Genomic DNA, 57128 nt, shown 5'->3' with positions numbered 1-57128 from the left:
AGTGAGCAAGGCCAACAAGTCCGGCGCACGCGCCCTCGGCTCGGGTCGTGGCGTCAGCTATTCCACCAGTCCGCTGCTGGCGTCCAAGACGCCGCCCTGGCGCTCGCGCTTCCTGGTCGCTCTCGTCGGCCTGGCCTTCCTGGGCCTGCTCACGCGAGCCGTCTGGGTGCAGGTGCTGAACACCGACTTTTTCCAGAAGCAGGGCGAGGCCCGTTACGCCCACACGCTGGAGCTGCCGGCCAGCCGCGGCCGCATCAACGACCGCACCGGCCAGGTGCTGGCCGCGAGCGTGGCCGTGCCGTCGATCTGGGCCATCCCCAAGGAAGTCGATGCCGACGCCGACAAGCGCCGCGCGCTGGCCAAGGCCCTGGGCCTGTCGAACAAGGAGCTGGAGGCCAAGCTCAACCCCGAGACCCGCTTCGTCTGGCTCAAGCGCCTGGCCGACGACGAGACCGCCGCACGCGTGAAGGCCATCGGTCTGAAGGGTGTGTTCCAGGACCGCGAATACCGCCGCAAATACCCCGAGGGCGAGGCCGCGGCGCACGTCGTCGGCTTCACCGGCGCCGAGGACCGCGGCCAGGAAGGCATCGAGCTGGCCTTCCAGAAGGAGCTGCAGGGTCGCGACGGCTCGCGCTCGGTCGTGCGCGACCGCCTGGGCCGTGTCGTCGAGGACATCGGCGACGTCGTGCCCGCCGCCAACGGCCACGACATCGACCTGTCTGTCGACTCCAAGGTGCAGTTCTTCGCCTACCAGCGCATACGCGACGCGGTGGCGGAGAACAAGGCCAAGGCCGGCTCCGTCGTCGTGCTGGATGCGCAGACCGGCGAGGTGCTGGCCCTGGCCAACTTCCCGAGCTATGACCCGGGCAACCGCCAGAACCTGTCCGGCGAGCAGCTGCGCAACCGCGCACTGACCGACGTCTTCGAGCCCGGCTCGACGATGAAGCCTTTCATCGCCGGCCTGTCGATGGAGACCGGCCGCACGACGCCCGACAGTCTCGTCGACACCGGCAACGGCAAATACGCCTTCCAGGGCGCCGTCATCAGCGACACCAAGCCGCATGGCGTGATCCCGGTGCGCGAGGTCATCAAGTTCTCCAGCAACATCGGCGCCACCAAGCTCGCGATGCAGATGCAGCCGCGGGAGATGCACGAGATGTTCACGGCCATCGGCCTGGGCCAGCGGCCGCAGATCAGCTTCCCCGGCGCGGTGACCGGCAAGCTGCGCCCCTACAAGACCTGGCGGCCCATCGAGCAGGCGACGATGAGCTATGGCTACGGCCTGTCGGCGTCGCTGTTCCAGCTGGCGCGGGCCTACACGGTGTTCGCGCGCGACGGCGAGATCGTCCCGGTCAGCATGCTGCGCCAGCCGCACGACCATCCGATCGCCGGCATCCGCGTGTTCTCACCCAAGGTCACGCAGGACCTGCGCCTGATGCTGCAGGCCGCCGCTGGCCCGGGTGGCACGGCGCCCGAGGCGCAAGTGCCGGGCTACAGCATCGGCGGCAAGAGCGGCACGGCCCACAAGCAGGAAGGCCGCGGCTACGCCAGCCACAAATACCGCTCCTGGTTCGTTGGCATCGCCCCCATCAGTAAGCCGCGCATCGTCGTCGCCGTCATGGTCGACGAGCCGACCGCGGGCGTTTACTACGGCGGCAAGGTCGCCGGCCCGGTGTTCAGCCAAGTCACCGCCCAGACGCTTCGTTTGCTCGGCGTACCGCCCGACCTGGACGTGAAGAGCCAGATCGTGGCCAACCAGAAGGCCGTCGCGGTCGAAGAGAGCTTTTGATGCTGACACGCCTCAAGTCCCCCGATGCCGCCGCTCGCTGGCTGTCCGAATGGTGCACCGGCACACTGCGCACCGACAGCCGCCAGGTCCGCCCCGGCGATGCCTTCATCGCCTGGCCCGGCTATGCACGCGACGGGCGCGAGTTTGTCGCGGCGGCGCTGGAAGCCGGCGCCTCCACCTGCCTGGTTGAAGAGGCCGATGTCGAGCGCTTCGGCTTTGTCGATGCGCGTGTGGCCTCGCTGCCTGGACTGAAGGCCCGCACCGGCGAGATCGCCGCGACCTTTTTCGGCAAGCCCACCGACACGCTGGACGTCATCGCCGTCACCGGCACCAATGGCAAGACCTCGTCGGCCTGGTGGATCGCCCAGGCCTCGGCGCAGTTGGGCAAGCGCTGCGGGGTCGTCGGCACGCTGGGCATCGGCGAGCCGCCCAAGCTGGACTACAACGGCCTGACCACGCCAGACCCCGTGCTGCTGCAGGCGGCCTTCGCCCGTATGCGCGACGAGGCCTTCTCGGCCTGCGCCATCGAGGCGAGCAGCATCGGCATCGTGGAGGGGCGGCTGGCAGGCAGCGCCGTGCGCGTGGCGGTGTTCACCAACTTCACACAGGACCACCTCGATTACCACCGCACGATGGATGCCTACTGGGCGGCCAAGCGTGCGTTGTTCGCCTTCCCCGGCCTGCGCGCCGCGGTCATCAATCTTGACGATCCGCAAGGCGAGGCCCTCGCCGCCGAGTTGGTCGCCCTCGATGTCTGGACCACCGGCGTCGCACGCAGCGACGCGCGCCTGTCGGCCCGTGGCCTGCACTACACCGGCGAGGGCCTGGCCTTCACGCTGCATGAGGGCGAGGAAGCCCTGCCGGTGCAGACCAGCCTGATCGGCGACTACAACGCGGCCAACCTGCTCGGCGTGGCAGGTGCTCTGCGCGCCCAAGGTGCTGCCCTGGCCGACGTGGCGCGCGTGCTGGGCCGCGTGACGCCGGTGCCGGGTCGCATGCAACGTGTCGGCAATGGCCGCGAGCTGCCCCAGGTGGTTGTCGACTACGCGCACACACCGGATGCTCTGGACAAGGCGCTGTCCGCCCTGCAGGGCCTGGCCCAGGCGCGTGGCGGCGAGCTGGTCTGCGTGTTTGGCTGTGGTGGTGACCGCGACCGCGGCAAGCGGCCGCAGATGGGTGCCATCGCCGCCCGGTTGTCGGGTCGCGTCGTCATCACCACCGACAACCCACGCACCGAAGCGCCGGCACAGATCATGGCCGACATCGCCGTCGCTGCGCCCGAAGCCATCGTCGTCGAGGCCCGTGAGGAAGCGATCCGGGCCGCGGTGATGAACGCCGGCTCGCGCGACATCGTGCTCATTGCAGGCAAGGGTCATGAGGACTATCAGGAAGTGAATGGCGTGCGCCGGCCCTTCTCGGATGTTGGCGAAGCGCGCGCGGCGTTGCTGGAAAGGGCAGGTCTGTGAACCTGTTTTTGACGCTGTCCGAGGCTCAGGCGCTGCTGCCGGGATCGACGCTGATCGGCGACGGTGCGACCGGTTTTGCCCGCGTGCACAGCGACACGCGCACACTGCGGGCGGGCGACCTCTTCGTCGCGTTGCGCGGCGAACGCTTCGATGCCAACGACTTCCTCAGCGAAGCCAAGGCCTCGGGCGCCGTCGCCGCGCTGGCTGAACGCGGTCTGGCCGAAGCGGGCCTGCCGGGCCTGCTTGTCGCCGATGCGAAAGCGGCCCTCGGCCAACTCGCCGCCGCCTGGCGCCGCCAGCAGCAACTGCCCGTCATTGCCGTCACGGGCAGCAACGGCAAGACGACGACGACGCAGATGATCGCCAGCATCCTGCGCGCCTGGGTCGGCGATGCAGCCCTGGCTACCGAAGGCAACTACAACAACGACATCGGCGTGCCGCTGACGCTTTTTCGCCTGCGCCACGACGACGAGACCAGCCACCGCGCCGCCGTCATCGAGCTGGGCATGAACCACCCCGGCGAGATCGCGCCGCTGGCGGCAATGACGCAGCCCACCGTGGCCCTGGTCAACAACGCCCAGCGCGAGCACCAGGAGTTCATGGCGACCGTCGAGGCCGTGGCGCGCGAGAACGGCGCCGTCATCGAGGCGCTCAGCGCCAGCGGTTGCGCCGTCTTCCCGGCCGAAGACGCCTGCGCGCCGATCTGGCTGGAGCTTGCGGCCCAGCGCCCGCACCTGAGTTTTGCGCTGCGCGGCGAGGCCGACGTGACGGGCGACGCAGTCTGGATCGGTACGCACTGGGCGCTGGAGCTGCACACGCCCGCGGGCACCGCGCCGGTCGCGCTGCACATGGCCGGCGAGCACAACGTGCGCAATGCACTGGCCGCCGCGGCCTGTGCGCTGGCCGCCGGTGCATCGCTGGCCGCCATTGCTCAAGGCCTGGAAGCCTTCCGTGCCGTCAAGGGCCGCTCGGAGCTCAAGCTCGACGCACGCGGTCGCACGCTGATCGACGACAGCTACAACGCCAACCCCGACAGCGTGCGCGCTGCCATCGACGTGCTGGCCGGCATGCCGGGCGAGGGCTGGCTGATCCTCGGCGACATGGGCGAGGTGGGCAACGACGGCCCGGCCTTCCACCGCGAGGTGGGCGCCTATGCGGCCGAGCGCGGAATCGCCCATTTCTGGACGGCCGGCGGCGCTGCCCGTGACGCCGCAGCGGCTTATGGCCCGGGCGCCCGTGCCTTCGACAACACGGCCGCGCTCGTTGCAGCCCTCACAGAACAACCCAGCGTGGCCCAGACCCTGGTCAAGGGCTCGCGCTTCATGAAGATGGAACAAGTGGTCGCTGCCCTACAAACCGGAGACGCCCATGCTGCTTAGCCTCGCCCAGTGGCTGCAGGGCCTCTACCCCGACCTGGGCTTTCTGCGCCTTTTCCAGTACATCACCTTCCGCGCCGTGATGGCCGCGATGACCGCACTGCTGATCGGCCTGGCCTTCGGGCCCTGGGTCATCCGCCGCCTGACCGAAATGAAGATCGGCCAGCCCGTGCGTGCCTATGGCGTGCAGACCCACCTGGCCAAGACCGGCACGCCGACCATGGGCGGCGTGCTGGTCCTCATCGGCATTGGCGTGTCGACGCTGCTGTGGTTCGACTGGAGCAATCGTTTCGTCTGGGTCGTCATGCTGGTCACCATGGGTTTCGGCGCCGTGGGCTGGGTGGACGACTGGCGCAAGGTCGTTGACAAGAATCCGGAAGGGATGCGTAGCCGCGAGAAGTTCTTCTGGCAGTCGCTGATCGGCTTGTTCGCCGCCCTCTATCTCGCGTTCAGCGTGTCGGAGACGTCATTCCTCGGCGTCGTGCAGCTGTTCTTTCGCTGGGTGTCCAGCGGCTTCTCTACCGAGCTGCCGCCCAAGGCCGACCTGCTGATCCCCTTCTTCAAGACCATCAGCATGCCGTTGGGCGTGTGGGGCTTCGTCGCGCTGGCTTACTTCGTCATCGTCGGCACGAGCAACGCGGTCAACTTCACCGACGGCCTGGACGGCCTGGCCATCATGCCGGTCGTCATGGTCGGTTCCGCCCTGGGCCTGTTCGCCTATCTGACCGGCTCGTCGGTGTTCTCCAAATACCTGCTGCTGCCCTACATCCCGGGCGCCGGCGAGCTGCTGATCTTCTGCGCCGCGATGGCTGGCGCAGGCCTGGCCTTCCTGTGGTTCAACGCCCATCCCGCGCAGGTGTTCATGGGTGACGTCGGCGCGCTGGCGCTGGGTGGTGGCCTCGGGACGCTGGCCGTCATCACGCGCCAGGAGATCCTGCTCGGCATCATGGGCGGCATCTTCGTGGCCGAAGTGCTGAGCGTGATGCTGCAGGTCAGCTGGTTCAAGTTCACGAAGAAGAAATTTGGCGAGGGCCGGCGCATCTTCAAGATGGCGCCGCTGCACCACCACTTCGAGAAGAGCGGCTGGAACGAGACCCAGGTCGTCATCCGCTTCTGGATCATCACGATGCTGCTGTGCCTCGTCGGCCTGGCCAGCCTCAAGCTGCGGTGACCGCATGAAGCTGGACCTGCCGCAACTACTCGATCAGCGCGTGCTCGTGCTGGGCCTGGGTGACTCCGGCCTGGCGATGGCGCGCTGGTGCGCGGGCTTCGGCGCGAAGGTGACCGTGTGGGACTCTCGAGAGCAGCCGCCGCAGCGCGCAGCACTGGGCGAGTCGGCGCAGTTCATCACCGGCGAGCTGACGGCGGAGATGGTGGCGGGCTTCAACTCGGTGTTGAAGAGCCCAGGCCTGTCGCCGCTGGATGCGCGCCTGGCGGCTGTTTACGCCCACGGCCCCGCAGTGCGGGGCGAGCTGGATCTGTTCGCTGATTCACTGGCCGCGCTGAAGGCCCAGCACGGCTACGCACCCGCCGTGCTCGCCATCACCGGGACCAATGGCAAGACGACCACGACCTGCATGACCGGCCTGCTCGTCGAGCGTGCCGGCAAGCGCGTGGCCGTCGCCGGCAATATCGGCCCGACCTTGCTGGACACGCTGACCGAGGCGCTGGCCAAGGAGCCCGATCCGGCACCGGTCGAAACGCCGGCCGAAGTCGTGGCCGAGGAGATCGAAGACGCTCCCGTTGAGGAGGCTGCTGAGGAAGAAGCGGCGGTGCTGCCCGACGAGGAAACGCCCCTGCCCATTGACCCACCGCCACCGCGTGGCCCGGTCTTCGAGACCCTGCCCGAGGTCTGGGTGCTGGAGCTGTCCAGCTTCCAGCTTGACGGCGTCAACGGCTTCGAACCCACGGCCGGTGCGGTGCTGAACCTGACCCAGGACCACCTCGACTGGCATGGCGACATGGCTGCCTATGGTCGTGCCAAGGCGCGCATCTTTGGCCGCGAGTCCGTCATCGTCGTCAACCGCGACGACACCGAGGTCGAAGGCCTGGTGCCGGCACCGGTGTTCGTCAAGGGCAGCCGCGGCAAGCCCGGCCGCACCGTGTCGCGCCATGTCGTGCGCTTCGGCCTGAACCCGCCCAAAGTCGCAGGCGACTTCGGTCTTGTCGATGAAGGCGGCCTGACCTGGCTGGTGCGCGCCCTGGAGCTGGACCCGACGATCAAGCGCAAGAAGAGCGACGAGGAAGAGCCGCTCATCATCCAGCGCCTGATGCCGGCCGACGCGCTGCGTGTGCGCGGCCGCCACAACGCCGCCAATGCGCTGGCGGCACTCGCGCTGGCGACGGCGGCTGGCTGCGAGCTGGCGCCCATGCTGCATGGCCTGCGTGAATACCGTGGCGAGCCGCATCGGGTCGAACCGGTCGGCACCATCGACGGCGTCGAGTTCTTCGACGACAGCAAGGGCACCAATGTCGGCGCCACGGTTGCCGCCATCTCAGGCCTGGGCGCCGACCGCGCGCCGGCCAAGCTGGTCCTCATCCTCGGCGGCGATGGCAAGGGCCAGGACTTCGCGCCGTTGGCCGATGGTGTTGCCCGCCATGCCCGCGCCGTGGCGCTGATCGGTCGCGATGCGCCGCAGATTGAAGCGGCGCTGGCCAACACGGGCATTGCCCTGCAGCACCACGCGACGCTGGAGGCCGCCACGACCTGGTGCCTGCAGCAGGCCCAGAGCGGCGACAGCGTGCTGCTGTCCCCCGCCTGCGCCAGCCTGGACATGTTCCGCAACTACGCCCACCGCGCCGAGGTCTTCGTCGCCACGGTGCAGGGTCTCGCCGACGAACGCGGGGTGGCGCTATGAGCGCCGCGCCGGGCCGTCCCAAGCAAGCTCGCTCCCGCTCGGCGGGACAGCGCGCAGCGCGAAGGGTGCATCAATGACTGCGGTCTTGAACGGCTTCACCGCCAGGCTGCAGTCGCTCTGGAAAAAGGGCGACACCGAGGATGCCAGCGTGCCGGTGCGCGACTGGGTGTCGACCTCGGCCGGCCGACCGACGCAGTTGCAGGGCTTCGACATCACCATGGTGTGGGTGGTGCTCGCGCTGATGGCCTTTGGCCTCTTGATGGTCTATTCGGCCTCCATCGCGCTGCCCGACAACCCGCGCTTCGCCAAATACCTGCCGACGCACTTCCTGACGCGCCACATGATCGCCATCGGCTTCGCGCTGGTCGCAGGGCTCGTCACCGTGCAGATCCCCGTAGCCATCTGGGAGCGCTGGGCGCCCTGGGTTTTCGTCGCCGCCCTGGTGCTGCTGGTCGCGGTGCTGATCCCTGGCATAGGCAAGGTCGTCTACGGCGCGCGGCGCTGGATTCCGCTGGGTGTCATGAACTTCCAGCCCTCGGAGCTGGCCAAGTTCGGCATCGCCCTGTACGCGGCCAACTACATGATGCGCAAGATGGACGCCCGGGAGAACTTCTTCCAGGCCGTCACGCCGATCGCGATCTCGCTGGCCTTCATCGGCCTGCTGCTGCTGGCTGAACCCGACATGGGCGCCTTCATGGTCATCGCGGCCATCGCGATGGGCATCCTGTTCCTGGGCGGCGTCAACGGCCGCATGTTCCTGCTCATCACGCTGGTGCTGGTGGGAGCCTTCGTGTTGATGATCAGCTTCAGCGAGTTCCGCCGCGAGCGCATCTTTGCCTACCTGAACCCCTGGGACGAGAAGTACGCCCAGGGCAAGGCCTACCAGCTGACGCACAGCCTGATCGCCTTCGGCCGCGGCGAGTGGCTGGGCCAGGGCCTGGGCGGCAGCGTCGAGAAGCTGCACTACCTGCCCGAGGCGCACACCGACTTCCTGCTCGCCGTCATCGGCGAGGAACTTGGTTTTGCTGGAGTGGCCGTGGTGATCCTTGCGTTCTTCTGGCTGACCCGCCGCTGCTTCCTCATCGGCCGCCAGGCCATCGCCCTGGACCGCGTGTTCGCGGGTCTCTACGCCCAGGGCATCGGCATCTGGATGGGCGGCCAGGCCTTCATCAACATGGGCGTGAATCTGGGCGCACTGCCGACCAAGGGGCTGACGCTGCCGCTGATGAGCTTTGGCGGGTCGGCGATCTTGATGAACTGTGTGGCGCTGGCAGTCGTGTTGAGGATTGACCTCGAGAACAGGCAAATGATGCGGGGAGGGCGCTCGTGAGCGATCGCCATCTCGTCGTGATGGCCGCCGGTACCGGCGGCCACATCATTCCGGGCCTCGCGGTCGCGGAAGAAATGCAGCGCCGCGGCTGGACCGTGTCGTGGATAGGCACGCCGACCGGCATGGAGAACCGCCTCGTGCCGGCGCGTGGCATCGAGCTGGACGCGCTGCCCTTCGCCGGTCTGCGCGGCAAGGGGCTCAAGCACGCGCTGCGCGGCATCGTCGGCTTCTTCAAGTCGCTGGGCCTGGCGCGCCGTGTCTACGCCGAGCGCCGCGCGACGGCCGTGCTGGGCATGGGGGGCTATGTCTGCCTGCCCGGCGGGCTGACGGCGGCCTTCACCGGCCGGCCGCTGATGCTGGTCAATGCCGACGCGGCGATGCTGAAGAGCAACCTCGCGCTGAAACCTTTTGCGCGCCGGATTGCATTCGGCTTCGACGGTGCGGCGGCGGCTTCGACGTCGGGCGCCATCGTCAGCGGCAACCCCGTGCGTGCCGAGATCGAAGAACTGCCACTGCCGGCCGAGCGCATGGCCGAGCGCGCCGGCCCCTTGCACATGCTGGTGCTGGGCGGCTCGCTGGGCGCACGCGCGCTGAACCAGGCGGTGCCGCAGGCGCTGGCGCTGTGGCCGCAGGAGCAGCGGCCGCTCGTGCTGCACCAGTCGGGCCAGGACCATCTCGGCGCTGTCTGGCAGGCCTATGCCGATGCAGGCTTGTCGGCCGAAGTGCGCCCCTTCATCGACGACATGGCCGCGGCCCTGGCCTGGGCCGACGTCGTCGTCTGCCGGGCCGGCGCCATCACCGTCAGCGAACTCTGCGCGGCAGGCTGTGCCGCGGTGCTGGTGCCGCTGGTCGTCAGCACGACATCGCACCAGCGCGACAACGCCGTTTTCATGGCCCAGCACGGCGCGGCCATCCACCTGCCGCAGGGCGAATTGACGCCGGCCAAGCTGCATGAATTGTTGAGCGGCCTGGACCGAGGTGCCCTGCTCGCCATGGGCGAGAAGGCTCGCTCGCTGGCCCGGCCGCGTGCGGCGGCCCGTGTGGCCGATGAAATCGAAGGAATGCTGAAGTGAAGCACGCGGTTCAACGACTGCATTTCGTGGGCATCGGTGGCGCCGGCATGAGCGGCATCGCCGAAATCCTGCACAACCTGGGCTTCACGGTCAGCGGCTCGGACGCCGTCGAGAGCACGACGACCGAGCGCCTGCGGGCCTTGGGCCTGCGCGTCGAGATCGGCCATGCGGCGCCCAATATCGGCGAAGCGCAGGCTCTGGTCACCAGCACGGCCGTTGCGGCCGACAACCCCGAAGTGCAGGCGGCTCGCGGTCGCCAGGTGCCGGTCGTGCCGCGCGCCGTCATGCTGGCTGAGCTGATGCGGCTGCGTCGCGGCATCGCCATCGCCGGCACGCATGGCAAGACGACGACGACCTCCCTCGTCACGGCCATCCTCGTCGAGGCGGGCCTGGACCCGACCTTCGTCATCGGCGGCAAGCTCAACGCCGCCGGCGCCAACTCGCGCCTGGGCAAGGGCGAGTTCATCGTCGTCGAGGCCGACGAGAGCGACGCATCCTTCCTGAAGCTCAGCCCGGTGCTGTCCGTCGTTACGAACATCGACGAGGACCACATGGACACCTACGGCCACTCGGTCGAGCGTCTGCACGAGGCCTTCATCGAGTTCCTGCACCGCATGCCCTTCTACGGCGCGGCGGTGGTCTGCGCCGACGACCCCGGCGTGCAGGCCATCCTCGGCCGCATCGAGCGGCCGGTCGTCAGCTACGGCCTGTCCGCGGGTGTCGGCGTGCGCGCGGTCGATGTGCAGGCGCTGGCCGGCGCGCAGATGCGCTTCAGCTGCCAGCGCGAAGGTGCCGAAGACCTGGACGTGCTGCTCAACCTGGCCGGCGAGCACAACGTGCGCAATGCGCTCGCGGCCATCGCGATCGCGATGGAGCTGGACTGCCCGGACGAGGCTATCCAGCGCGCGCTGAAGAATTTCTCCGGCGTCGGCCGCCGCTTCGAGAAGCATGGCGAATGGCCGGCGGGCGATGGCGGCCGCTTCGAACTGGTCGATGACTACGGCCACCACCCGGTCGAGATGGCCGCCGTGCTGGCCGCCGCGCGCGGCGCCTATCCGGGCCGCCGCCTCGTTCTGGCCTTCCAGCCGCATCGCTACACGCGCACGCGGGACTGTTTTGCCGACTTTGTGCGGGTGATGGCCGGTGCCGACGTCGTGCTGCTGACCGAGGTCTATTCGGCCGGCGAGGCCGCCATCGAAGGCGCGACCGGTACGGCGCTCGCGCAGGCCGTGGGCACGTCGAACTTTGTGGCCGGCGTGGCGGACATGCCGGCGGCACTGGCCAGCTTGACCCGCGATGGCGATGTCGTCATCGGCATGGGCGCGGGCTCGATGAGCAGCCTGCCGGGCCGCGTCGCGGCGCATTTCCAAGGAGCTTCGGCATGAACACGCCGATCGATCTGAACATCGATGCCAAGGGTCTTGGCAAGGTTGCCGTGCTCTTCGGTGGTCACAGTGCCGAGAGGCCGGTGTCGCTCATGAGCGGCAATGGGGTGCTCGCGGCGCTGCAGTCCATTGGTGTCGACGCCCATGCCTTCGACCCCGCCGAGCGCCCGTTGCAAGCGCTCAAAGACGAGGGCTTTGATCGTGCCTTCATCGCGTTGCACGGTCGCGGCGGCGAGGACGGCACCATCCAAGGCGCTCTCGAATGGCTGGGCGTTCCCTACACCGGCTCCGGCGTGACGGCCTCCGGCGTCGCGATGGACAAGACCATGACCAAGCGGCTGTGGGCCAATGAGGGCCTGCCGACGCCGCAATACCTGGCGCTGTCCCGCGCCGACCTGACTCGCGAGCGCATCCGCACGATTCCCGACACGCTCGGCCTGCCCGTCGTCGTGAAGCCGCCGCACGAGGGTTCGAGCATCGGCATCACCAAGGCCGCCGGCTACTCCGACATGCAGGGCGCTGTCGAGTTGGCCCTGGGCTTTGACGATGAGCTGCTGTTCGAGCAATGCATCGAAGGGCCCGAGCTGACCTGCGCCGTGCTGGGTGAAGGCGAGGGCGCCGTCGCGCTACCCGTCATCGAGATCCGCGCCGAGGCCGGCAATTACGACTTCGCGAACAAGTACGAGACCGACACGACGCAGTACCTGTTCGGCTCGCTGCCCGCCGCGCTGGAGGCCGAGATCGGTCGCCTCGTGCTGCATGCCTATCGCCTGCTCGGCTGCCGCGGCTGGGGTCGCGCCGACCTGATGCTGCGCAAGTCCGACATGAAGCCCTTCCTGCTGGAGATGAACACCAGCCCCGGAATGACGTCGCACTCCCTGGTGCCCAAGGCCGCGCAGGCCGTGGGCGTGGACTACCCGCATCTGTGCCTGTGGCTGCTTGCCCAGGCCCGGCTGGATCGCCTGATCACGTGAACTCCGCCGCCGCCGCCACCGCCGCGCTGCCGTCCGATATCCGCTTGATGAATGCGGTGTCGGCGCTGCTCGTGGCTGCGCTGGTGGCAACCGCCGCTTGGGGTGTGCTGCGCTGGGTCGTGCGCCTGCCGGCGTTCAACCTGCGCGCCATCCAGGTGGAGGGCGATGTCAGCCGCAACAGCGTGGCCTCGCTGCGCGCCAATGCCCTGCCGCGCCTGCACGGCTCCTTTCTCAGCATGAGCCTGAAGGACGGCCGCGCCGCTTTCGAGGCTGTGCCCTGGGTGCGGCGCGCGCAGCTGACGCGCGTCTGGCCGATGCGGCTGCGGGTCAATCTCGAGGAACACCGGGCCGCCGCCTATTGGGAGGCGCGCACCGATGGTGCCGACTCTGCGACCGAGGCCGCGGCCGAACGGGCCCTGGTCAACAGCTTCGGCGAAGTTTTCCAGGCCAATCTCGGCGACGTCGAGGACGAAACCCTGCCGGTACTCGCCGGCCCGGCGCAGACCGCCGGCGCGATGCTGCAGATGTGGCGGGCGCTGTCGCCAGCCGCTGAAAAACTCGGCGAGGGCATCGACCGCCTGGACCTGTCGGGCCGCGGCTCCTGGCGCGCGACGCTGGGCAGCGGCGCCGTTGTCGAACTGGGCCGCGGCAGCGAGACCGACGTGGTCGAGCGCTTCGGCCGCTTCGCCCAATCCATCACGCAGGTCACGGCGACCTACCGCAGCCCATTGCTGTCCGCCGACCTGCGCCACGCCGACGGCTACGCGGTCAAGCTGCGCGGCGTGACGACGAACACCCCGGGTAAACCCGTAAATAGAAAACGTTGAGGACGGACATGGCCAAGGAATACAAGGATTTGGTCGTCGGGCTGGATATTGGAACCGCCAAGATCATGGCCGTCGTGGCCGAGGTTTTGCCGGGGGGGGATTTGCGCATTGCCGGCCTGGGGGTGGCGCCGTCGCATGGCTTGAAGCGCGGCGTCGTCGTCAATATCGACGCCACCGTCCAGTCCATCCAGCAGGCCTTGAAAGAGGCCGAAATGATGGCCGACTGCAAAATATCTAGGGTTTACACGGGGATTACGGGCAGCCATATCCGCGGCCAGAACTCCACCGGCATGGTCATCGTGCGCGACAAGGAGGTCACGCCGGTCGATGTGACCCGCGTCGTCGAAACCGCCAAGGCCATCAATATTCCCAACGACCAGCGCCTGCTGCTGGTCGAGCCGCAGGAATTTGTCATTGACGGCCATGAGGTGAAGGAGCCCGTCGGCATGAGCGGTGGCCGGCTGGAGGTCAAGGTTCATATCGTGACCGGCGCACAGAGCGCGGCCGAAAACATTGTCAAATGTGTGCGGCGCTGCGGTTTGGAAGTGGATCAGCTGGTTTTGAACCCGAGCGCCTCCAGCCATGCCGCCCTGACCGCCGACGAACGCGACCTGGGGGTTGCGCTGGTCGATATTGGCGCCGGCACGACCGATGTGGCGATATTCACCGGCGGCTCGATCCGCCATACCGCCGTCATCCCCATCGCGGGCGACTTGATCACCAGCGATATCGCGATGGCGCTGCGCACGCCGACCAAGGACGCCGAGGAAATCAAGGTCGAATATGGCGTCGCCAAGCAGCTGCTGGCCGACCCCTCCGACCAGGTGGAAGTGCCGGGCCTGGGCGACCGCAGCCCCAGGATGCTGTCCAAGCAGGCGCTAGCCGGCGTCATCGAGCCGCGCGTCGAGGAAATCTTTTCCCTGGTGCATCAGGTCATTCGTGAGAGCGGGTATGAGGAATTGCTGTCCTCCGGCATCGTGTTGACCGGTGGATCGGCCGTCATGCCGGGCATGGTGGAACTCGCCGAGGATATTTTCCTGAAACCCGTCCGCCGCGGCCTGCCCACCTATTCGGGGGCCCTTTACGACATGGTTGCCAACCCCCGATCGGCGACCGTCATGGGCCTGCTGGAGGAGGCCCGGCTGTCGCGCAGCCGGGGTTTCAAGGCCGCACAGCAGGCCGGTTCGGTGCAAACCCTGCTCGGACGGGTCAAGGATTGGTTCATGGGGAATTTTTGACCCCCCAAAACCAACAATAGCCACGAAAAATTTGTTTCAGCAACTAGTCATCCATTGAGTGCCACGGCACAATTGCAGCAGTTAGGAGATCGATATGCCCATCGAGATGATCGAAGAGTTTGACCAAGGCACCCAAATCAAGGTGATCGGGGTCGGTGGTGGCGGCGGCAACGCCGTGGACCACATGATCGCCCAGGGCGTTCAGGGCGTGGAATTCATCTGCGCGAATACCGACGCGCAGGCACTGAACCGGTCCAAGGCCGACCAGCTGCTGCAACTCGGCACCTCCGGTCTCGGTGCCGGCGCGAAACCCGAAATGGGCAGGGCGGCGGCTGAAGAAGCCGAAAACCGCATTCGCGAATCCATCGCCGGCGCCAATATGCTGTTCATCACCGCCGGTATGGGCGGCGGTACCGGCACCGGTGCTGCACCGGTGATTGCCCGGGTTGCCAAGGAAATGGGCATCCTGACGGTCGGTGTCGTCACCAAACCCTTCGATTTCGAAGGCGGCCGGCGCGCCAAGGCGGCTGATGCCGGCCTCGCCGAGCTCGAAGCCAATGTCGACTCGCTGATCGTCGTGCTCAACGACAAGCTGCTCGATGTGCTGGGCGACGACGTCACGCAGGATCAGGCCTTCGCGCATGCCAATGACGTGCTGAAGAACGCCGTTGGCGGCATTTCCGACATCATCCACATTCCCGGCCTGGTCAACGTCGACTTCGAAGACGTCAAGACGGTGATGAGCGAGCCGGGCAAGGCCATGATGGGCACGGCGCAAGCCACCGGCCCGGACCGCGCCGCCAAGGCCGCCGAAGCGGCCGTGGCCTGCCCGCTGCTGGAAGGCATCGACCTCTCCGGTGCGCGTGGCGTGCTGGTGCTGATCGCCGCGGGCCGCAGCAACTTCAAGCTCAGCGAGTCGCGCAACGCGATGAACGCGATCAAGCGCTACGCCTCGGATGAAGCGCACGTCATCTTCGGCACCGCCTACGACGAGAGTCTGGGCGACGCGCTGCGCGTGACCGTCATCGCCACCGGCCTGACGGCCGGCCGCGCCCGCCAGCAGGCGCCGCTGCAGGTCGTGCAGACCCAGCAGGTGGTGCGCAACGGTACCGACGGCATGCCCGTGCTGACGCAGGCCGTGGCCATGGCCACGCCGGCCACGGGCCAGCAGGCCAATGTCGGCCTCGGCCTGGGTGACTTTGCGAACGCCAATGTGCCCAGCGTCTGGCGCCATGGCCGCTCGGGCAGTGCTGCGGCCAAGGTCGAGGCCCTGTCGTCCAACGGCATGGACGAGATCGAGATTCCGGCCTTCCTGCGCAAGCAGGCAGACTGATCAGTCGCTGATCCTAAGAAGGGCGAGCCGTGAGGCTCGCCCTTTTGCTTTGTCAGGACGCGCGTACTACCGCCGCGGCCAGCTTTGCGGCGCCAGAAAGCAGGGCCAGCAAACCGCCTCCCGCCAGCACCAGGGCCAAGGCATCCATGCGCGCACCGGGCAACGTCGCGGCAGCCGTTGTCAGCAGTGCCGCTGCCGCCATCTGCAGGAAGCCCAGCAGCGCGGAGGCCTGGCCGGCCTGCGATGCAAATGGCGTCAACGCCAGTGCGGTGCCAGTGGGTGAGACCAGCCCCATGCCGAACAGGAAGATGCCCACCGCGACGGCAAAGCCCGCGAGACCGGCTCCACTCGCGACAAGCATCGTCAGGCCGCCGAGTGTTGCCAGCGCTGCGCCAATGCGCAGCACGGTGGGGCCACCCCAGCGCGCGGCCCAGCGCGGCGCGGTCTGCCCTGCTGCGAAGACGACGAACACGGACGTGGCAAAGAACAGCCCGACCTGCAGCGCGCTGAAGCCGAAGTCGCGCGCCAGCACCAGCGGCGCGGTGCCGAAGAACGCAAACAGCGCGCCGAGGATGGCGGCGGTGGCGAGTGCCGGGCGCATGAAGCGCGCATCACCCAGCAGCACGACGTAGCCGCGTGCCAGCGCGCTGGCCGGCTGGCGTCGCCGTCTCTCGGCCGGCAGCGTCTCGCCGACGATGCCGACATAGGCCGCCGCCAGCGCCAGCCCTGCCAGCACCAGCACGACAAACAGCGCCCGCCAGCCCCAGGCGGCCTGTACAAGACCACCCAGCAGCGGCGAGAAGCCCGGCGCGGCGGCCATGACGACCATGATGCGGCCGAGCAGCGCAGCGAGTTGCGGGCCTTCGAAACGGTCCCGCGCGGCGGCGCGTGCCAGCACCGACGCGGCGGCGACGCCGACGGCCTGAAGCGCGCGGCCGAACAGCAGCAACGGCAGATCGCTCGCCAAAGCACAAACCACGCTGCCCACGATGAAGACGGCCAAGCCGCCCAGCACCACGGGCCGGCGGCCGATGCGGTCCGACAGCGGGCCGACGATGAGTTGGGCCAGCGCGAACACGGCGAGGAAGAGGCTGAGCACCGCCGTCATGGCCGCCTCACTCGACCCCAGGGCCTGCGCCATCACGGGCAGAGACGGCAGCAGGATGTTGGTGGACAGCGTCGCCAGCGCTGACAGCGCGGCCAGCGTCAGCAGCCAGGGGCGGGGCACGGCGCTCATTGACTGGCTCCTTCGGCAATGAAGGCAATGCTGCGCGCGATGACGTCGGCATCCGCCAGCAGACGGCGATGGCCAAGCCCGCTCACGCGCTGCAGATGCGAGCCAGCCCAAGCCGCATGCAGCGCCTCGGATGCAGCGAAAGGCACGGTGCGATCCTCCGGGTCGTGGACGATCAGCCCGGGATGGCGCAGGCCATGCTGCAGCCGCTCCAGGTCCACATAGGTGATGCGCGTGCCGATGAAGCGTTCCACCCAGCCCGCAAATGCGGCCGCATCCGCCGGGCCCAGGCCTTGAGCGGCGGCCAGGCCCTTGACCATGGGCGACAGCGAGGAGGGGCCGGCCAGGTGCACGCTGCGCCCGACTCGCCAGCCGTGGGCAAACGCGAGCAGCGCGGCGGCCGAGCCCATCGAATGGCCGATGACGCCGTGCACCTCCTTGCCGATGTCGGCCACCACGGCGCGCAGTGCGCGGCCGGCATGCACGACGCTGGCCGCATGACCGGTCGAGTCGCCATGGGCGGGTAGATCGAAAAGGGTGACCGAGAAGCCGGCCTCGACCAGGGGCCGGGCGAAGCCGAGCAGATGGGCGCCGCGGCTGTTCCAGCCGTGGACGAGGACAACGCGTGGGCCGACGCCCAGCGTCCAGCGCGCGAGCTTCAGGCCTTCGTGGCGCAGCGGCGGTTCGGCGTGGCCAGCCAGCGCAGCGCGCTCCTCGGCCGTCAGCGGCACGCGCTCGGGCGCCGAGAAGGCATGGCGGGCCGCTGCGAGGTGGCCGTCGTCATGGGCCGTGAAAGGCGCGGCAAGGGCAGGGGAGGCGAGCATGGCGTTCTCCTGAGTTCGGGGCTCAGCCCGCGTAAGCTGGCGCGGCCGTGGACAGGCTCTGCTTGACCTGGCGGCTGATGTCGTCAGCCAACACCTCGAAGGCGCCGGCTTCCAGCTCGGCCAGGGCCAGGCGAGCGACATCGGCCGGCGCAGACTTGGGCGCGTCCAGGCCACGCGTCATGTCGGTGTCCATATAGCCCACATGCAGGCCGGTCAGCTGCGTGCCCTGGGCCTTCAGCTCGCTGCGCAGCCCATTGCTCAGCGCCCAGGCGGCGGCCTTGCTGGCGCTGTAGGGCGTCAGGCCCGGCACCGTCACCCAGCTCAGCACGGACAGCACATTCAGCACCGCGCCGCCGCCGTTGGCCTGCAGCACCGGCGCGAAGGCCTGGGTCAGCGCCCAGACGCCGAAGAAGTTGGTGTCCAGATGGCGGCGCGCCGTTGCGATGGCATCCGCGTCGAGCACGCCGGCCTGCTGCGAGATGCCCGCGTTGTTGATCAGCAGCGTCACATCCGTACATTGCGCAGCCGCGGCGGCCACCTGGGTAGGGTCGGTCACGTCCAGCGCGACGGGCACGACGCCGGGCAGGTCGATGGAGGCCGGGTCACGCGCGGCGGCATAGACCTTGGCGGCGCCCGCGGCCAGCGCGGCCTGGGCAAAGGCGCGGCCCAGGCCGCGGTTGGCGCCGGTGATGAAGACGATGGCGTTCTTGAGCCTCATGGTGGCAATTCCTTCTCGATCTGCTTATTCATGTCGAACGACATGATTGATATAAATGTCGGTCAACATATAAAATGCGTCAAGCCCGCCCACACAAAGACCCCAGGAGACCGCGATGAAGGTCAGCCGCGCCCAGGCCGAAGAGAACCGCGAACGCATCCTCGACAACGCCGCCCAGCTGTTTCGCGAGCGCGGCTTCGATGGCATCGGCCTGAACGACCTGATGCAGGCCGCCGGCCTGACGCGTGGCGGCTTCTATGGCCACTTCGAGTCCAAGGACGACTTGGCTGCCCAGGCGACGCGGCGCGCGCTGCAGGCCAACCGCGAGCAGTGGAAGACGCAGTCCGACCGCAGCCTGCAGGCCTGGGTCAAGGCCTATCTGTCCGACGCTCACCGTGACCATATCGGTGCCGGCTGCGGCCTGGTCGCGCTGGCGGGTGATGCTGCGCGTGGCGGGCCGGCCGTGCGGGAGGTGTTTGCGGAGGGCGTCGCCAACCTCGTGGCAACGCTGCAGGAACAGATGCCGGCCGACTCGGCGCCCGAGCAACGCGAGCAGGCGCTGGCCATGCTGTCCACGCTGGTGGGGGCGCTGTTGCTGTCACGCGCTGTCGGCGGCGACACCGCGCTGTCCAGCGAACTCCGCGAGGCCGCCCGCAAGAGTCTGCCTGCCGGCGGCTGAACGGTCGCCACCCGCCGCCCAGCGGTGCTGCGGCGGTTGGGGCGCGGCCAGCCCCTGTGGCATGCTCGCGCCCCATGTCAACGCCTAGAAGAAATCATAGGGATGCTTGAGTTGGGCCTGCTATGGCGCCGCGGCCTGCTGCTGCTGGCCTTGCTGGCCTGTCTGCCGTTACAGGCACAGCGATTGCCCCAACCCAGCGCACGGGCCGGGAGCGATGACGCGGCCCCCGCTGAGCTTGCCACCACCGCCTGGACGCGCGACCAGCTCGACGTCTGGTGGACCGCACTGCGCCACCACACGGTGGCCGGCGGCGACCATCTCGAGCTGCCGCCTGAACTGCTGCCTCCCGAGGACGAAGCGGCCTGGAAGCCCGTGGCGATGCCTGACGTGCGCTCACGCCCCGGCGCGGCCATGGTCAGCGATGCGCGGGGCTACGAGATGCGCTGGTACCGACTTCACGTACCGGGCGGGCGGGACGAAGCCATGGCCTTGTATCTGCCGCGTCTGGTCACGTTGTCGGCCGCGGTGCTGGCCCGCACCGACAAAGGCTGGCAGGCCCTGCTGGACAACCAGCATGCCGAGCGCGAGCAATGGGTGCAGCCCCTGTGGCTGCCCTTGCCCGGCATCGGTGCCCAGGGGCTGGACGTAGTCGTCGCTCTGCCGGTGCCGGCGGGCAGCTATCACGCGGTGTCACGCATCTGGATCGCCCCGCGCGATCAGCTGGAAAGACGCTGGCTGTGGCGGGTGCGCGCCCAGAACGGCCTGCCCCAGGCCGTCAGCCTGACGCTGGCGGTGCTAGGGCTGTTCGCGCTGACGCTGTGGTTGCGCCGCCCCGAGGCCATCTATGGGCTGTTTGCCCTCGGTGCCGCCGCATGGATGGTGCGCAACCTGCACTATTACGTCAGCCTGCCGGCTTCGCCGGCGGGGCAGGACTGGTTCTGGTGGGCCACACACGCATCCATGGGCTGGGTCATGCTGACGGCGCTGTTGTTCGCGCTGCGCTTTGCGAGCCGGCGCATCCTGTGGCTGGAGTGGGCGTTGACCGCCAGCGTGACGTTGGTGAGCCTGCTCAGCATGCCGCTGTGGCTGCGCCAGCTCGACATGGTCGTCATGCAGTACGCCGTCACGGCCGGCGTCGCCGCCATCGGCACGGCCTGGGTGGCTTTCCTGGCCTGGCGGGAGCGCCGCACCGAGCTGCGCATCATGGCCGTGGCGCTGGTCATCGGCGTCGTCATCGGCGGCCACGACCTCGCCGTGCTGGCCGGCTGGGCCTGGCCCGAACACTTCTTCCTGATGCCGTTCGCGACGTTGGCCGTCATGCTCAGCTTCCTGCATGCGGTGCAGCGCCGCTATGTCGGTGCCGTCGAGCAGGTCCAGGCCGAGAACAGCCAGCTGCAGGAGGACCTGGACGAGCAGGTCTCGGTGCTGCATGCGCAGAACGCGCAGCTGCGCGAGGCCGAGCGCCAGCAGGCCCTGCTGCTGGAGCGTCAGCGCATCATGGCCGACATGCATGACGGCCTCGGCTCCTCGCTGCTGTCGGCGCTGGTGGCGATGGAGCAGGGCAGCATGTCGCACGAGCAGTGCGTGGAGGTGCTGCGCGAATGCGTGGACGACCTGCGCCTGGTCATCGACTCGCTGGAGCCGGTCGGCCACGACCTCGTCTCGCTGCTGGCGACGATGCGCTACCGCCTGGGAAAAAGGCTGCAGATCGGCGGCCTCAAGCTTGACTGGGACGTGCAGGACCTGCCGCCCCTGGCCTGGCTGGAGCCGCCCGACGCGCTGCATGTGCTGCGCCTGATGCAGGAGGCACTGAACAACGTGCTCAAGCATGCCCAGGCCAGCCGCGTGCGCATGGTGACGCGCCACCACGGCAGCTATGTTGAGATCCGCGTCGAGGACGATGGCGCCGGCTTCGACCTGCAGAGCATTCAGCACGGCCGCGGCCTGAAGAGCCAGATCAAGCGCGCCCAGCGCCTGGGCGGCAAGCTGCGCATCGACTCCCAGCCCGGCATGGGCACGCGCCTGTCGCTCAGATTGCCCGTGGAGCGCAAAGGCGAGGTCTGATCTTGGACAATTGACCCCATGGTCAAGCAACGCACCCTGAAGTCGATCACACGCGCCGTCGGCGTCGGCATCCACAGCGGCCAGAAGGTCGAGCTGACATTGCGCCCAGCGCCGGCTGACACCGGTATCGTCTTCCGCCGCGTCGACCTCTGCCCACCGGTCGACATCCCGGTCGGTGTGACGTCGGTCAGCGACACGCGCATGGCCACCACCATCAGCCCTGGCGGCGACCCGGGCGCGCCCAAGGTGCAGACCATCGAGCATCTGCTGTCCGCCTGCGCGGGCCTGGGCCTGGACAACCTCATCATCGACATCAACGCCGACGAGGTGCCGGTGTTGGATGGCTCCGCGGCGAGCTTCGTCTTCCTGCTGCAGTCGGCCGGCATCGTCATGCAGGACGCGCCCAAGCGCTTCCTGCGCGTGAAGAAGCCCATCGAAGTGCGCCACGGCGAGGGCAAGAAGCTGATGTGGGCCCGGCTGGAGCCGCATCACGGCTACACACTGAGCTTCGAGATCGAGTTCGACAACCCGGCCGTGGCCGCCACCGGCAGCAGCTTCGTCTTCGACATGGGCTCGGGCACCTACAAGAAGGAGATCGCCCGCGCACGCACCTTCGGCATGACGGCCGACATCGACCTGATGCGCTCGCGCGGCCTGACGCTGGGCGGCTCCATGGACAACGCCATCGTCGTCGACGACTACAAGGTGCTGAACGCCGACGGCCTTCGCTATGACGACGAGTTCGTCAAGCACAAGATCCTGGATGCCATCGGTGACATGCAGGTCGCCGGCATGCCGCTGCTGGCGGCGTACACCTCCTTCAAGGGTGGCCATGCGCTGAACAACAGGCTGCTGCGCGCGCTGCTGGCCGACGAGGCCGCCTACGAGATCGTCAGTTTCGACGACGAGCGCGCAGCGCCCAAGGGCTTCGCCGAGCTTGCACCAGCATGGTGATGAGAGCGTTTACATGCTGATTGCCCGCCTCGTCGTCGGCCTGCTGCTGTTCTCGGCTGTCTTGTGCTTCGCCTTTTCCATCGCCACCGGCCAAGCGCGCTGGCGGCGGCTTGGGCTGATGATCATGAAATGGACGCTGGTGGCCGGTTTGGCCTTCTTCGGCGTGCTCATCCTGGAGCGATTGGCGCTGTTGCTGTGACGCTCGTCACGCCGCATCGCGCGCCCCCTTGGCTTGCGGGGATGCGAGGCCGGCGGCATGTGCTCAGAATGCAATCACGGTCGCTGTTCGCGTTGCAGCGGCCCAGTCCGGGACTCCACAAACCGGGCGCCACGCGCGGAGAAGGCCGGGGGGCCGGGGAAGCGCAGTGGATTGAAGAGAGAGAGATCGTTGTTGAAACTGATTGGGCCGCTCCCGCAGGAGCGGCCCTTTTTTTGTTCCCACACCCCAGCGCAAGCTGTCGACAAGCTGTCTGTCTTTGCTTGAATTCAGCTGCCGAGATAGCGGCTGCGCAGATGGGCCTCGAAATGCGCCGGGTTCAAGGCCTCGCCGCTGGCGCGCCGCACCAGTTCGGGTGTCTCATAGCGGCTGGCCGTCTGCCAGACATGGGTGGACAACCAGTCGAACACCGTGCCCAGCTCGCCGCGGGCAATCTGCGCATCCAGGTCGGGGCGCTGGGACCGCATCGCCGCAAACCACTGCGCCGCGTACATGGCGCCGAGCGTGTAGCAGGGGAAGTAGCCAAACAGGCCGGCGGGCCAGTGCACGTCCTGCATGGGGCCGTCCTTGAAATTGCCGCGCGTGTCCAGGGCGAGCAGCTCGGCCATCTTGGCGTCCCACAGCGCCGGGATGTCGTCCACCTCGGCCTGGCCTTCGATGAGGGCGCGCTCGATGTCGAAGCGCAGCAGGATATGCGCGGGGTAGGTCACCTCGTCGGCATCGACACGGATGAACCCGGGCTTCACGCGCGTCAGCAGCTTGTTCAGATTGCTGGGCTCGAAGGCCGGTTGGTCGCCGAAATGCTTCACCAGCAGCGGTGACAGCAGGCCGGCGAAGGCCGGGTGGCTGCCGAGCTGCATCTCGAAGGACAGGCTCTGGCTCTCGTGGATGCCCATGGAGCGCGCCCGGCCCACTGGCTGGCCGAGCAGGTCGCGCGGCAGGTTCTGCTCGTAGCGGCCATGGCCCGTCTCGTGGATGGTGCCCATCAGGCTGGGCAGGAAGTCATCCTCGCGATAGCGCGTCGTCATGCGCACGTCCTCGGGCACGCCGCCGCAGAAGGGGTGGGTACTTTCGTCCAGGCGGCCGGCCGCGAAGTCGAAGCCCATCAGCTTCATCGCGTCCAGGCCGAGGGCCTTCTGAGCCGCCGTGGGGAAGGGGCCGACGGGCTGGATAACGGTCTCACCGGCCTGCTTGGCCGTCACGTCGCGGATCAAGCCCGGTAGCCAGCCGCGCAGCGGTGCAAAGGCCGCCTCGACGTCGGCACTGCGCATGCCCGGCTCGTAGTTGTCGAGCAGCGCGTCGTACCTGGACAGGCCAGCGCTCTGCGACAGCGCTTCAGCTTCCTGACGCGCAATCTTCAGCACCTCGCGCAGGTTCGGCGCGAAGCCGGTCCAGTCGTTGGCCGGACGCTGGCTGCGCCAGGCGTGTTCGCAGCGGTTGTTGGCCAGGCTCTTGGCTTCCACCAGCGCCTGCGGCAGCGCGTTCGCGGCGCGCCAGACGCGGCGGATCTCGCGCAGGTTGGCGCGCTGGCCCTCGTCCAGCGGCTCGGCGTCGGCAGCCTCCAGCAGGCCGGGCAGGGCCGGGTCGGTGGCCAGTTGGTGCAGCAAGCCGTCCATCTCGGCCAGGGCCAGGCTGCGCGCCTCGTTGCCCTTGGCCGGCATGTTGGCGGCCTGGTCCCATTGCGCGATGGCCTGCAGGTGGCCGAGGTGGTGCAGGCGCTGCTGGCGCGTGGCCAAATCTTGGTAGGCAGAGGTCATGTCAATCCACGTAGTGGGATATTGGAACTTGCGGGCCGAGCGCTGGGCCGCTCCCGAGCCGGCCCGCGCTGGCGATGTGCTGGCGGCTCGATGCCGCCAGCATCGCCGTCCCCGCGGGGGCTGAGGCCGGACACGGCAAGTCCTGTGGACTTGTGGTGCCTACCGAAGGGCAGCCGCTCCGTCGGCTGCGCGGTCTGCAAGACCGACCGGGCTCGTCCGCGTTCAGCCGGGCGAGATTGGGCGAGGGGCAGCGTCATGACAACCAGGTCTCCGGAATCAGCCAAATCAAAGCCACGGTGTAGAGCAAAAAACGCAGGAACTTGCCCAGCGCCATCCAGCCCACGCAGGGCCAGAACGGCAGCTTGAGCCAGCCGGCCACGGCGCAGAGCGGGTCGCCGACGATGGGCAGCCAGCTCATCAGGCAGGCCTTGGGGCCGAAGCGCTGCAGCCAGCGCATCGCACGTGAGTGCGAGGGCTCGTGATGCTTCACCGCCTCGACCGCCTTCTCGGCGCCGTAGCCTATCCACCAACTCGTCATGCCGCCCAGCGTGTTGCCGATCGTGGCCACCGCAATGACGGCCCAGAACATGCTCGGGTCCGCCTTGACGACCAGGTAGACGGCCGGCTCCGAGCCTAGCGGCAGCAGGGTGGCCGAGACGAAAGTGATGACGAAGACGGCCACCAGCCCGACCTGGGGCAGAGCCAGGGCGGCGAGCAGCTCGCTGATGAATTGACCGAGCCAGGCTTCCATGGCGGTCATTGTCGGTGCGGGCGGGTGGCTACAATCTCGCCTCTTTTTTAAGCAGACCCTCTCGTGCAAATCGGCCCCCACCTTCTCCCCAACCGGCTCTTCGTGGCGCCGATGGCAGGGGTGACGGACCGGCCCTTCCGCCAGCTCTGCCGCCGCCTGGGTGCGGGCTATGCGGTCAGCGAGATGGTCACGTCGCGCAAGGAGCTGTGGGGCAGCCTCAAGACCTCACGCCGGGCCGACCACAGCGGTGAGCCGGGGCCCATTGCCGTGCAGATTGCCGGCACCGACGCGGTCATGATGGCCGAAGCCGCGGCCTACAACATCGACCGCGGCGCCCAGATCATCGACATCAACATGGGCTGCCCGGCCAAGAAGGTCTGCAACAAATGGGCGGGCTCGGCACTGATGCGCAACGAAGCGCTCGCGCTGGAGATCGTCGAGGCCGTCGTCGCGGTGTGTGCCAAAAGTGGCGTCACTGGCGGCGTGCCCGTCACGCTGAAGATGCGCACCGGCTGGAGCGCCGATGAGCGCAATGCGCTGCGCCTGGCCCGCTTGTTCGAGTCGGCCGGCATCGCGATGCTGACCATCCACGGCCGCACGCGCGAGCAGGGCTACAAGGGCCTGGCCGAGTACGACACCATTGCCGCCGTGAAGACAGCGCTGACTATTCCCGTCGTCGCCAACGGCGACATCGACTCGCCCGAGAAGGCGCGCGACGTGCTCGCCTACACGGGCGCCAACGCCTTGATGATCGGCCGTGCCGCCCAGGGGCGGCCCTGGATCTTTCGCGAGGTGGCCCACTTTCTGGCGACAGGCGAACACCTAGCCGCGCCCACCGTGCTTGAAGCACGCGACTGGCTGACCGAGCATCTGCACGACCACTACGGCCTGTACGGTGCGCTCAGCGGCATGCGCAGTGCGCGCAAGCACATCGGTTGGGCCGTGCGCGGCCTGCCCGGCGGCGAAGCCTTCCGCCAGCACATGAATACGCTCGAGAGCTGCGACCTGCAGTTGCAGGCTCTGCGTGACTGGTTCGATGAACTCGGCCAGACCCACGACCGGCTGCCGCCCACCGTCGCGGCCGCCAACGACGAAGACGCACAGGCCGACGAAGCCTGTGCCGCCTGAAACCCATTCGCGCCCTGTCATGAGTGCCCAGAAGAACACCACGCCCAACCCCATCGACGCCTGTGTGCGCGACAACCTCGAAGCCTTTTTTCGTGACCTCGACGGCCAGGAGCCGCATTCGATGCACGAGATGCTGGTCAAGCTGGTCGAGAAACCACTGTTCGAGATCGTCATGCGTGAAGCCGGCGGCAACCAGAGCAAGGCCGCGCAATGGCTGGGCATCAACCGCAACACGCTGCGCCGCAAGCTGACCGATCACAATCTATAAGACTTTGCGGGTTGGACCTTTGAGCAAAGCGAAAAGCTCCGACCTCAACTGAACATGCTTTGCGGGTTGGACCTTCGAGCGCAGCGACAAGCTCCGACCCCAACTGATCAAGAATATGACCCAACTCACTGCACTGCTCTCGGTCTCCGACAAGACCGGCATCCTTGAATTCGCCAAAGAGTTGCACGCTCTGGGCGCCAAGCTGCTGTCCACCGGCGGCACGGCCAAGCTGCTGGCCGACGCCGGCCTGCCGGTGACGGAGGTGGCCGAGCACACCGGCTTCCCCGAGATGATGGACGGCCGCGTGAAGACGCTGCATCCCAAGATCCACGGCGGCCTGCTGGCCCGTGGTGACACGCCCGAGCATGTCGCGGCGATGGAGAAGCACGGCATCACGCGCATCGACATCCTGGCCGTCAACCTCTACCCCTTCGAGGCGACCGTGGCCAAGCCCGGCTGCACGCTGGAAGACGCCATCGAGAACATCGACATCGGCGGCCCGGCCATGGTGCGCAGCGCGGCCAAGAACTGGAAGGACGTGACGGTGCTGACCGACGCGGCCCAGTACGCCGGCGTGCTCGACGAGCTGAAGGCCTACGGCAAGACCAGCGACAAGACACGCTTCGCCTGCTCGGTGGCCGCCTTCAACCGCATCGCCCAGTACGACGCGGCCATCAGCAACTACTTGTCCGCGTTGCAGGAAGACGGCAGCAAGACCGAGTACCCAGCGCAGATGAACGCCACCTTCGTCAAGGTGCAGGACCTGCGCTACGGTGAGAACTCGCACCAGAGTGCGGCCCTCTATCGCGACCTGTTCCCGGCACCTGGGTCGCTGGTCACCGGCAAGCAGCTGCAGGGCAAGGAACTCTCGTACAACAACATCGCCGATGCCGATGCGGCCTGGGAATGCGTAAAGAGCTTCGACACGCCCGCCTGCGTCATCGTCAAGCACGCCAACCCCTGCGGCGTGGCCGTCGCAGCCTCTGCGGCTGAGGCCTACAGCAAGGCCTTCAAGACCGACCCGACCAGCGCTTTTGGCGGCATCATCGCCTTCAACCGCGAAGTGGACGGCGCGGCGGCCCAGCTCGTCGCCAAGCAGTTCGTCGAAGTGCTGATGGCTCCCAGCTTCAGCGCCGAGGCGCTGGAGATCTTCAAGGCCAAGGCCAATGTGCGCCTCATGCAGATCGCGCTGCCGCCGGGCGGCCCACGCCCCTGGGACCAGGGCCGCAACGCGGGCGACAGCAAGCGCGTCGGCTCGGGCCTGCTGCTGCAGACGTCCGACAACCACTTCCTGAAGAAGGAAGACCTCAAGGTCGTCACGACGCTGCAGCCCACGGCCCAGCAGCTCGACGACCTGATGTTCGCCTGGACCGTGGCCCAGTACGTGAAGAGCAATGCCATCGTCTTCTGCGGCGGCGGCATGACGCTGGGTGTCGGCGCCGGCCAGATGAGCCGCCTCGACTCGGCCCGCATCGCCTCCATCAAGGCCCAGCATGCGTCCTTGAGCCTGCAGGGCTCGGCCGTGGCCAGCGATGCTTTCTTCCCCTTCCGCGACGGCCTGGACGTGCTGGCCGACGCGGGCGCGAGCTGCGTCATCCAGCCGGGTGGCTCCATGCGCGACGACGAAGTCATCGCTGCCGCCAACGAGCGCGGCATCGCCATGGTGGTCACAGGCGTACGCCATTTCCGCCATTAAAGAGCCCCTCGTCCAAGGAGTACCTTGGCCGGTCCCCCGAGGGGACGGCGATGCTTGCCGGATTGACCGGCAAGCACATCGCCAAGGCGGGCCGGCTCGGGAGCGGCCCAGCGCTCGGCCCGCAAATCCCATGAAATGCCCGTGTCACCTCGGGGACTAGACGCGCGCCTCTAGTCCAGGGCCTCCCCCGATGGTGGGGGCCCGTCTTGCGGTTAGCCTCGACGCACTAGATCGAGAACCGGAGACATGCCCATGGACACCGCCCTGCAGGAGCGCCTGCATCTGGCGCTGACGGCGCAGCGCCGCGCCTACGAGGCCGACCGCATGCCCTCGTACGAGGTGCGCCGTGACCGCCTGCAACGGCTGCTCAAGATGACGCGCCAGCACGGCGAGGCGATCGCTAGCGCCATGGCCCAGGACTTCGGCCATCGCGCCCGCCAGGAATCGCTGCTGGCCGACATCTTCACCGTCGAGTCCGGCGCCCGCCACGCTATCAAGCATCTGCGCCGCTGGATGAAGACCCGGCGCGTCGCCACGCCGCTGCACTTCCTGCCCGGCCGCAATGTGCTGATGCGCCAACCGCTGGGTGTCGTGGGCATCGTGTCGCCCTGGAACTACCCCTACTACCTGGCGATGGAGCCGGCCGTCGCGGCGCTGGCCGCCGGCAACCGCGTGCTGATCAAGCCGTCCGAGCTGACGCCGGCCACTTCCGAGTTGATGGCCCGCCTCGTCGCCGAATACTTCAAGCCCGAAGAGATGCAGGTCATCACCGGTGACGCCGAAGTGGGCAAGGCCTTCACGACGCTGCCCTTCGACCACCTGTTCTTCACCGGCTCCACCGCCGTGGGCCGCCACGTGGCCCAGGCCGCGGCCAGGAACCTGACGCCGGTGACGCTGGAGCTCGGTGGCAAGTCGCCGGCCGTCGTCGACCGCAGCTGCAACCTCGACCTGACCGCGTCGCGCCTGGCCTTCGGCAAGCTCTTCAACGCCGGCCAGACCTGCGTCGCGCCCGACTACCTGCTGGTGCCCAAGGAGATGGTCGAGCCGCTGAGCCAGAAGATCCTGGCCGAGATGCGCCGCATGTACCCGCGCATCGCCGGCAATGCCGACTACACCAGCATCGCCACGCCGCGCCACCACGCGCGGCTGCAAGGCCTGCTCACCGACGCCGCCGAGCGCGGCGCCCGCGTGCTGCGCAGCCATGACGAGCAGCCCGATCCGCAACAGGACCGCCGCCTGGTGCCGGCCCTGCTGCTGGACGTGCCGGCCGAGGCGACCGTCATGCAGGAAGAAATCTTCGGCCCGCTGCTGCCCATCGTCGGCTACGACAAGGTCGACGAAGCCCTGGCCCACATCAACCGCGGTGATCGCCCGCTGGCGCTCTACTGGTTCGGCACCGACAGCGCTGCGCGCGACCACGTCATGCGCGAAACCCATGCCGGCGGCGTGACCATCAACGACTGCCTGTGGCATCTGGGCCAGGAGGAGCAACCCTTCGGTGGCGTCGGCGCCAGTGGCATGGGCTCGTATCACGGTGAGTGGGGCTTCCGTACCTTCAGCAAGGAGAAGCCGCTGTTCATCCAGTCGCGCTTCGCCGGCACCAAGCTGTTCCAGCCGCCTTACGGTGCCACCTTCGAGAAACTCCTTTCGCTGCTGCGACGCATCGCCTGACCATGAACGACCCTCAAGCTTTCGACGAGACCCACGACGTCATCGTCATCGGCGGTGGCTCATCCGGCTCGGCGCTCGCCGGCCGGCTGAGCGAAGACCCCGGCACCCAGGTGTTGGTGCTGGAAGCCGGTGCCGACGTCAGCAACTGGCTGGGGACGGTGCCCACGGGTGCCGTGCTGATGGTGCCCAGCAAGCTGCACAACTACGCCTTCGAGACGGTGCCGCAGCCGGGCCTGAATGGCCGCCGCGGCTATGTGCCGCGCGGCAAGATGCTCGGTGGCTCGTCGGGCATCAACGCGATGGTCTACATCCGCGGCCAGCGCGAGGACTACGACCACTGGGCCGCGCTCGGCAACCCCGGCTGGGGCTGGAGCGATGTACTGCCCCACTTCATCAGGAGCGAGGGCAACGACACCTTCGGCGCCCCGCTGCATGGCCGCGATGGGCCGTTGAAGGTCAGCCAGCTGCGCACTGACAACCCGCTGCAGGCGGCCTGGGTGGCCGCCGGGCGAGAGGCGGGCCACGTCATCAACGCCGACTTCAATGGCGAAACGCAGGAAGGCGTTGGCATCTACCAGGTCACGCAGGACCGCGGCGAGCGTTGCAGTGCGGCCCGCGCCTACCTGCGCCCGCACCTCGGCCGGCCCAACCTGCGCGTGACCGTGCAGGCGCAAGTTCAGCGCATCCTGTTCGACGGCCGCCGCGCGGTGGGCGTGGAGGTGAAGGTGGGCGGCGTGTTGCGTCGGCTGCAGGCCAGGCGCGAGGTCGTGCTGGCGGCCGGCGCCATCCAGTCGCCGCAGCTGCTGATGCTGTCCGGCGTGGGCGATGCGGCGCAACTGCAGGCGCAGGGCATCGCCGTGCTGCACCACCTGCCCGGCGTGGGTGCCAACCTGCAGGACCACCCGGACTTCGTGTTCGGCCTGCGCAGCAGCAGCCTCGACACCTTTGGCCTGTCGCTGCGCGGCGGGTTCGCTTTCTGGCGCGCCGTCCAGCGCTACCGCGCCGAGCGCCGCGGCATGCTGACCAGCAATTTCGCCGAAGGCGGTGGCTTCCTGCGCACCAGTGCCGCGCAGGCGCGGCCGAACATCCAGCTGCACTTCGTCGTCGCCGCCGTGGAAGACCACGCGCGCAAGATGCGCCTGGGGCACGGCATGTCCTGCCACGTGTGCCTGCTGCGCCCGCAGAGCCGCGGCACCGTCAGGCTGGCTGGTCGCGACGCCGGCACCGCGCCGCTGATCGACCCAGGCTTCTTCCAGCATGCCGACGACATGGCGCAGATGGTGGCCGGCTTCAAGCTCACGCGCGAGCTTCTGCACCAGCCGGCGCTGCGCGCGCACTGGCGCACCGAGATGTGGAGCACCGAGACGCACTCCGACGCCGACATCGAAGCCTTGCTGCGCCAGCGCGCCGACACCATCTACCACCCCGTGGGCAGCTGCAAGATGGGCACGGACGCGATGGCCGTGGTGGACGCCGAGCTGCGTGTGCACGGCCTGCAAAGCCTGCGCGTGGTGGATGCGTCCATCATGCCCACGCTGATCAGCGGCAACACCAACGCACCGGCCATGATGATCGGCGAGAAGGCGGCGCAGATGATGCAGGCTGCAGCCCGCCAGCCCGAGGTCGTTGCGCAGGCGGCCTGAGCATGATCCTGGAGATCGCGCAGCTTCAGGTGCGGCCTGGTCAGGGCGCTGAGTTCGAGAGGGCCTTTGCCGTCGCGCAGGGAATCATCTCGTCCATGCCCGGCTACCTGGGCCATGAGCTGCAGCGCTGCCTGGAGCGCGCCGATCACTACATGCTGCTGGTGCGCTGGGAGAGCGTCGAGCACCACGAGGTAGGCTTTCGCAAGTCCGAGGGCTACCAGGAATGGCGCCGGTTGCTGCACCACTTCTATGACCCGTTCCCGACGGTGCTGCACTACGAGCAGATTTGAAGCCTCGGGATGCGAACATGCGGTCCACGCATGTACAGCCCGCCACAAATCCGCCACGCCACGCCTGAGGACGCTGCCGCGCTCGCGGCCTTCGGCGCCCAGGCCTTCGCCGACACCTACCGTGACCTCAGCGACGCGCAGGAGATCGCCGACTATGTCGCCGAGCACTTCCAGCCCGAGGTCATGGCTGGCGTCATCCTGGACACCACCTGCACGGTGCTGCTGGCCTGGGTGGACGAGCAGCTCGCCGGCTACGCCATCGTCAAGGTCGAGCCTGCGCCCGATTGCGTGACGGGCCCCGACCCCATCCATCTCTGGCGCATCTATCTCGGCGAGGGCTTCATCGGCCGCGGCCTGGGCGCGGCGCTGATGCATGAGGTGCATGCCGTGGCGCGCCGGCGCGGGGCGCAGACCCTGTGGCTGGGCGTCTACGATCGCAATGTGCGCGCCGTGGCCTTCTACGAGCGCTTCGGTTTCGCCCAGGTCGGCGGCCAGGAGTTCCTGTTCGGCGGCCAGATCTACATCGACCCGGTCTACGCGGCCGCTGTGTGGCCAGAAAAGGTGCGGACATGATCGAAGGTTCCTGCCTGTGCGGCAGCGTACGCTGGCGTTTCGACGGCCAGCCTGACGGCGCAACCGCCTGCAACTGCACAGCGTGTCGTCGCTATGGCACGCTTTGGGCCTACGACTACGTGGACGAAGGCATCTACATCACCGGCTCTACGCAGGCCTATGTGCGCGGCAAGGCGTTGGAATTCCATTTCTGCCCGACCTGCGGCTGCGTGACGCATTGGCGCGGGCTGAGGCTGGAAGCCGACGGGCGCCGCCGCATTGCCGTGAACCTGCGCCTGGCCGAGCCCGATGTGGTGGCGAGCATCCCGATCGATCACTTCGACGGGTTGGATACCTTTGACGACCTGCCGCGCGACGGGCGCTGCGTGGCGGACTATTGGTTCTAGTCCTACAGGTAAAGCCTTGAAACCGCACGGCTCGTCGCCAGATCAGGGGCGCAAACTGCCGTCTTCCCACGCGCGTGGCGGGTGGGTGATGGTTTGAGGAGTGTTGCGATGAAATTCCCCCGATTCCTGCTGCTGTGCATGGCCCTGCTAGGCACGCTCTGGCTGGGCAACGCCCAGGCGCTGCCTAACGTCGACGAGGTGCAGGCCGCTGCTCAGCGTGGCGACTACGCCGGCGCGGAGAAGATGATGCGCGAGGTTGTTGCGGCCAAGCCCGACAGCCCGCGCGCCCATTACGTGCTGGCCGAGATCCTGGCCCACCAGCGCCAGTTCCCTGAAGCCGCCGAGCACACGCGCCGCGCTCGCGCGCTGGACCCTGCCATCAAGTTCGCCGACGCCGCCAAGTTCAATGCCTTCGAACAGTTGCTGCAGCGTGAGCAGGCCGGGGTGGCGAAGTCCGTCGCGCCGACTGCCGTCAATGCGGCACCGCCGATGCGCGCCGCACCGGTCGAGCGCAGCGAGAGCGGTGGTGGCGTGTCCCTCTGGCTGCTGATCGGTGGTGCCGTCATCTTCATCTGGCTGGCCATGCGCTGGATGCGCAACCGCACCGCCGCGCAGAGCCAGCAGCCGGCCATGGCGGGTGGTTATGGCGCGGGCGGCTATGGCGCTGGTTATGGGCCTGGCGGCATGCAGGCGCCTGGCTCGGGCGGCCCCGGCATGCTCGGCGTTGGTCTTGGCGTAGCGGGTGGCGTTGCCGCCGGCATGCTGGCCGAGAAGCTGCTCCATGGTGGCCATGACGAACGCAGCGTTCCGCGTGACACCGATACCAGCGGCGGCCTGATCCCCGGCAGCTTTGATTCCGGTGGCTCCAGCAGCGCCGCCGACGAACTGAGCCGCCGTGACGTCGACTTCGGCAGCGGCGACGGTTGGGGCGGTGGCGACGCCGGCGGCGGCGATTTGGGTGGCGGTGGCGGCGGCAGCGACGACTGGTAAGTCCTCACGGGCTGGCGCGGGGGCGGGCCCCGATAATCCCGCCCCATGACGCCAGCCGCTTTCACCGGCCAGTTGCTCTCCTTCATTGCCCGCCTCATCACGGGGGCTCAGGGCCACTGGAAGGGCTGCCCGCCGACGGCGGAGCAGCGCATCTACATCGCCAACCACCAGAGTCACTTCGATCTCGTCCTGATCTGGGCTGCCTTCCCGCATGATCTGCGCGCCACCACGCGCGCCATCGCCGCCCGCGACTACTGGACGACCAGTGCCCTCAAGCGCTGGCTGACCACCTCGGTCTTCAACGCCATCTACGTCAGCCGTACGCGCAGCAAGCCCGACGAGGACCCGCTGGAGCCCCTCGTCGAGGCACTGGCCAACGGCGACTCGCTGGTCATCTTTCCCGAGGGCACGCGGTCCAACAAGGGCAACCCGCAGCCCTTCAAGTCCGGCATCTACCACCTCGCCGAGCAATTCCCGCATGTGCAACTGATCCCGACCTGGATCGACAACGTGCAGCGCGTCATGCCCAAGGGCGAGGTCGTGCCCGTGCCCATCCTGTGCACGGTGACCTTCGGTGCCCCCATCCAGCTGCAGGCCGGTGAGAGCAAGGCCGACTTCCTGTGCCGTGCCCGCGAGGCCGTCATGGAGCAGCGGCCCGACCCCTACTGGGTCGGCCGCGAAGAGGAGGGCCACTGATGCGCTGGCTCAAGGCCTTGACGCCCAGCGAGCAGGTGGCGCTGCTCTTCGTCGTGCTGTTCGGCTTCCTGATGCTGCTGACGATCGGGCTGTTCCTGAATTCGCTGCGCGAGCGCGAAAGCGAGGATGAACGCCTGAAGTCCCAGCTCGCCTGGGAGCGCGTGCGCCGCGACCTGCGCGCCGCCTGGATCGGCGGCTGCATGTTCTGGGTGGCGTGGATTTCCGGGCCGCTCGGCGCGACGCTGCTGTTCGCGCTGTTCTCCTTCCTGGCGCTGCGCGAGTTCATCACCCTCGTGCACACCGAGCGCAGCGATCACCGCACCCTCATCGTCGCCTTCTTCGTGCTGCTGCCCATCCAGTACATGATCTGCGGCACGCGCTTCTTCGACCTGTTCACCGTCTTCCTGCCCGTCTACGGCTTCCTCGTGCTGCCCATCGTCAGCGCGTTGGCGGGCGACCCGCGGCGCTTCCTGGAGCGCAACGCCAAGATCCAGTGGGGCGTCATGGTCTGCGTCTACGGCCTGTCGCACGCGCCGGCGCTGCTGCTGCTGGATATTCCGGGCAATACCGGCCGCGGCGCCTTCCTGCTGTTCTTCCTGGTCATGGTCGTGGCGGCCTCGCAGATCGCGCAGGAGATCGCCACCCGCGCGATGCGCCGCCGCCCGGTGGCCCGGCAGATCAGCCGCAGCTTCTCGATGCGGGCGTGGTGGATCGGCACCTGCACCGGCGCCCTGGCGGGCCTGCTGCTGTACTGGATCACGCCGTTCAAGGCCGGCCAGGCGCTGGCCATGGCCTTCCTGACCGCCGGTGCTGCGGGCTTTGGCGGCCTGGTCATGAAGGCCCTGAAGAAGGACGCCGGCGTGCTGTACTGGGGCAACCGCAGCTCCATCACCGGCGCCGTCGGCCTGCTCGACCGCATCGCGGTGCTGTGCTTTGCGGCGCCAGTGCTGTTCCATTCGGCGAACTGGTACTACCGATGAGGAGCCTCGGCATCGACCCTGGCCTGCAGACCACTGGTTTTAGTTCCGGCCCGTCGCTGCCGCGACTTCACGACCGCTGCGCGCTCATGAGCCTGCACAGAAACCTCGCTACCGTCGCCACCACGGGTGTTGTGCCGTCATGAGAATTCTCGGCATCGACCCTGGCTTGCAGACGACCGGTTTTGGTGTCATCGAAGCCGACGGCCCGCGCCTGGCCTATGTGGCCAGCGGCACCATCAAGACCAACGCCGTCGCCACCGGCGACCTGCCGGCGCGGCTGAAGATCCTGTTCGATGGCATCCGCGAGGTCACGGCGCGCTACCAGCCGCAGTGCGCGGCGGTGGAGATCGTCTTCGTCAACGTGAACCCGCAGTCCACGCTGCTGCTCGGCCAGGCGCGCGGCGCGGCCATCACCGCGCTGGTGTCCGCCGACCTGCTCGTCAGCGAGTACACCGCCCTGCAAATGAAGAAGGCCATCGTCGGCCACGGCCACGCCAAGAAGGAGCAGATCCAGGCCATGGTGCAGCGCCTGCTGAACCTGCCCGGCCTGCCCGGCAAGGACGCCGCCGATGCGCTGGGCATTGCCATCATGCATGCCCACGCACGGGTCACTTTCGAGGCCATGGGTCGCAGCACGACGCTGGAGCGGCGCCAGCATGCGCAGTTCAAGGGCGGGCGGACGTACTAGGAAAAACGGCCCGCCGAAGCGGGCCGTCGTATGCCGTGAAAGCCGTTCAGGACTTGCGGCGCCGAGCCATGAAGCCAACGAGGCCCAGGCCGCCCAACATCAGCGCATAGCTCTCCGGTTCTGGCACGGCGGAGATGCTGTAGCCGCCACTGCCCTCGGCGCCAATGGCATGGGTGTAGTGCAGAAATGCATCGCTGGCATCCACGCTGCCCGAGTTCAAGGTGATGAGCCAGCCAGGACCGCCAGAGGCGTAAGACAGGCCGAGGAACACGCCGTCCTGGTAGTCAGCGCTGGAGCCGGTCTCCAGCGTGTAGTTCACAGACATGAAGGTCATCGAGAAAGCCGACAGCGGAACGGCCTCGAAGCCACTCCCGGTCAGTGCGGTGGTGTCGACCGTATAGCTGCCGGAGAAGGTCAGGCCGAGCACCGAGGGCGAGCCGGCATCGATGGCGCCGTTGAAGTTGTAGCTGACGGCTTGTGCCGACGTGGCGAGCAGCGCGGCGGCAGCGATGAGCAGGGGGCGGAATTGCATGATGGTTGTCCTTGCGGGAATCAGAATTTGAACGAAGCGGCGTTGACTGCGCTGCAGAGCACGGCCTTGAGCTTGACCATCGGGCGCGACGTGGCGGCGCCGGCCGAGCCATCAGGGTCGTAGCCGATCAAGGCGCCGTCAGCCTGGTTGGTGCAGGTGACATGGCCGGTGGCCAGTGGATCGGCGCTGGTGATGTGCACGCTCTTCAAGAGTTCGGTGAACACGAGGGTGTCCTGGCCGGGCTTGAAATCGGTGACGGTGTCCAGGCCGTCACTGCCAGTGCGGTACACGAACTGGTTCTTGCCGCCCTTGCCGGTCATCGTGTCACGGCCCAGGCCGCCTTCGAAGACGTCGTCACCGTCGGTACCCACGAGGGTGTCGTTGCCATTCGTGCCGTAGACGGTCTTGACCAGGTTCAGCCCAATCAACATCGGGTCATGGTCCGAGGCACGGAACTGGTTGGGCTGGTACCAGTCGTTGCCAGCGGCCTTGTCCTCGGTGTTGTAGTCGATCCACTCGGGCTCGTCGGCATTGATGTGCCAGCTGGTCGCGCCCGTCACCTTGGCGGCGATGGCGGCGGTGCCCAGGCCATGGTCGAGGCGGCCGGCGCTGGCGTCGAAGACATAGCTGTAGTCGGCCGGGTCGAACATGCTGACGAGGTCGACGATGCCGGCGCTGGTCAGCAGGTCGATCGGGTCTTCCTTGGCGTAGGAATTGAAGTCGCCGAGCATGATGACGCGGTCGGTACCGGCCGTGGCCGTGACGGTGGGCAGCCAGTCCAGCAGGCGCTGGGCCTGCTGCTTGCGCTGCAGGTTCCAGCAGCCCTGCAGGTCGCCGGTGTCGCCGTTGGCGCCGGTGCCGCAGCTGCCCTTGGACTTCAGGTGGTTGACGACGACGGCGAACTTCTCGCCGTTGGGGGCCACGAAGCCCTGGGCAAAGGTCGGCCGGTTGTTGATGGCGTTGTCGTCGGACATCGACGCACCCATCAAGCCGAGCTTGGCCGGCTTGTAGATCATGGCCACGCGGATGGCGTCGGTGCCCGTGGTGGGCGGCAGCGGCACGGCGGCGTAGGTGTTGACGCCCATCATGGCGTTGAGGCCGTCGACGAGGTTCTGCACCGCGAAGTTGCCGCTGTTCTGGATCTCCATCAGGCCGACGACGTCGGCGTTCAGGCCCGACAGGGCGGCCAGGATCTTGGTGCGCTGGCGATCGAATTCCGCCTGGTTGTCCGCGCCGCGGCAGCCGGCGCTCGGGCAGGCGCCACCGCCCGGCACGGCGCTGCCGTTGGTGAAGGTCGTGAAGAAGTTCAGCACATTGGAGCTGGCCACGCGGACATTGCCGCCCACGGCCGGCGGCGCCAGCGGGCGCGCGATCGGGCGGGCGAACACCGGCGCGGCGGTCGGGTGGATCTTGTAGGCCAGCGGGCCGGTGGCCGAGTCGGTCGAGGGGCCGAAGTCGACGACACCGGTCACGCCATCGACCGTGTCACCAGCGCGCACGGTGCCGTCCTGCCACAGGTAGGGCGTGGGGTTGGGGAACTTGGTGGCGCTGCTGTCATCCAGCACGACGCTGCGGGCCAGGTTGGCGGCCTGCATCGCCAGTGCCGCCGGGCCGGGGCGCAGCACGTTGGTGGGGTTGAGCGTGCGGCCGCCGGCCGACACGGTCAGCTGGCCCCAGCTGCCGACGAAGTTGGTCTGGTTGACGGTCAGCGGGTCGGTGATGTGGACCAGCATGCCCTCATAGCGCTCCATGTCGGACTGGCTGGCCAGGGTCGCCAGGCTGACCTCGACCGGCAGGGGCAGCGGATTGCCGGTGCTGACGACGGAGACGTTGGTGACGCTGCTCAGCTCGGTCAGCGGGTTGGCCTGGCTGGCGGCGCTGCTCGAGACCGAATATTCCTGCACCTTGGCCGACACATTGACCTTGTCGCCGACGGCCACGGTGGGCGCCGTGCTCGTGAACACGAAGATGCCGTCGGAGGTCGCCGGGTCGCCGTCGCCGTCCGGGTCCTGCAGGTAGAAGCCGTTGTTGATCAGCTTGGTGACGACGCCACCGGTCGTGACGCTCGTGCCATCCATGCCGCTCTTGGCACCCGAACCCTGGATGGCGGGGATTTTGACGACACCGCTGACCGACAGCTTGAATGTGCAGCTCGCCGTCTGGGCTTCGTCGTTGTCCCACTTCAGGCCGAGGTTGTAGTTGCCGGCCGCGAGTGTGTTGTCGACGTTGATCTGCTGGGTCGCAGCCACGCCATCGGCGCTTGCGCCGACGAAGCTGCCCAGAGTCACACCGGCGGGCAAGGCGCCGACCACGCTGGCCGCGTTGACGCGGCTGTCGCTGTCGGTGGCGCTGACGACGAAGCTGGAGGCTGCGCCGGACACGGCGGCCTGGTCGGGGCAGCTCGGGATGATGGGCTGGTTGACGTTGCCGCCGCCGCAGAGGTTGGCGGGCGTGGCGCCATTGCGCGGGCTGACGGGCCCAACCGTGAAATCGGCGCTGTTGGCGTTGGTGTCGGTGCAGCCGGCTGCGTTGCGCAGCGCAGCCGTAGTGGCGGCCAGCGCGGGCGTGGGGCTGCCTTCAACGGGCGTCGAGCTGCCGTAGGACAAGATGTCTTCCACGCCGGTCGGCGCAGCCACGGCAGGCAGCGTCGTGCCATTGGTGACGAGGGCGACCTTGCCCGAGGCGCCACTCATGTTGATTGCGCCCGACGTGACGTCGATGTCGGGTGTGGGGAGTGCCACGCCCGCGGCGCCGCCGGAAGCTTCGGCGATCAGGTAGTAGCGGCCCGGCTGCAGCACGACGCCGGCCGGGATGACGGTCTTGTTGGTCCAGCTGGTGCCGGCGGCCGAGGCGTACTGCACCGACCAGCCGCCAATCGTCACCGGCGTCGTGCCGGCGTTGAAGAGCTCAATGAAGTCGCGGCTGTAGGTGGCGTTGGCGTTGCCGCCCCCGCCATAAACCTGGCTGATCACAACCCCGCTGGTCGAGGCCAGCACGGCGGGCGCGGCGAAGGCCGCGGCGAGGAGGGAGACCAGTGGTTTGATTCGCATGACTATTTAGTAAAAATTGCCGCAATGGGCGCGGATGCTAACGACCACCTGTGACGGTTTGACCCGCCGCATTCAGGGGGGTGCCATCGGGCATGATCCCGGCCCATGTCGCCAGCACTGCTTTTGCTCGGGGTTCTCACCTATTTCGCGCTGCTATTGGTACTGGCGCGGTGCGTCTCGCACGGTTCCGGAGCTGAGGGTTTCTATGTGGGGGGCAGGGAAAGTCCCTGGCCGGTCGTTGCCTTCGGAATGATCGGGACGTCGCTGTCCGGCGTCACTTTCATCAGCGTGCCGGGCTCGGTCGCGATCAGCGGCTTCACCTATCTGCAGATCGCGGTTGGCCAGGTCGTCGGCTATGCCGTCATCGCCCTCGTGCTGCTGCCGGCCTATCACCGCCTCAAGCTGGCCTCGATCTACGGCCTGCTCGGTGACCGGCTCGGCCCCGCAGCGCAGCGCCTGGGTTCGGCCTTCTTCGTGCTGAGCCGCACGCTGGGTGCGACGGCACGGCTCTACCTCGTCGTGGCCGTGCTGCACACGCTGATCCTGCAGCCGCTCGGCGTGCCGTTTGGGGTGGGCGCGGCGGTCGTGCTGGTGATGATCCTGCTCTACACAGTGGAGGGCGGCGTGAAGGCGCTGGTGTGGACGGACACGCTGCAGACCGCGGGCATGCTGACCGGCTTGGTCGTCTGCTTGGCGCTGCTGTGGCAGACCGGTGCGTTGGCGCAGATCGATGCCGCTGGCCTGAGCCGCGTCTGGGTCGGCGATCCGCTCTCCCGCGATTTCTCCGCCAAGGCGCTGCTGGCCGGCATGTTCATTGCCATCGCGATGACGGGGCTGGACCAGGAAATGATGCAGAAGAGCCTGTCGGTTGCGAAGCTCCGTGACGCGCAGAAGAACGTGCTCGTGCTGGCCGTGCTGATGCTCGTCGTTGTTGCGGCCTTCCTGCTGCTGGGCGGGCTGCTGACGCTGTTCGCTCAAGCGCACGGCATCGCGGTCAAGGGCGACGCACTGTTCCCCACCGTCGTCATGCAGTACCTGCCGGCCTGGGTGCAGGTCGTCTTCGTGCTGGCTCTGGTGTCGGCGCTATTGCCCAGCGCCGACGGCGCGCTGACTGCGCTGACGGCCAGCACCTGCCTGGACCTGCTGCGCCTGCCACGCGAGGACGTGCGCACGCGGCGGCGCGTGCACCTCGGCTTTGCGGTGCTGTTCCTGGCACTCGTGCTCGGCTTCAAGGCCCTGGACAGCACCAGCATGATCTTTCTGATCCTGAAGCTGGCGGGCTACACCTACGGGCCGCTGCTAGGGCTGTTCGCGTTTGCAATGTTCACGCCAAGGGCGGTGCCGGGTGCCGCCCTGGTCGGCGTTTGCGTGGCCGCGCCGCTGCTGTGCGCGGTGCTTGATTTCGGACAGCCTTGGGGCGGTTATCAGATCGGGTTGGAATTGCTCTTGCTAAACGGCGTGCTGACCTGGACGGGTTTGTGGCTGGCGGCGCGGCGGCCGGCACGGAGGGAGAACATCGCATGAGTCCTGAAATGACCTTGAAGCCCTTGCGGCCCTGGAAGGAAGTCCTGTGCGACTGGGTAGCCGAGGTGGCCTTGAAGGTCGGCCGGCCGGGGGCCGACTTGCTGGAGCGCGCCCTGAGCCTTATGACTTCAGCCCGGAACGCTATGTCGAAATCCGCTATCCCTTCGGTTGCACGCACAAGATCAACGCGGCCTTTGTCGTGGTCAGGCCAGCGGCCAGCCTGGCCGCCGTGTTTTCGGAGCATGCCGGCTATCTGGAGTTCGAGCTGGTCGAGGGCTGCGCGGTCGTGGAGATCCGGGAAGACATCTATTGGCAGAGCTAGGGCTTCGCCGACCAAGTGACGCATGCCATGCCCATGTGACCCCTATGAATTTCATGGCCTTCATCGCCTCTGCGCTGGCATCGGTACTGGCTTTCTCCGCCCATGCGGATGAGCCTTCGAGAGCAATGCCCACACCAGTTCACCGATCTCTGGAGGCGGTCGTCAGCATCACTGTGGCGACGCAGCGGGAACTCCTGATGCCCTCGGTCGGTTCGGGCATGGTCATTCGCTCCGACGGGCTGATCCTGACGTCGGCGAGCCTGTTCGAGGGTCAGGGCAACATCACCGTGGAGACTGCAGATCGGTCCAGCTACGTCGGCGAAATGGTTGGCAAAGACAAGATCAGCGGGCTTGCGCTCCTTCGCATTGCCGCAAAGGATTTGAGAACCGTCACGCTTGGCGATGACGAGCCCACCAAGCCAGGGCGCAAGGTCTGGGCGCTTGGCCGAACCTCTGCGGCTGCTGGCGGAAAGCCGTTGTTGGCAGCCGGCGCGGTCAGTGCGAGTTTGCCTATCGCCAAAGTGCCGCTGTTCGTGGAGTCGACAGTACAGCTGGTTGCTGGCATGGGCGGGGGGCCGCTGCTGGATGAGGAAAGCGGCCGCGTCATTGGCGTCAATGGGCTGCTATGGGCGCCGCCCAAAGGCCAGGCCATCGCGCTGTCGGTTCCGGTCGCTGCTTTCAAGCGCATCGAAGCGCAGCTGCTGTCTGTGGGCAGAGTTCGCTATGGATCGATTGGCGTGACGTCGACGACGCTCACTGCGCAGCAGGCTGCAGGCGCCGGGCTGCCACGTGGCGGGGCGCTCGTGCGCACCGTCAGGAAGACCGCAGGCGAGCCGCCGCCACTGCTGGAGGTGGGCGATCTGGTGTTGATGTTCGACGGCAAGCCGGTCGATGACATGATGGATCTCGCATCGGCCGTTCGATCCGCCGAGCCCGGGACGACCAAAGCCATCAGCGTTCTTCGTCGAGGTACCGTGCACCACCTCGACGTGCCCGTCGTGGAAATGCCTGCGCGGGATTAGAGGCTGCGGATGGCTGATGGGATACGGAGATGAAGATGTCTTGGCCTGGCTCACCCATCGATGGCCTCACGGCCATCGAACTGACGTCGTCGCACACCCCGGCGCTGGCGCGCTTCTTCGCGGCCAACCCTGCGTACTTTCTCGCCGTGCAGGGCGAACCTGCCCGGCCCGGTGATGCACGCGAGGAGATCGAGGAGGCGCTGCCAGAAGGCATTCCGCATACGAGGAAATGGGTCATCGGCTATGTCCGCCCAGACGGCGAGATCGTCGCGATGGCCAACTTGGTCTCGGACATTTTTGCGCCGTCTGTCTGGAACGTCAGCACCTTCATCGTCGAGACCGCTCGCCATGGCTCGGGCGATGCGCGGCGCCTGTACGACAGCATCGAAGCCTGGGCAATTCGGTCGGGCGCTCGCTGGCTGCGGCTGGGCGTGGTGATCGGCAACACCAGGGCCGAGCGCTTCTGGGCCTCGATGGGCTATGCCGAAACCCAGGTTCGCAGCGGCTTCCACATCGGAGATCAGGTCAACGAACTCCGTGTCATGTTCAAGCCCCTGGCAGGAGGCTCCCTGGCGGAATACCTGGCATCGGTACCGCGAGACCGACCGGCACCCTAACCTTCAAAGGGAGTGCCGCTGCGGCGACACTCCGAACCCTGCATGTCCGTTCCCGTCGCTTCTTCGCCTTCCAGCCTGTCCCGCATGCTCGCCGCCTTCGTGCGTGAGCACTGGCGCGCCTATGCGGCCGCAGGCGTGATGCTCACCTGCATCGCCGCATTGACCGTCTGGATCCCCCGTCAGGTCGGCCATGTCGTCGACGACCTCGTCGCCGGCGGCCTGAAGGGTGATTCGCTGCTGAAACAACTCGGCCTGCTCGTGCTGGCTGGGCTCGTCATCTACCTGCTGCGCGCCGGCTGGCGGCTGACCCTCTTCAAAGCGTCCTTCCAGCTTGGTGCACGACTGCGCACGCGGCTCTACGCGCGCCTTGCGCTGCAAGGCCCCGCCTACTTCCAGTCTCAACGCACCGGCGACCTGATGGCGCTGGCGACCAATGACATCGACACCGTCGAGCAGGCCGCCGGCGAGGCGATGCTGGCGGGCTTTGATGGCACGCAGACGCTGGTGCTGGTGCTCGCGATGATGACGATCGGCATCGACTGGCGCCTGGGCCTCGCGGCCCTCGTGCCCTTTCCGTTGATGGCGCTGGCTTTCTGGTGGATCTCCAACCATCTGCACCAGGCCGCGCAGGACTCACTGGGCGCCTTCAGTGGCCTGAACCACCAGGTGCAGGAAAGCCTGTCCGGCGTGCGCACAGTGCGCGCCCTGGGCCTCGTCGCGCGCAGTGAGGCGCAGTTCACCGAGCTGGCCGAGAAGGCGGCCGAGGCGAGCTTTCGCTCGCAGCGCTGGGAGGCTGCCTACGAGCCCGCCGTCGGCATGACGCTGTCCGCCGCGTTCGCCATCGCGCTGGCCGTGGGCGGCTGGCTGGTGGCGCGCGGCGAGATCAGCATCGGTCAGCTGACGGCCTTCACGATGTACCTCGGCCAGTTGATCTGGCCAATGTTCGCGGCGGGTTGGGTACTGGCATTGCTGGAGCGCGGCCGCGCGGCCTGGACGCGGCTGGCGCCGGTGCTGGACGCGCCGCTGACACTGACCGATGAGGGCAGGGCGGCGATGCCGGCCCACGCCGAACTGCGCGCCGACGGGCTGACCTTCAGCTTCCCCGGCGCCAAACGGCCGGCGTTGGAAGGCGTGGACCTGGCACTCGCACCGGGCAAGACGCTGGGCGTCGTCGGCGCGACCGGTGCGGGCAAATCCACTTTCGTGCGCTTGCTGCTGCGCCAGTCCGAGCCGGACGCGGGCCGGCTGACGCTGGGTGGTGTCGCATTGCCAGAACTGCCGCTCGCTACGCTGCGCGCCCACATCGCCTGGGTGCCGCAGGAGCCGTTTTTGTTCTCGGCCTCGGTGGCTGACAACATCGCGCTGGCCAAGCCCGGCGCAACGCGCGAAGAGATCGAGGCTGCAGCACGCCTGGCTTCGGTGCACGACGACGTCGCGCGGCTCCCCGAAGGCTATGCGACCGAGGTCGGTGAGCGCGGCGTGACGCTGTCGGGTGGCCAGCGCCAGCGCGTCGCCATTGCACGGGCGCTATTGAGCGATGCACCGTTGCTGGTGCTGGACGACGCGCTGTCCGCCGTCGACACCGGCACCGAGACCGACATCCTCGACCACCTGCGCGAGCTGCGTGCCGCGCGGCCTGATCGCAGCGTCATCGTCATTGCGCATCGACTCTCGGCCGTGATGGATGCCGACGAAGTCATCGTGCTCAAGCAGGGCCATGTCATCGAGCGCGGGACGCATCAACAGTTGCTGGAGTTGGGCGGCTGGTATGCCGCTCAGTGGCGCTATCAACAGATCGAGGCCAGCCTTGAAGCCGCTTGAAATGGAGCCCCTCGCCCAATCTTGCCTGGCTGAACGCAGGCGAGCCTGGTCGATCCCCCGAGGGGATGGCGATGCTCGCGTCATCGAGCCGCGAGCACATCGCCAGTGCGGGCCGGCTTGGGAGCGGCCCTGCGCTCGGCCCGAAATGCAATGCGCGGTGGAGCGCCCTAAATGAAGAAAGAGACACCGTGGAAGAGCGTCGGTTTGCTGCTCGATGCGGCCAAGCCTGAAAAGCCGCACCTGATCCAGGGCGGCATCTGGCTCGTCCTTGCCGCCGGCCTGGAGGTGCTCGGCCCCATCCTCGGCAAGCGCTACATCGACCACCACCTGCTGCCGCGCCAGTTCGACATCACCGAGATGGCCACGCTGCTGGCGCTGATGCTGCTGACCGGCTGGGCCGCGAGCTGGATCCGCTACGCCCAGCTGTCGCGCATGGCCGGTGTCGCGCGCCGCTCGGTGCTGCGGCTGCGCGAGCGGGTCTATGCGCATGTGCTGGCGCTACCCATGGCCTTCTTCGACAAGGCCATCACCGGCCAGCTCGTCAGCCGCGTGACCAACGACACCGAGGCGGTGAACCAGCTCTACCGCCAGGTGCTGTACGTGATGCTGGACTCGACCATCGTCGTCTTCGGCTCGCTGGTGGCGATGGCCTTTCTCGACTGGCGGTTGATGCTCATCGTCGCGACGCTGGTGCCGGCCATGGTGGTCATCATCCTGGGCTACCAGAAGCTGTCGGCGCCGGCCGTGGCGCGTACGCGCCAGCTGCGCAGCGACATCAACGCGCAGATGGCCGAGAGCATGGCCGGCATGGCGGTGCTGCAGGCCAGCGGTGCGGCCGGGCGCTTTGGCGCGCGCTTCGAGACGACGAATGCCGAGCACCGCCTGTCGCGCATCGCCGAGCTGCGCGCCAACGCCTGGCTGCTGCGCCCGGCGCTGGACCTGATGAACGTGCTGCTGCTCGTCACCGTCATCTACAGCTTCGGGCGGCGAGAGATGTCGGGGCTGGAGGTGGGCCTGCTGTACGCCTTCCTCAGCTACATCGCCCGGGTGGTGGAGCCGCTGATCCAGATCACCATGCAGTTCGGCCAGCTGCAGCAGGCCATGGTGGCGGCGTCGCGCGTGCGCACGCTGCTGGAGGAGGATGAGCACCGCGGCCCGGCCCAGGACGGCCGCGGGATTGCCCAGGGCAGCATCCGCATCGAGGGGCTGAGCTTCGGCTACGACCCTGCAAGGCCGGTGCTGCATGGCATCGATGTGGACATCCCGGCCGGCAGCTTCGTCGGTATCGTCGGCCACACCGGCAGCGGCAAGAGCACGCTGCTGTCGCTGCTGCTGCGCTTCTACACGGCGCAGGCCGGCCGCATCACGGTGGACGGCCAGTCGCTGGCCAGCGTGCCGGACGCGGCCTTTCGCGACGCCGTGGGCCTGGTGCCGCAGGAGCCCTATCTGATGTCGGCCAGCGTGCGCGACAACATCGCGATGGGCCGGCCGGGCATCAGCGAGGACGACATCCAGGACGCGGCCATCGCGGCCCGCGCGCACGACTTCATCACGGCCTTGCCGCAGGGCTATGACACCAAGCTGGGCGAGGGTGGCGCGCGCGTGTCGACCGGGCAGAAGCAGTTGCTGGCGATGGCGCGGGCGCTGGCCGGCTCGCCGCGCATCCTGTTCCTGGACGAGGCGACCAGCAATATCGACAGCGCCACCGAGCAGCGTGTCGGTGAGGCACTGACGGCGCTGCGTGGGCGCGTGACGGTGGTGGCCATTGCGCACCGGCTGTCGACCATCCGCGCCGCCGACCAGATCCTCGTGCTCAACCACGGACACCTGCAGGAGCGTGGTTCGCACGAGGCGCTGATGGCGATCGAAGGCGGCTTGTACCGCCGCCTGGTCGAACTGCAGACGCTGGAAGAACCCGACGCCGAAGCCGAGACCGTCTGACCTGCGTCAAGGCGCCGTTGCGCTCCGCGGCCTAGGCTGCGCGACCATGAATGAACTCGTCCGCACTTCGCCGCAAGTCCTGATCTGCGGCGCCGGCCCGGCCGGCCTGGCGCTGGCCTGCGCGCTGCACGACCGCGGCCTGGCCGTGCGCGTGCTGGAGCAGGCCGATGCGGCCGTGCTGGCGAGTCCCTGTGACGATGGCCGCGAGATCGCACTCACCCACCGCTCGCGCCGCGCGCTGGAGAACCTGGGTTTGTGGGAGCGCCTGAGCGACATCGCGCCGCTGCGCCGCGCCAGTGTGTGCTCCAGCGGCTCGCGCACGGCACTGCCTTTCGAGTCAAGTGGGCAGGATCTCGGCTGGCTGGTGGCCAACCACCGCATCCGCGCCGCGGCCTGGGCCGGCGCGCAGCAGCGCGGCATCGAGGTGCTCTGCGGCCGCACGGTCGTCGGCCTTTGCCGCGAGGGCGAGATGGCCACCGTGGACACGCGTTGCGGTGAGCGCCACCTGGCACCGCTGGTCGTCGCGGCCGACAGCCGTTTTTCGCCGCTGCGCCGCCTGGCCGGCATCGGCGCCCGCCATCACGACTTCGGCCGCAGCGCGCTGCTCGTACCGCTCGCGCACGAGCGCGACCATGAAGGCGTGGCGCAGGAATGTTTTCTGCAAGGCCACACGCTGGCCTTGCTGCCCAAGACAGGGCGGCGCTGCTCGGCGGTGTGGACGGTGGCGAATACCGAGCTGCCGCGCCTGGCGGCGATGGATGAGGCGCAGCTGGCCGCCGCCATTGAAGCCGCCGCCGAGGGCCGGCTGGGGCCGATGCGCGTCGACGGTGCCCGCCATGTCTATCCGTTGGTGGCTGTGTGGGCCGAGCGTTTCGTCGCGCCGCGCCTGGCGCTCATCGGCGACGCGGCGGTGGGCATGCACCCGGTCACCGCGCATGGCTACAACCTGGGGCTCTACGGCATCGAAGCGTTGGCGCAGCGGCTGGATGCGGCCCGCGATCCGGGCGAGATGAGCGCGCTGCTGGCCTATGAGGCGGAGCACCGCCGTGTGGCGGGGCCGCTGTATGCCGGCACGAATGCGCTGGTGCGCTTCTTCACGGACGACCGCGCGCCGGTGTTGGCGCTGCGCCGCGCCGTCATCGACATCGCCCGCCATCTGCCGCCGCTGCGCGCGGCAATCACGCGCCGGCTGGTGGACGCCTAGCGGCCCTGCGCTTCCAGCACGCTCAAGGACCCGCGCAGCGAACGCAGCGCCTGTTCCATCGGCGTCTCGCCCGGTGCGGGCAGCAGGCGCGCCTCGCGGCTGGCCAGCACATCCTCGCGCAACGCCAGGCCGGCGCGCGCGAACTGTGGCTTCAGCACCGCCGCGCGTTCGCGCAGCAGTTCGCGCGTGGCCTGGTAGGCGTGTTCGGCGAGGTGGCGGCGCTGGCTGTAGCTGAAGGTGTTGGCCATGAAGAGCTCGGCGTCGCGCGGGTCGGGCTCGAACAGCAGGATGTCGGTCTGCGGATGCGTCAGCTCATAGCCCTTGAGGCCGAGGGCCAGGCGCGAATGGATCAGCGAGCGGAAGGTCTGCGACAGCACCAGCGGCAGGCCGCCGTCCACCAGGCGGTGGATGCGCGGCTGCAGCGCGCGCAGGGCCGGGCGGCCGAGCTTGCTGGCGAGCTTCTTTGCACGGCGCGAGCGCGCATCGCGTGGCGACAGGCGGTTGCTCTCGTAGGGCACGAGCGGGTTCAGGCAGATCAGCAGGTCCAGGCCGCGGTCCAGCAGCACGGAAGCGTGCAGCGTCTTCTTCAACGCGCCGTCCACGTAATGCCGGCCGTCGATCTCGACCGGCGGGAACAGCCCCGGCAGCGCCGCGCTGGCCTGCACGGCCTGCGAGATGGGCACATGGTCCCAGCCCTCGGCACCGAAGGGAATGGCTTCGCCGGTATCCAGGTCGGTGGCCACCAGCACGAGGCGGTGGCGTAGGTCGCGGAAGTCGTTGCTACGGCCGGGCTCGGCGAAAACCTGGGTCAGCGCCTCGCCAAACCGTGCGCTGCTCAGCAGGCCGGTGGGCAGCACGCGGCCCAGGCGCTCGATGGCGCCGAGCAGGGAGCGGCCTTCCAGCAGCACCTCGCGGGCGGCGTCGGCCAGCAGGCCGGGCAGCAGGCGCAGGCGTTCGCCGAACTCGGTCCAGGCGGGCTGCAGCAGCTCGGCGGGGTCGAAGCGGTCGGGGGCCTCGGCGGTGTTCTCTATGAAGGCGGCGCAGAGCTGGCGCGGCGTCATGCCATTGGCCAGGCCGGCGGCGATGAAGCCGCCCGCGCTGACGCCGATATAGCCGTCGCAGGCGGTGAAGTCGAGGCCGGCAACGGCCTCCTCCAAAGCACAAAGGGCGCCAACTTCATAGATGGCGCCCAGTGGGCCTCCGCCTGCCAGGGCCAACCCAATCCTTGGTTGGCTCATGGTCGGAGAGAGCTAGCTTTGCTTAGGCTTGAGCGGCTTGCTCGGCGGCCGGAGCGGCAGCCTTCTTGGCAGCCGGGGCGCGCTTGGCCGGAGCGGCCTTCTTCGCCGGGGCGGCAGCCTTCTTGGCGGGAGCGGCAACCTTCTTGGCCACAGCCTTGACGGCGGCCTTCACCGGAGCGGCCTTCTTGGCAACAGCCTTCTTGGCGGGCGCAGCCTTGGCGACGACGGCCTTCTTCACGGCAGCAGCCTTCTTGACGACGGCCTTCTTGGCCTTGGCAGCGGGCGAAGCCTTCTTCAGGCCGGCCGACACGGCCAGGTCGTCGATGCGCTTGATCAGGCTCTGCACGTCGCTGGCGGACGGCACGTTCAGGGTCTTCAGCGCCTTGGCGACGCGTTGCTCGAAGATGCTTTCCAGCTTGTCCCAGTGCTGGCCGGCCTTGGCGCCGACATCACCGGCCATGCCGCTGACTTTGGTGGCCACGGCGCTGAGCTTCTCCTCAGCGGCGGATTGGGTCTTCTTCTGCAATTTGAGTCCTTCCGAAACGAGGGCCTCGAAAACCTTGCCGCCTTCGCCCTGGGCCTTGGCGAAAGAGGCCAGACCGGCGGCCCAGATCTGCTGGGCGCTGTCCTTGACATTCTTGGCCATGTCGCCATCGAGCAGGCCAGCCGGGAAGCCGGTGGCGGCCGAGGCCTTCTTCTTGTCTGCCATCTTTTGAAGCTTCTTGACCATTTGGGTGTCCTTGCGAGTTAGCGCGGTTTGTTGGGATCAGCCGGCGGGACTGTAGCGGCGCGATCCCCCTTCAGCACGGCCATTCCTAGTGAGTGCGCTCTACGATGGCGAAGGCCGTTTCCTGGGGAAAGTGCCCAGCGGGCGGCCGCAAACCCTGGTCAAGAATCAGCGCGACAACGTCCAAATCCACAAGCAGGAGACCCGCATGCAGTATTTCGTCACCGGCGCCACAGGCTTCATCGGCAAGCGGCTCGTCAAGAAGCTGCTGGCTCGCCGCGGCAGCACGGTCCATTTCCTGATGCGCGAGGAGAGTGCGGCCAAGCTGCCCGACCTGCTCGCCTACTGGGGCGTCAGCAAGACCCGCGCGATCCCCGTCTACGGCGACCTGACGAGCAAGAAGCTCGGCGTGGCCAGCGACGCCGTCAAGAGCCTGAAGGGCAAGATCGATCACCTTTACCACCTGGCCGCGGTCTACGACCTCGGCGCCGACGAGGAGTCGCAGGTCGCGGTGAACATCGAGGGCACCCGCAGCATGGTCGAGTTCGCGCAGGCGATCGACGCCGGCCATGTGCATCACGTCAGCTCGATTGCGGCGGCAGGCCTGTACGAGGGCGTGTTCCGCGAGGACATGTTCGAGGAGGCCGAGAACCTCGATCACCCCTACTTCATGACCAAGCACGAGAGCGAGAAGATCGTGCGCAAGGAGTGCAAGCGGCCCTGGACGGTCTACCGCCCGGCGCTGGTGGTCGGTGATTCCAAGTCCGGCGAGATGGACAAGATCGACGGGCCTTACTACTTCTTCAAGCTGATCCAGCGCATGCGCCAGATCCTGCCGCCGTGGCTGCCCAGCGTCGGCCTGGAGGGGGGACGCATCAACATCGTGCCGGTGGACTTCGTCGTCGACGCGCTCGACCACATCTCGCACAAGGTCACCAAGGCCCACGGCTGCTACCACCTCGTCGACCCCAAGGGCTACCGCGTCGGCGATGTGCTGGACATCTTCAGCAAGGCCGCGCACGCGCCCAAGATGAACCTGTTCATCAACGCCGCGTTGATGGGCTTCATTCCCAAGAGCGTCAAGAAGGGCCTGATGGCGCTGGCGCCGGTGCGCCGCATCAAGAACGCGGTCATGAAGGATCTCGGCATCCCCGAGGACATGCTGACCTTCGTCAACTACCCGACCCGCTTCGACTGCCGCGACACCGAGGCCGCGCTGAAGGGCTCGGGCATCGCCTGCCCCGACCTGAACGACTACGCCTGGCGGCTGTGGGACTACTGGGAGCGTCATCTCGACCCGGCCCTGTTCATCGACCGTTCGCTGCGCGGCGCCACCGGTGGCAAGGTGGTGCTGGTGACGGGCGGCTCGTCGGGCATCGGCCTCGCCGCGGCCATCAAGTTCGCCGAGGCCGGCGCCATCACGCTGATCTGCGCGCGCGACGAGGTCAAGCTGGCCGAAGCGGTCAAGGAGATCAAGGCCGCGGCGGGCAAGGACGCGCAGATCCACAGCTACGCCTGCGACATCGCCGACGAGGCTGGCTGCGCCGGGCTGATCCAGTGGTGCACCGAAGAGTTCGGTGGCGTCGACTTCCTGATCAACAACGCGGGCCGCTCCATCCGCCGCGCCATCGAGAGCAGCTACGACCGCTTCCACGACTTTCAGCGCACGATGGACCTGAACTACTTCGGCTGCCTGCGCGTGACCATGGGCCTGCTGCCCGGCATGGTGGCCAAGAAGAAGGGGCACGTCGTCAACATCAGCTCCATCGGCGTGCTGACGAATGCGCCGCGCTTCAGCGCCTATGTGGCCAGCAAGGCCGCGCTGGACGCCTGGACGCGCTGTGCTTCCAGCGAGTTCGCCGACACGGGCGTGACCTTCACGACGATCAACATGCCGCTGGTGCGCACGCCGATGATCGCCCCCACGGCGATCTACAAGAACGTGCCGACGCTGGCGCCCGAGGAGGCTGGCGACATGATTGCGCAGGCCTGCATCAACAAGCCGGTGCGCATCGCCACGCGCCTGGGCATCTCGGGCGAGATGCTGCACGCCGCCGCGCCGCGCATCGCGCAGATCGTCATGAACACGACCTTCCGCATGTTCCCCGACAGCTCGGCCGCCAAGGGCGACAAGTCGGGCAAGTCGGGGCTGTCGCCCGAGGCCATCGCGATGCAGCAAATGATGCGAGGGATTCACTTCTAAGCCATCGATGAGCGCCCAGGGGCCACAGAGCTCCGGCGCGTGAAGGGAGGATCTCTTGCAACACTCACACCCTGTCGGGCCGCTGCCGTCCGTCAAGCCGGCGCCTACGCCGCGCAGCTACCAACTGCGGGCCTGGGGCGCCGTGGCCTCGCTGGTCGCCTTCCTCGGCATCTATTTCGGCCTGGCCGGCTGGTTCGCCTGGACGGCGTGGCGGCTGGGCCAGAGCGCCTTCGCCGGCCGCAGCGACGGCTTCTGGGCCTTTCTGGTGGCGCTGTGCGCGGCGCTGCTGGCCGTCTTCATGCTGAAGGCGCTGTTCTTTCGCCAGCGACGCGCTGAAGACCACAGCCTCGAGATCCAGAGCACCGACCAGCCCGTGCTGTTCGTCGAGCTGAACGCCATTGCCGATGCTGTCGGCGCACCGCGCCCGCACCGTGTGCTGGTGTCGGCGCGCGTCAACGCGGCGGTGTTCTACGACCTGTCGCCGCTGAACCTGCTGTGGCCGACGAAGAAGAACCTCGAGATCGGCCTGGGCCTGGTCAATGTGCTGAACCGCAGCGAACTGCGCGCGGTGCTGGCGCACGAATTCGGCCACTTCGCGCAGCGTGCCATGGCCGTGGGCCGCTGGGTCTACGTGGCCCAGCAGATCGCTGCGCGGCTGGTGGCGCAGCGCGACATGCTGGACAACTTCCTGCAGGCCCTGAGCCGCTTCGACTTCCGCATCGCCTGGGTCGGCTGGGTGCTCAGCGTCATCGTCTGGGCCATCCGCAGCCTGGTGGACAGCGTCTTCACCGGTGTGCAGCTGCTGCAGCGCAGCCTGGGCCGCGAGATGGAGTACGGCGCCGACGCGGTGGCCGTCGCGCTGACCGGCAGCGATGCGCTGGTGCACGCCCTCTACAAGCTGCAGACGGCCGACATCGACTGGGACCGTGCCGCCGGCGTGGCGGGCGAGTTGCGGGTCAAGGAGCAATGGGTGGGCGACCTGTTCGCGCTGCAGGGAGCTATCGCCGAGCGCACCGGTCGCATGCTGGATGACGCCGACTATGGCCGGGTGCCGGTCGCACAGGGCGGCCCCAGCCGCCTGTTCGACACCGCCGACAGCGCCGTGCCGCAGATGTGGCGCACCCACCCGCTCAACCATGAGCGCGAGGCGCGCGCCAAGGCCGAGTACCGGGCCAGCGAAGTCGATGAGCGCAGTGCCTGGACGCTGTTCGAGAACGCCGCCTCGCTGCGCGAGCAGGTCACGCGCCGGCTGATCGAGGCGCCCGAGTCCGCCAAGGCCATGGATGAGGCGGCTCTGCAAGAAGCGCTGGATGAGCGCTTCGGCGGCGAACTGCTGCAGCCGCGCTACCGCGGCGCCTACCTGGGCCGCGCCCTGACCCGCCATGCGACCGAGCCCGGCCAACTGGTTGGCGACCTTCCCGAGGAGGCGGAGGGCATCCAGCGCCTTGCCGCCCTCTATCCGGCCAGCCTGGGTGAGGCCGTGCGCCGCTGGCGCCGCATCGACGCCGACAAGGAGCCGGCCGAGCATGCCGAGCTGCTGACCGAGTTGCGCCGCCACGACCAGATTGCCCGCGAGACCCATCTCGCATTGGCGCGGGCACTGGGCGACGGCAGCGAGGCGCGGCTGCGCGGCCTGCTCGCTCAGCTGCATTACGCCGAGCACACCGCCGCCAACCTGCGTGACCTGCGCGGCATGCTGGCGCACACGGTTCGCGTCGAGACCACGGGCCGGATCAGCGATGCCGGTCGCATGCGCGTGCGAGATGCCGGCGGCCGGCTGCATCACGCGCTGCAGCAGTTCTATGCCGAAGCCCCTGACGTGGTGCTGGATGAAGCCACCTGCAAGCGGCTGCAGGTCGACAGCTGGGTCGCCGCGCTGGGTGAGTTGAAGCTCGGTCCGCCCGACATCAGCCATCTGGGCGATTGGCTCGGCGTCATCGACAGCTGGATGGACCTGGCGGAACGCGCCCTCAATGGGCTGCGTGGTGCCGTGCTGGCGGAACTGCTGGCCGCGGAAAGCCGCACGGCTGCCAAGGAGCCCGCCGGCGAGGCGACGGTGCCGTCCACGCCGCGCGGCTACGCCACCCTGCTCGAAGGCGCCGAGCGCCCGCGCGACCTGCGTCCCAGCCCGTGGGCGCGCTTCCTGGCCGCACAAGGCCGCGGCGCGGCTGCGGCGCGTATCGCCGTGGCGGGCGGCATCGTCGTCGGCGTGCTCGGCTTTGGCGGTGGCTATGGCGACATCAGTGTGCAGGTGCTCAACGGCTTCGACCGCCCGGTGCGCGTGCGCGTTGGCGGAGCGGGCGCGATCACATTACCCGCCTTTGGTTCGGCGACCGTCGGCCAGGCGCCGGACGCTCATCTCCCCATCAGTGCCGAGACGGAGCAGGGTGAGCTCATCGAGCGCTTCGAGGTCGCCCTGGAGCACGGCCCGGGCCAGCCGATCTACAACGTCGCCGGCGCCGCGCCGCTGGTGGAATTGACCTACACCTATGGCCGCGACGCGGGGCAAGTGCCGCCCAGGGTGCTTGGCGCACCGCGCTGGTCGAGCAGCCAGGCCGATGTCTTCTTTGGCGATCCGCCGCAGAGCGTCTCGGTCAAGCAGGGGCAGACCGAAATCCGCCACGTGCTCTACAGCGCAGCGGATGTGGCCCCGGCCATGCAGCTCAGCCTGCTGCGCGACGACGCAGCGGCGGTCGAGCGCTTGAGCGAGCAGCATCTGCTTTGGGACCGCCGCGATTCGCCCGTGCGCTACGCCTGGTTGCGCCTGCTGCGCGGCCAGCCGGCCCACGACAAGGTGCTGGCCGCGGCTCTGTCACGCGAGCCGGCAGGCATCGAGCTGCTGCGCGAACGCATGGACACCTTGCCCGCCGACGAGAAGACGCGTTTGTGTGACGAACTCGGCGGCCGCGCGGCCGCGCCGGTAGCCGACGGCCATTCGGTCTATCTGGCCGCACGGTGCTTGCCCGAAGGTCCACTGCGTGACGCCGCGCTGCTGGCAGGCCTGGCGCGCTTCCCCCAGCACGCCTGGCTGGCCTATGGCGCGGCCAAGGCCGAAGCCGGCAATGCCAACTGGCGCGTGGCGCTGCGTGACTATGAGCTGGCGCGTGTGGAGCCCGCACTGGCGCCGTTTGCCAGCATCGAGGCCAACCGGCTGCGTCGCTTGCTTGGCGAAAAGGAGCTGGGTGTCGAGGCCGAGCGTATCGGCCCGCCGAGTCGGTTGCTGGGCGCACTCGGCTACCAGGTGCGGGCACGCGCGCTGGTCTCCGAGCCCGAGGCCTTCGCCAGGCTCGCGGCCGGAGAACCGGATAAGGCGGCCAGCGTCGACGCCGCGCCTTCTTCGCATCTACTGCGTCTGGCTGCGGCGTCCGACGGCGCCTCGGCCGACCTGCGCCGGCGTGTCGCGACCCTGCCTCCCGACGACGGCCTGGACGAGCTGACTTACTGGACGGCGCTGGCCCTGGCCGACCGCGAGGGACGGCCCGCGCCTGCGCTGCCCGCCGCGGCCATGGCCAGTGCCGGCATCGAGCCCGACCAGATCCGCAAGCTCGAAGCCTTTCGCAACGCGCTGGGCAGCACTGCCGCATTGGCCAGCGCTGAAAAGCATCTGCAAGGTTTGTTGCCCGAGCTGCGCGGCCAGGCCTACAGCATGGCCACCGTGCGCCTGGGTGGCCGCGCGCCGCCAGCTTGGCGGGAAGCCGCCAAGCGCTTGCTCCAGAGCCACGAGCGCCCCTACTTCAACTGAATCACAATGCCCCGGAGCCCGGCCTCGGCCGGGCTTTCTCATTCAAGGAACCGAGCTCATGTTGAGAGGCCAACACGTCGGCTTGCGTTATGTGACGGAAGACGATCTGCCCTGGCTCAAGCGCGCCGTGGGCGATCCGCAGGTGCGCGGGCCCTACCTCGGCTCGCGCATGATGACGCCGCATGCTGTGGACCAGCGCTGGAAGGACAACGGCTTCGCCAACGAGGACGCCGAGCGCCTGCTGATCTGTCACCTGCACGACGGCAGCGTCATCGGTGACGTGGTGCACTTCGCCGCGGCCCGCTACACGACGGCGCGCGAGATCGGCTGGACGCTGGCCGACGTCGCGATGCGCGGCCGCGGATTGGCTTCGGAGGCTGCCGCGCTGTTGGTGGACTATCTGTTCGAGAACTGGCCGGTGAACCGGCTGTCCTGCGGCATGTCGGTGCACAACCATGCGTCCCGGCGTGTGGCGGAGAAGTGCGGCTTCACGCACGAGGGCATCCAGCGCGGCGTCGTGTTTGTCGGCGGTGAGTATGTGGACTGTCATTCGCTGTCGCTGCTGCGCAGCGAGTGGATGGCGATGAAAGGCAAGGACAAGTGAGCTCCGCTGGCCACAACAACCGTGAATTCGATCTGATCGTCTTCGGTGCGACCGGCTTCACGGGCCGTCTTGTCGCGGAATACCTGCACTTGAGCGGGGCCGGTGGCGCGCGCTGGGCAATTGCCGGGCGCAGCCTGGACAAGCTGGGCAAGGTGCGCGACGAGTTGCACCTGCCGCCGTCCGTCGCGCTGCTCAAGGCCGATGCGAACGACGCTGCAGCGCTGAAGGCACTGGTGGCGCGCACGCGCTGCGTCATCACGACGGTCGGGCCTTACCAATTGCATGGCGAACCGCTGGCGACGGCCTGCGCCGAGGGCGGCACGGATTACGTCGATCTCTGCGGCGAGCCGCTGTGGATGGCGAAGATGATCGACAAGCTCACGCCACTGGCGCAGAAGAGCGGCGCGCGCATCGTCTTCTCCTGCGGCTTCGACTCCATCCCCTTCGATCTCGGCGTCGTCTACCTGCAGGCGGAGGCGCAGAAGCGCTTCGGCGCGCCGCTGCCGGAAGTGCGCGGCCGCGTCGCCCGCGTCAAGGGCACGGCCTCGGGCGGCACCTTGGCCAGCATGATGGAAACCATCGAGGCCGTGAAGCGCGAGCCGGGGCTCATCAAGGTGATGGCCAACCCGTTTGCGCTGACACCGGGTTTCAAGGGCCCGCGCCAGCCCGGCGGGCAGGCCGCGGACTTCGACGACTGGGCCGACCGCTGGAGCGGCCCCTTCTTC

Annotated in this window: 49 protein-coding genes (2 of these 49 cut by a window edge); 40 read left to right on the top strand and 9 right to left on the bottom strand. The window is 68.0% G+C overall.

Features of this window, described 5'->3' with window-relative positions; translation table 11 throughout:
- The 13 genes from ftsL to ftsZ all read left to right on the top strand — a co-directional run.
- Positions 1-5, top strand: the 3' end of a protein-coding gene (gene ftsL, locus ACXJKM_RS03335) for a cell division protein FtsL (RefSeq protein ID WP_457350231.1). Its footprint begins 259 nt before the window's first position; 5 of the gene's 264 nt are visible here — the last part of the coding sequence; the start codon falls outside the window, past its left edge; its stop codon occupies positions 3-5.
- The gene (locus ACXJKM_RS03330; RefSeq protein ID WP_457350229.1) at positions 2-1789 is read left to right on the top strand and encodes a peptidoglycan D,D-transpeptidase FtsI family protein; all 1788 of its coding nucleotides are present in this window, start codon (positions 2-4) and stop codon (positions 1787-1789) included. The genes ftsL and ACXJKM_RS03330 overlap by 4 nt, the downstream gene beginning before the upstream one ends.
- Positions 1789-3255, top strand: a complete 1467-nt coding sequence (locus ACXJKM_RS03325; protein WP_457350227.1) for a UDP-N-acetylmuramoyl-L-alanyl-D-glutamate--2,6-diaminopimelate ligase — start codon at positions 1789-1791, stop codon at positions 3253-3255. The genes ACXJKM_RS03330 and ACXJKM_RS03325 overlap by 1 nt, the downstream gene beginning before the upstream one ends.
- Positions 3252-4634: a UDP-N-acetylmuramoyl-tripeptide--D-alanyl-D-alanine ligase gene (locus ACXJKM_RS03320; protein ID WP_457350225.1), complete on the top strand. Its 1383-nt coding sequence runs from the start codon at positions 3252-3254 to the stop codon at positions 4632-4634. The genes ACXJKM_RS03325 and ACXJKM_RS03320 overlap by 4 nt, the downstream gene beginning before the upstream one ends.
- On the top strand, positions 4624-5802 hold the full coding sequence (gene mraY / locus ACXJKM_RS03315) for a phospho-N-acetylmuramoyl-pentapeptide-transferase (protein WP_056202895.1): 1179 nt from the start codon (positions 4624-4626) through the stop codon (positions 5800-5802). The genes ACXJKM_RS03320 and mraY overlap by 11 nt, the downstream gene beginning before the upstream one ends.
- Positions 5803-5806: 4 nt before the next feature.
- Positions 5807-7489 carry a UDP-N-acetylmuramoyl-L-alanine--D-glutamate ligase gene (gene murD / locus ACXJKM_RS03310; RefSeq protein WP_457350223.1) on the top strand — a complete coding sequence of 561 codons (1683 nt, stop codon included), beginning with the start codon at positions 5807-5809 and terminating at the stop codon, positions 7487-7489.
- Between the two features lie 73 nt (positions 7490-7562).
- Positions 7563-8819 carry a putative lipid II flippase FtsW gene (gene ftsW / locus ACXJKM_RS03305; protein WP_056202902.1) on the top strand — a complete coding sequence of 419 codons (1257 nt, stop codon included), beginning with the start codon at positions 7563-7565 and terminating at the stop codon, positions 8817-8819.
- On the top strand, positions 8816-9892 hold the full coding sequence (gene murG, locus ACXJKM_RS03300; RefSeq protein WP_457350220.1) for an undecaprenyldiphospho-muramoylpentapeptide beta-N-acetylglucosaminyltransferase: 1077 nt from the start codon (positions 8816-8818) through the stop codon (positions 9890-9892). The genes ftsW and murG overlap by 4 nt, the downstream gene beginning before the upstream one ends.
- Entirely contained in the window at positions 9889-11277 is a 1389-nt protein-coding gene (gene murC, locus ACXJKM_RS03295) for a UDP-N-acetylmuramate--L-alanine ligase (protein ID WP_457350218.1), read from the top strand. The genes murG and murC overlap by 4 nt, the downstream gene beginning before the upstream one ends.
- On the top strand, positions 11274-12251 hold the full coding sequence (locus tag ACXJKM_RS03290) for a D-alanine--D-alanine ligase (protein WP_457350216.1): 978 nt from the start codon (positions 11274-11276) through the stop codon (positions 12249-12251). Before murC ends, ACXJKM_RS03290 begins: the two co-directional genes overlap by 4 nt.
- Positions 12248-13078, top strand: coding sequence for a cell division protein FtsQ/DivIB (locus ACXJKM_RS03285; RefSeq protein WP_457350215.1), 831 nt, complete (start codon positions 12248-12250; stop codon positions 13076-13078). The genes ACXJKM_RS03290 and ACXJKM_RS03285 overlap by 4 nt, the downstream gene beginning before the upstream one ends.
- An 8-nt stretch (positions 13079-13086) precedes the next feature.
- Positions 13087-14316: a cell division protein FtsA gene (ftsA, locus tag ACXJKM_RS03280; protein WP_056202917.1), complete on the top strand. Its 1230-nt coding sequence runs from the start codon at positions 13087-13089 to the stop codon at positions 14314-14316.
- A gap of 94 nt (positions 14317-14410) precedes the next feature.
- The gene (ftsZ, locus tag ACXJKM_RS03275; RefSeq protein ID WP_457350213.1) at positions 14411-15649 is read left to right on the top strand and encodes a cell division protein FtsZ; all 1239 of its coding nucleotides are present in this window, start codon (positions 14411-14413) and stop codon (positions 15647-15649) included.
- Positions 15650-15701: 52 nt separating this feature from the next.
- On the opposite strand, the gene ACXJKM_RS03270 is transcribed toward ftsZ, so the two are convergent.
- Genes ACXJKM_RS03270 through ACXJKM_RS03260 form a run of 3 tightly spaced genes read right to left on the bottom strand, consistent with a single transcriptional unit; the run spans position 15702 to position 18425 of the window.
- A complete protein-coding gene (locus ACXJKM_RS03270) occupies positions 15702-16886 on the bottom strand; it encodes a Bcr/CflA family efflux MFS transporter (protein WP_457350211.1) in 1185 nt (394 codons plus the stop codon).
- Positions 16883-17707, bottom strand: a complete 825-nt coding sequence (locus ACXJKM_RS03265; RefSeq protein ID WP_056202924.1) for an alpha/beta fold hydrolase — start codon at positions 17705-17707, stop codon at positions 16883-16885. Before ACXJKM_RS03265 ends, ACXJKM_RS03270 begins: the two co-directional genes overlap by 4 nt.
- 22 nt (positions 17708-17729) lie before the next feature.
- Positions 17730-18425, bottom strand: a complete 696-nt coding sequence (locus tag ACXJKM_RS03260) for an SDR family oxidoreductase (RefSeq protein WP_457350209.1) — start codon at positions 18423-18425, stop codon at positions 17730-17732.
- Between the two features lie 115 nt (positions 18426-18540).
- Here ACXJKM_RS03260 and ACXJKM_RS03255 point away from each other — a divergent pair, with 115 nt between their 5' ends.
- The 4 genes from ACXJKM_RS03255 to ACXJKM_RS03240 all read left to right on the top strand — a co-directional run bounded on the left by ACXJKM_RS03255 (position 18541) and on the right by ACXJKM_RS03240 (position 22321).
- Positions 18541-19104: a TetR/AcrR family transcriptional regulator gene (locus ACXJKM_RS03255; RefSeq protein WP_056202931.1), complete on the top strand. Its 564-nt coding sequence runs from the start codon at positions 18541-18543 to the stop codon at positions 19102-19104.
- Positions 19105-19206: 102 nt separating this feature from the next.
- Complete coding sequence (locus ACXJKM_RS03250; RefSeq protein WP_457350207.1) at positions 19207-21168, top strand: sensor histidine kinase; 1962 nt, start codon at positions 19207-19209, stop codon at positions 21166-21168.
- Positions 21169-21186: 18 nt separating this feature from the next.
- Positions 21187-22122, top strand: coding sequence for a UDP-3-O-acyl-N-acetylglucosamine deacetylase (lpxC, locus tag ACXJKM_RS03245; protein WP_457350205.1), 936 nt, complete (start codon positions 21187-21189; stop codon positions 22120-22122).
- Positions 22123-22135: 13 nt separating this feature from the next.
- Positions 22136-22321, top strand: a complete 186-nt coding sequence (locus ACXJKM_RS03240; protein ID WP_056202941.1) for a hypothetical protein — start codon at positions 22136-22138, stop codon at positions 22319-22321.
- Between the two features lie 287 nt (positions 22322-22608).
- Here the strand turns inward: ACXJKM_RS03240 and ACXJKM_RS03235 are convergent, their stop codons facing one another.
- Positions 22609-24096: a carboxypeptidase M32 gene (locus ACXJKM_RS03235; protein ID WP_457350203.1), complete on the bottom strand. Its 1488-nt coding sequence runs from the start codon at positions 24094-24096 to the stop codon at positions 22609-22611.
- Positions 24097-24349: 253 nt separating this feature from the next.
- A complete protein-coding gene (locus ACXJKM_RS03230; protein WP_457350201.1) occupies positions 24350-24847 on the bottom strand; it encodes a YqaA family protein in 498 nt (165 codons plus the stop codon).
- Positions 24848-24910: 63 nt separating this feature from the next.
- On the opposite strand from ACXJKM_RS03230, the gene dusB reads away from it, so the two are divergent.
- The 12 genes from dusB to ruvC all read left to right on the top strand — a co-directional run bounded on the left by dusB (position 24911) and on the right by ruvC (position 35856).
- A complete protein-coding gene (gene dusB / locus ACXJKM_RS03225; RefSeq protein WP_457350199.1) occupies positions 24911-25975 on the top strand; it encodes a tRNA dihydrouridine synthase DusB in 1065 nt (354 codons plus the stop codon).
- A gap of 19 nt (positions 25976-25994) precedes the next feature.
- Positions 25995-26243, top strand: a complete 249-nt coding sequence (locus tag ACXJKM_RS03220; protein WP_056202949.1) for a helix-turn-helix domain-containing protein — start codon at positions 25995-25997, stop codon at positions 26241-26243.
- Positions 26244-26358: 115 nt separating this feature from the next.
- The gene (purH, locus tag ACXJKM_RS03215; protein ID WP_457350197.1) at positions 26359-27939 is read left to right on the top strand and encodes a bifunctional phosphoribosylaminoimidazolecarboxamide formyltransferase/IMP cyclohydrolase; all 1581 of its coding nucleotides are present in this window, start codon (positions 26359-26361) and stop codon (positions 27937-27939) included.
- A 252-nt stretch (positions 27940-28191) separates the two neighbouring features.
- Positions 28192-29610, top strand: a complete 1419-nt coding sequence (locus tag ACXJKM_RS03210; RefSeq protein WP_457350195.1) for a coniferyl aldehyde dehydrogenase — start codon at positions 28192-28194, stop codon at positions 29608-29610.
- A gap of 2 nt (positions 29611-29612) precedes the next feature.
- The gene (locus ACXJKM_RS03205; RefSeq protein WP_457350193.1) at positions 29613-31253 is read left to right on the top strand and encodes a GMC family oxidoreductase; all 1641 of its coding nucleotides are present in this window, start codon (positions 29613-29615) and stop codon (positions 31251-31253) included.
- A gap of 2 nt (positions 31254-31255) precedes the next feature.
- Positions 31256-31543: an antibiotic biosynthesis monooxygenase family protein gene (locus ACXJKM_RS03200; protein ID WP_457350191.1), complete on the top strand. Its 288-nt coding sequence runs from the start codon at positions 31256-31258 to the stop codon at positions 31541-31543.
- A 30-nt stretch (positions 31544-31573) separates the two neighbouring features.
- Positions 31574-32116: a GNAT family N-acetyltransferase gene (locus ACXJKM_RS03195; protein WP_457350189.1), complete on the top strand. Its 543-nt coding sequence runs from the start codon at positions 31574-31576 to the stop codon at positions 32114-32116.
- Positions 32113-32502, top strand: a complete 390-nt coding sequence (locus tag ACXJKM_RS03190; protein ID WP_457324200.1) for a GFA family protein — start codon at positions 32113-32115, stop codon at positions 32500-32502. Before ACXJKM_RS03195 ends, ACXJKM_RS03190 begins: the two co-directional genes overlap by 4 nt.
- Positions 32503-32610: 108 nt before the next feature.
- Complete coding sequence (locus ACXJKM_RS03185) at positions 32611-33492, top strand: tetratricopeptide repeat protein (protein ID WP_457350187.1); 882 nt, start codon at positions 32611-32613, stop codon at positions 33490-33492.
- Between the two features lie 45 nt (positions 33493-33537).
- Complete coding sequence (locus tag ACXJKM_RS03180) at positions 33538-34188, top strand: lysophospholipid acyltransferase family protein (RefSeq protein ID WP_056202975.1); 651 nt, start codon at positions 33538-33540, stop codon at positions 34186-34188.
- On the top strand, positions 34188-35168 hold the full coding sequence (locus tag ACXJKM_RS03175) for a phosphatidate cytidylyltransferase (RefSeq protein WP_457350185.1): 981 nt from the start codon (positions 34188-34190) through the stop codon (positions 35166-35168). The genes ACXJKM_RS03180 and ACXJKM_RS03175 overlap by 1 nt, the downstream gene beginning before the upstream one ends.
- A 139-nt stretch (positions 35169-35307) precedes the next feature.
- Positions 35308-35856 (top strand): crossover junction endodeoxyribonuclease RuvC, encoded by a 549-nt coding sequence (gene ruvC / locus ACXJKM_RS03170; RefSeq protein WP_457350183.1) that lies wholly within the window; start codon positions 35308-35310, stop codon positions 35854-35856.
- A 46-nt stretch (positions 35857-35902) separates the two neighbouring features.
- Here the strand turns inward: ruvC and ACXJKM_RS03165 are convergent, their stop codons facing one another.
- Together ACXJKM_RS03165 and ACXJKM_RS03160 are read right to left on the bottom strand one after the other, a co-directional pair.
- Positions 35903-36388: a PEPxxWA-CTERM sorting domain-containing protein gene (locus ACXJKM_RS03165; RefSeq protein ID WP_457350181.1), complete on the bottom strand. Its 486-nt coding sequence runs from the start codon at positions 36386-36388 to the stop codon at positions 35903-35905.
- Positions 36389-36408: 20 nt separating this feature from the next.
- A complete protein-coding gene (locus ACXJKM_RS03160; RefSeq protein ID WP_457350179.1) occupies positions 36409-39438 on the bottom strand; it encodes an ExeM/NucH family extracellular endonuclease in 3030 nt (1009 codons plus the stop codon).
- Between the two features lie 105 nt (positions 39439-39543).
- On the opposite strand from ACXJKM_RS03160, the gene ACXJKM_RS03155 reads away from it, so the two are divergent.
- From ACXJKM_RS03155 to ubiM, 7 genes are all read left to right on the top strand, one after another.
- On the top strand, positions 39544-40962 hold the full coding sequence (locus ACXJKM_RS03155) for a sodium:solute symporter (protein ID WP_457350177.1): 1419 nt from the start codon (positions 39544-39546) through the stop codon (positions 40960-40962).
- A gap of 46 nt (positions 40963-41008) precedes the next feature.
- Positions 41009-41284 (top strand): hypothetical protein, encoded by a 276-nt coding sequence (locus ACXJKM_RS03150; protein ID WP_457350175.1) that lies wholly within the window; start codon positions 41009-41011, stop codon positions 41282-41284.
- Between the two features lie 44 nt (positions 41285-41328).
- Entirely contained in the window at positions 41329-42306 is a 978-nt protein-coding gene (locus ACXJKM_RS03145; protein ID WP_457350173.1) for a S1C family serine protease, read from the top strand.
- 35 nt (positions 42307-42341) lie between these two features.
- Positions 42342-42923, top strand: a complete 582-nt coding sequence (locus ACXJKM_RS03140) for a GNAT family N-acetyltransferase (protein ID WP_457350171.1) — start codon at positions 42342-42344, stop codon at positions 42921-42923.
- A gap of 42 nt (positions 42924-42965) precedes the next feature.
- The gene (locus tag ACXJKM_RS03135; RefSeq protein WP_457350169.1) at positions 42966-44744 is read left to right on the top strand and encodes an ABC transporter ATP-binding protein; all 1779 of its coding nucleotides are present in this window, start codon (positions 42966-42968) and stop codon (positions 44742-44744) included.
- A 171-nt stretch (positions 44745-44915) separates the two neighbouring features.
- Positions 44916-46685 (top strand): ABC transporter ATP-binding protein, encoded by a 1770-nt coding sequence (locus ACXJKM_RS03130; protein ID WP_457350167.1) that lies wholly within the window; start codon positions 44916-44918, stop codon positions 46683-46685.
- A 46-nt stretch (positions 46686-46731) separates the two neighbouring features.
- Complete coding sequence (gene ubiM, locus ACXJKM_RS03125) at positions 46732-47889, top strand: 5-demethoxyubiquinol-8 5-hydroxylase UbiM (RefSeq protein ID WP_457350165.1); 1158 nt, start codon at positions 46732-46734, stop codon at positions 47887-47889.
- Here ubiM and ACXJKM_RS03120 read toward each other — a convergent pair.
- Both ACXJKM_RS03120 and ACXJKM_RS03115 read right to left on the bottom strand, forming a co-directional pair.
- Positions 47886-49127: a patatin-like phospholipase family protein gene (locus ACXJKM_RS03120; protein ID WP_457350163.1), complete on the bottom strand. Its 1242-nt coding sequence runs from the start codon at positions 49125-49127 to the stop codon at positions 47886-47888. The two genes, ubiM and ACXJKM_RS03120, sit on opposite strands and share 4 nt — an antisense overlap.
- Positions 49128-49149: 22 nt before the next feature.
- On the bottom strand, positions 49150-49857 hold the full coding sequence (locus tag ACXJKM_RS03115; RefSeq protein WP_457350161.1) for a phasin family protein: 708 nt from the start codon (positions 49855-49857) through the stop codon (positions 49150-49152).
- A gap of 205 nt (positions 49858-50062) precedes the next feature.
- On the opposite strand from ACXJKM_RS03115, the gene ACXJKM_RS03110 reads away from it, so the two are divergent.
- The 4 genes in view from ACXJKM_RS03110 to ACXJKM_RS03095 are tightly spaced (at most 58 nt apart) and all read left to right on the top strand, a layout consistent with a single transcriptional unit that may run on beyond the window.
- A complete protein-coding gene (locus ACXJKM_RS03110) occupies positions 50063-52057 on the top strand; it encodes an SDR family oxidoreductase (RefSeq protein WP_457350159.1) in 1995 nt (664 codons plus the stop codon).
- A 55-nt stretch (positions 52058-52112) separates the two neighbouring features.
- Complete coding sequence (locus ACXJKM_RS03105) at positions 52113-55799, top strand: M48 family metalloprotease (protein ID WP_457350157.1); 3687 nt, start codon at positions 52113-52115, stop codon at positions 55797-55799.
- A gap of 58 nt (positions 55800-55857) precedes the next feature.
- Positions 55858-56403 carry a GNAT family N-acetyltransferase gene (locus tag ACXJKM_RS03100; RefSeq protein WP_056203007.1) on the top strand — a complete coding sequence of 182 codons (546 nt, stop codon included), beginning with the start codon at positions 55858-55860 and terminating at the stop codon, positions 56401-56403.
- On the top strand, positions 56400-57128 hold the 5' portion of the coding sequence (locus tag ACXJKM_RS03095) for a saccharopine dehydrogenase family protein (RefSeq protein WP_457350155.1). 513 nt of this gene lie beyond the right edge of the window; only the first 729 of its 1242 coding nucleotides appear in the window; it begins with the start codon at positions 56400-56402; its stop codon lies beyond the right edge, outside the window. The genes ACXJKM_RS03100 and ACXJKM_RS03095 overlap by 4 nt, the downstream gene beginning before the upstream one ends.

It is taken from the genome of Roseateles sp. P5_D6 (genome assembly GCF_054049415.1).
Note: the sequence above shows the minus strand (reverse complement) of the source record. Positions and strands in the feature narration are given on the sequence as shown.

Coding starts and splice junctions, on each gene's coding strand:
- ACXJKM_RS03250 (WP_457350207.1), top strand. CDS start 19,207: ATGCTTGAGTTGGGCCTGCTATGGCGCCGCGGCCTGCTGCTGCTGGCC.
- ACXJKM_RS03265 (WP_056202924.1), bottom strand. CDS start 17,707: ATGCTCGCCTCCCCTGCCCTTGCCGCGCCTTTCACGGCCCATGACGAC.
- mraY (WP_056202895.1), top strand. CDS start 4,624: ATGCTGCTTAGCCTCGCCCAGTGGCTGCAGGGCCTCTACCCCGACCTG.
- ACXJKM_RS03205 (WP_457350193.1), top strand. CDS start 29,613: ATGAACGACCCTCAAGCTTTCGACGAGACCCACGACGTCATCGTCATC.
- ftsZ (WP_457350213.1), top strand. CDS start 14,411: ATGCCCATCGAGATGATCGAAGAGTTTGACCAAGGCACCCAAATCAAG.
- ACXJKM_RS03235 (WP_457350203.1), bottom strand. CDS start 24,096: ATGACCTCTGCCTACCAAGATTTGGCCACGCGCCAGCAGCGCCTGCAC.
- ACXJKM_RS03240 (WP_056202941.1), top strand. CDS start 22,136: ATGCTGATTGCCCGCCTCGTCGTCGGCCTGCTGCTGTTCTCGGCTGTC.
- ACXJKM_RS03175 (WP_457350185.1), top strand. CDS start 34,188: ATGCGCTGGCTCAAGGCCTTGACGCCCAGCGAGCAGGTGGCGCTGCTC.
- ACXJKM_RS03140 (WP_457350171.1), top strand. CDS start 42,342: ATGTCTTGGCCTGGCTCACCCATCGATGGCCTCACGGCCATCGAACTG.
- ACXJKM_RS03145 (WP_457350173.1), top strand. CDS start 41,329: ATGAATTTCATGGCCTTCATCGCCTCTGCGCTGGCATCGGTACTGGCT.
- ACXJKM_RS03160 (WP_457350179.1), bottom strand. CDS start 39,438: ATGCGAATCAAACCACTGGTCTCCCTCCTCGCCGCGGCCTTCGCCGCG.
- purH (WP_457350197.1), top strand. CDS start 26,359: ATGACCCAACTCACTGCACTGCTCTCGGTCTCCGACAAGACCGGCATC.
- ACXJKM_RS03255 (WP_056202931.1), top strand. CDS start 18,541: ATGAAGGTCAGCCGCGCCCAGGCCGAAGAGAACCGCGAACGCATCCTC.
- ACXJKM_RS03185 (WP_457350187.1), top strand. CDS start 32,611: ATGAAATTCCCCCGATTCCTGCTGCTGTGCATGGCCCTGCTAGGCACG.
- ftsA (WP_056202917.1), top strand. CDS start 13,087: ATGGCCAAGGAATACAAGGATTTGGTCGTCGGGCTGGATATTGGAACC.
- ACXJKM_RS03165 (WP_457350181.1), bottom strand. CDS start 36,388: ATGCAATTCCGCCCCCTGCTCATCGCTGCCGCCGCGCTGCTCGCCACG.
- ACXJKM_RS03115 (WP_457350161.1), bottom strand. CDS start 49,857: ATGGTCAAGAAGCTTCAAAAGATGGCAGACAAGAAGAAGGCCTCGGCC.
- ruvC (WP_457350183.1), top strand. CDS start 35,308: ATGAGAATTCTCGGCATCGACCCTGGCTTGCAGACGACCGGTTTTGGT.
- ACXJKM_RS03200 (WP_457350191.1), top strand. CDS start 31,256: ATGATCCTGGAGATCGCGCAGCTTCAGGTGCGGCCTGGTCAGGGCGCT.
- ACXJKM_RS03135 (WP_457350169.1), top strand. CDS start 42,966: ATGTCCGTTCCCGTCGCTTCTTCGCCTTCCAGCCTGTCCCGCATGCTC.
- ACXJKM_RS03110 (WP_457350159.1), top strand. CDS start 50,063: ATGCAGTATTTCGTCACCGGCGCCACAGGCTTCATCGGCAAGCGGCTC.
- ACXJKM_RS03220 (WP_056202949.1), top strand. CDS start 25,995: ATGAGTGCCCAGAAGAACACCACGCCCAACCCCATCGACGCCTGTGTG.
- ACXJKM_RS03130 (WP_457350167.1), top strand. CDS start 44,916: ATGAAGAAAGAGACACCGTGGAAGAGCGTCGGTTTGCTGCTCGATGCG.
- ACXJKM_RS03100 (WP_056203007.1), top strand. CDS start 55,858: ATGTTGAGAGGCCAACACGTCGGCTTGCGTTATGTGACGGAAGACGAT.
- ACXJKM_RS03210 (WP_457350195.1), top strand. CDS start 28,192: ATGGACACCGCCCTGCAGGAGCGCCTGCATCTGGCGCTGACGGCGCAG.
- ACXJKM_RS03325 (WP_457350227.1), top strand. CDS start 1,789: ATGCTGACACGCCTCAAGTCCCCCGATGCCGCCGCTCGCTGGCTGTCC.
- ACXJKM_RS03230 (WP_457350201.1), bottom strand. CDS start 24,847: ATGGAAGCCTGGCTCGGTCAATTCATCAGCGAGCTGCTCGCCGCCCTG.
- ACXJKM_RS03260 (WP_457350209.1), bottom strand. CDS start 18,425: ATGAGGCTCAAGAACGCCATCGTCTTCATCACCGGCGCCAACCGCGGC.
- ACXJKM_RS03270 (WP_457350211.1), bottom strand. CDS start 16,886: ATGAGCGCCGTGCCCCGCCCCTGGCTGCTGACGCTGGCCGCGCTGTCA.
- ftsW (WP_056202902.1), top strand. CDS start 7,563: ATGACTGCGGTCTTGAACGGCTTCACCGCCAGGCTGCAGTCGCTCTGG.
- ACXJKM_RS03195 (WP_457350189.1), top strand. CDS start 31,574: ATGTACAGCCCGCCACAAATCCGCCACGCCACGCCTGAGGACGCTGCC.
- ACXJKM_RS03180 (WP_056202975.1), top strand. CDS start 33,538: ATGACGCCAGCCGCTTTCACCGGCCAGTTGCTCTCCTTCATTGCCCGC.
- ACXJKM_RS03120 (WP_457350163.1), bottom strand. CDS start 49,127: ATGAGCCAACCAAGGATTGGGTTGGCCCTGGCAGGCGGAGGCCCACTG.
- ACXJKM_RS03190 (WP_457324200.1), top strand. CDS start 32,113: ATGATCGAAGGTTCCTGCCTGTGCGGCAGCGTACGCTGGCGTTTCGAC.
- ubiM (WP_457350165.1), top strand. CDS start 46,732: ATGAATGAACTCGTCCGCACTTCGCCGCAAGTCCTGATCTGCGGCGCC.
- ACXJKM_RS03290 (WP_457350216.1), top strand. CDS start 11,274: ATGAACACGCCGATCGATCTGAACATCGATGCCAAGGGTCTTGGCAAG.
- lpxC (WP_457350205.1), top strand. CDS start 21,187: ATGGTCAAGCAACGCACCCTGAAGTCGATCACACGCGCCGTCGGCGTC.
- ACXJKM_RS03155 (WP_457350177.1), top strand. CDS start 39,544: ATGTCGCCAGCACTGCTTTTGCTCGGGGTTCTCACCTATTTCGCGCTG.
- murD (WP_457350223.1), top strand. CDS start 5,807: ATGAAGCTGGACCTGCCGCAACTACTCGATCAGCGCGTGCTCGTGCTG.